Annotated in this window: 41 protein-coding genes, 1 tRNA gene, 1 rRNA gene and 1 riboswitch (1 of these 44 running past the window's edge); of the genes, 9 read left to right on the top strand and 34 right to left on the bottom strand. The window is 45.5% G+C overall.

All coding sequences use genetic code 11. The annotated features are described in order from the left end of the window. Positions 1-1,128 carry the 5' portion of a metalloprotease PmbA gene (pmbA, locus tag NB463_RS21855; RefSeq protein WP_005396252.1) on the bottom strand. 216 nt of this gene lie to the left of the window's left edge, so only the first 1,128 of its 1,344 coding nucleotides appear in the window; the start codon lies at positions 1,126-1,128; its stop codon lies beyond the left edge, outside the window. A 110-nt stretch (positions 1,129-1,238) separates the two neighbouring features. Between pmbA and yjgA the strand changes: the two genes are divergently transcribed. Beyond that, on the top strand, positions 1,239-1,766 hold the full coding sequence (yjgA, locus tag NB463_RS21850) for a ribosome biogenesis factor YjgA (protein ID WP_005396253.1): 528 nt from the start codon (positions 1,239-1,241) through the stop codon (positions 1,764-1,766). An 88-nt stretch (positions 1,767-1,854) separates the two neighbouring features. On the opposite strand, the gene NB463_RS21845 is transcribed toward yjgA, so the two are convergent. Continuing rightward, positions 1,855-2,817 carry a D-2-hydroxyacid dehydrogenase gene (locus NB463_RS21845; protein WP_258432469.1) on the bottom strand — a complete coding sequence of 321 codons (963 nt, stop codon included), beginning with the start codon at positions 2,815-2,817 and terminating at the stop codon, positions 1,855-1,857. A 93-nt stretch (positions 2,818-2,910) separates the two neighbouring features. Continuing rightward, positions 2,911-3,663: a pseudouridine synthase gene (locus NB463_RS21840; protein WP_104969831.1), complete on the bottom strand. Its 753-nt coding sequence runs from the start codon at positions 3,661-3,663 to the stop codon at positions 2,911-2,913. A gap of 342 nt (positions 3,664-4,005) precedes the next feature. Between NB463_RS21840 and NB463_RS21835 the strand changes: the two genes are divergently transcribed. Next, positions 4,006-5,271, top strand: a complete 1,266-nt coding sequence (locus NB463_RS21835) for an NRAMP family divalent metal transporter (protein ID WP_031780527.1) — start codon at positions 4,006-4,008, stop codon at positions 5,269-5,271. Between the two features lie 108 nt (positions 5,272-5,379). Here the strand turns inward: NB463_RS21835 and rapA are convergent, their stop codons facing one another. Beyond that, the gene (gene rapA / locus NB463_RS21830) at positions 5,380-8,289 is read right to left on the bottom strand and encodes an RNA polymerase-associated protein RapA (RefSeq protein ID WP_258432468.1); all 2,910 of its coding nucleotides are present in this window, start codon (positions 8,287-8,289) and stop codon (positions 5,380-5,382) included. A 560-nt stretch (positions 8,290-8,849) separates the two neighbouring features. Here rapA and NB463_RS21825 point away from each other — a divergent pair. Continuing rightward, the gene (locus NB463_RS21825; RefSeq protein ID WP_258432467.1) at positions 8,850-10,226 is read left to right on the top strand and encodes a PhoH family protein; all 1,377 of its coding nucleotides are present in this window, start codon (positions 8,850-8,852) and stop codon (positions 10,224-10,226) included. Positions 10,227-10,293: 67 nt separating this feature from the next. Here NB463_RS21825 and tldD read toward each other — a convergent pair whose 3' ends face one another. From tldD to NB463_RS21695, 26 genes are all read right to left on the bottom strand, one after another. Further along, a complete protein-coding gene (tldD, locus tag NB463_RS21820; RefSeq protein WP_047009150.1) occupies positions 10,294-11,739 on the bottom strand; it encodes a metalloprotease TldD in 1,446 nt (481 codons plus the stop codon). 11 nt (positions 11,740-11,750) lie between these two features. Next, on the bottom strand, positions 11,751-12,572 hold the full coding sequence (locus tag NB463_RS21815; RefSeq protein WP_085344285.1) for a carbon-nitrogen hydrolase family protein: 822 nt from the start codon (positions 12,570-12,572) through the stop codon (positions 11,751-11,753). A gap of 33 nt (positions 12,573-12,605) precedes the next feature. Then, entirely contained in the window at positions 12,606-16,487 is a 3,882-nt protein-coding gene (locus tag NB463_RS21810; protein ID WP_053809361.1) for a YhdP family protein, read from the bottom strand. A 12-nt stretch (positions 16,488-16,499) separates the two neighbouring features. After that, complete coding sequence (gene rng, locus NB463_RS21805; RefSeq protein WP_005381138.1) at positions 16,500-17,969, bottom strand: ribonuclease G; 1,470 nt, start codon at positions 17,967-17,969, stop codon at positions 16,500-16,502. 18 nt (positions 17,970-17,987) lie between these two features. Next, positions 17,988-18,557 carry a Maf family protein gene (locus NB463_RS21800; RefSeq protein ID WP_048626847.1) on the bottom strand — a complete coding sequence of 190 codons (570 nt, stop codon included), beginning with the start codon at positions 18,555-18,557 and terminating at the stop codon, positions 17,988-17,990. A 4-nt stretch (positions 18,558-18,561) separates the two neighbouring features. Continuing rightward, positions 18,562-19,050, bottom strand: coding sequence for a rod shape-determining protein MreD (gene mreD / locus NB463_RS21795; RefSeq protein ID WP_012841380.1), 489 nt, complete (start codon positions 19,048-19,050; stop codon positions 18,562-18,564). Next, positions 19,040-19,939, bottom strand: a complete 900-nt coding sequence (mreC, locus tag NB463_RS21790) for a rod shape-determining protein MreC (protein WP_258432466.1) — start codon at positions 19,937-19,939, stop codon at positions 19,040-19,042. Before mreC ends, mreD begins: the two co-directional genes overlap by 11 nt. Before the next feature lie 150 nt (positions 19,940-20,089). Further along, positions 20,090-21,133: a rod shape-determining protein gene (locus tag NB463_RS21785; RefSeq protein ID WP_005381144.1), complete on the bottom strand. Its 1,044-nt coding sequence runs from the start codon at positions 21,131-21,133 to the stop codon at positions 20,090-20,092. Positions 21,134-21,284: 151 nt separating this feature from the next. Further along, positions 21,285-25,838 (bottom strand): DUF6701 domain-containing protein, encoded by a 4,554-nt coding sequence (locus NB463_RS21780; protein WP_258432465.1) that lies wholly within the window; start codon positions 25,836-25,838, stop codon positions 21,285-21,287. Between the two features lie 8 nt (positions 25,839-25,846). Next, a complete protein-coding gene (locus NB463_RS21775; RefSeq protein ID WP_053809358.1) occupies positions 25,847-26,281 on the bottom strand; it encodes a hypothetical protein in 435 nt (144 codons plus the stop codon). Next, the gene (locus NB463_RS21770; protein ID WP_053809357.1) at positions 26,271-26,999 is read right to left on the bottom strand and encodes a PilW family protein; all 729 of its coding nucleotides are present in this window, start codon (positions 26,997-26,999) and stop codon (positions 26,271-26,273) included. Before NB463_RS21770 ends, NB463_RS21775 begins: the two co-directional genes overlap by 11 nt. Beyond that, positions 26,999-27,583 carry a type IV pilus modification PilV family protein gene (locus tag NB463_RS21765; RefSeq protein WP_053809356.1) on the bottom strand — a complete coding sequence of 195 codons (585 nt, stop codon included), beginning with the start codon at positions 27,581-27,583 and terminating at the stop codon, positions 26,999-27,001. The genes NB463_RS21770 and NB463_RS21765 overlap by 1 nt, the downstream gene beginning before the upstream one ends. Then, positions 27,580-28,128: a type II secretion system protein gene (locus NB463_RS21760; RefSeq protein ID WP_053809355.1), complete on the bottom strand. Its 549-nt coding sequence runs from the start codon at positions 28,126-28,128 to the stop codon at positions 27,580-27,582. Before NB463_RS21760 ends, NB463_RS21765 begins: the two co-directional genes overlap by 4 nt. Positions 28,129-28,247: 119 nt before the next feature. Then, entirely contained in the window at positions 28,248-28,478 is a 231-nt protein-coding gene (locus NB463_RS21755; protein WP_053809354.1) for a prepilin-type N-terminal cleavage/methylation domain-containing protein, read from the bottom strand. 63 nt (positions 28,479-28,541) lie between these two features. After that, positions 28,542-29,045 carry a type II secretion system protein gene (locus tag NB463_RS21750; RefSeq protein ID WP_053809353.1) on the bottom strand — a complete coding sequence of 168 codons (504 nt, stop codon included), beginning with the start codon at positions 29,043-29,045 and terminating at the stop codon, positions 28,542-28,544. A gap of 291 nt (positions 29,046-29,336) precedes the next feature. Continuing rightward, complete coding sequence (locus NB463_RS21745) at positions 29,337-29,798, bottom strand: MSHA biogenesis protein MshF (RefSeq protein ID WP_065274904.1); 462 nt, start codon at positions 29,796-29,798, stop codon at positions 29,337-29,339. 3 nt (positions 29,799-29,801) lie between these two features. Beyond that, positions 29,802-31,025 carry a type II secretion system F family protein gene (locus tag NB463_RS21740; RefSeq protein ID WP_053809102.1) on the bottom strand — a complete coding sequence of 408 codons (1,224 nt, stop codon included), beginning with the start codon at positions 31,023-31,025 and terminating at the stop codon, positions 29,802-29,804. 8 nt (positions 31,026-31,033) lie between these two features. Next, the gene (locus tag NB463_RS21735; protein ID WP_005397401.1) at positions 31,034-32,758 is read right to left on the bottom strand and encodes a GspE/PulE family protein; all 1,725 of its coding nucleotides are present in this window, start codon (positions 32,756-32,758) and stop codon (positions 31,034-31,036) included. After that, positions 32,755-33,849, bottom strand: coding sequence for a tetratricopeptide repeat protein (locus tag NB463_RS21730; RefSeq protein ID WP_258432464.1), 1,095 nt, complete (start codon positions 33,847-33,849; stop codon positions 32,755-32,757). Before NB463_RS21730 ends, NB463_RS21735 begins: the two co-directional genes overlap by 4 nt. Further along, on the bottom strand, positions 33,846-34,691 hold the full coding sequence (locus tag NB463_RS21725) for an ExeA family protein (RefSeq protein ID WP_046873590.1): 846 nt from the start codon (positions 34,689-34,691) through the stop codon (positions 33,846-33,848). Before NB463_RS21725 ends, NB463_RS21730 begins: the two co-directional genes overlap by 4 nt. A 44-nt stretch (positions 34,692-34,735) precedes the next feature. Continuing rightward, entirely contained in the window at positions 34,736-36,379 is a 1,644-nt protein-coding gene (mshL, locus tag NB463_RS21720) for a pilus (MSHA type) biogenesis protein MshL (protein WP_258432463.1), read from the bottom strand. A gap of 20 nt (positions 36,380-36,399) precedes the next feature. Beyond that, a complete protein-coding gene (locus NB463_RS21715; protein WP_258432462.1) occupies positions 36,400-36,732 on the bottom strand; it encodes an MSHA biogenesis protein MshK in 333 nt (110 codons plus the stop codon). Continuing rightward, positions 36,725-37,375 carry a type II secretion system protein M gene (locus tag NB463_RS21710; RefSeq protein WP_258432461.1) on the bottom strand — a complete coding sequence of 217 codons (651 nt, stop codon included), beginning with the start codon at positions 37,373-37,375 and terminating at the stop codon, positions 36,725-36,727. The genes NB463_RS21715 and NB463_RS21710 overlap by 8 nt, the downstream gene beginning before the upstream one ends. Then, positions 37,372-38,817, bottom strand: coding sequence for an MSHA biogenesis protein MshI (locus NB463_RS21705; protein ID WP_258432460.1), 1,446 nt, complete (start codon positions 38,815-38,817; stop codon positions 37,372-37,374). Before NB463_RS21705 ends, NB463_RS21710 begins: the two co-directional genes overlap by 4 nt. An 11-nt stretch (positions 38,818-38,828) precedes the next feature. Further along, on the bottom strand, positions 38,829-40,838 hold the full coding sequence (gene csrD / locus NB463_RS21700; protein WP_258432459.1) for an RNase E specificity factor CsrD: 2,010 nt from the start codon (positions 40,836-40,838) through the stop codon (positions 38,829-38,831). 242 nt (positions 40,839-41,080) lie between these two features. After that, entirely contained in the window at positions 41,081-41,617 is a 537-nt protein-coding gene (locus NB463_RS21695) for a single-stranded DNA-binding protein (RefSeq protein ID WP_012841367.1), read from the bottom strand. A gap of 277 nt (positions 41,618-41,894) precedes the next feature. Between NB463_RS21695 and NB463_RS21690 the strand changes: the two genes are divergently transcribed. The 4 genes from NB463_RS21690 to NB463_RS21675 all read left to right on the top strand — a co-directional run bounded on the left by NB463_RS21690 (position 41,895) and on the right by NB463_RS21675 (position 48,391). Next, the gene (locus NB463_RS21690; protein WP_005397417.1) at positions 41,895-42,539 is read left to right on the top strand and encodes a LuxR C-terminal-related transcriptional regulator; all 645 of its coding nucleotides are present in this window, start codon (positions 41,895-41,897) and stop codon (positions 42,537-42,539) included. Positions 42,540-42,697: 158 nt separating this feature from the next. Beyond that, a complete protein-coding gene (gene galU, locus NB463_RS21685; RefSeq protein ID WP_005397418.1) occupies positions 42,698-43,570 on the top strand; it encodes a UTP--glucose-1-phosphate uridylyltransferase GalU in 873 nt (290 codons plus the stop codon). Between the two features lie 149 nt (positions 43,571-43,719). Continuing rightward, on the top strand, positions 43,720-46,542 hold the full coding sequence (gene uvrA, locus NB463_RS21680) for an excinuclease ABC subunit UvrA (RefSeq protein ID WP_053809097.1): 2,823 nt from the start codon (positions 43,720-43,722) through the stop codon (positions 46,540-46,542). 67 nt (positions 46,543-46,609) lie between these two features. Further along, positions 46,610-48,391, top strand: a complete 1,782-nt coding sequence (locus NB463_RS21675) for a PglL family O-oligosaccharyltransferase (RefSeq protein WP_053809096.1) — start codon at positions 46,610-46,612, stop codon at positions 48,389-48,391. Positions 48,392-48,450: 59 nt separating this feature from the next. Here the strand turns inward: NB463_RS21675 and NB463_RS21670 are convergent, their stop codons facing one another. Continuing rightward, positions 48,451-49,572 (bottom strand): pyridoxal-phosphate-dependent aminotransferase family protein, encoded by a 1,122-nt coding sequence (locus tag NB463_RS21670; protein WP_017821323.1) that lies wholly within the window; start codon positions 49,570-49,572, stop codon positions 48,451-48,453. Positions 49,573-49,792: 220 nt separating this feature from the next. Continuing rightward, a riboswitch (Lysine riboswitch) is annotated at positions 49,793-49,971 on the top strand. A gap of 101 nt (positions 49,972-50,072) precedes the next feature. On the opposite strand from NB463_RS21670, the gene lysC reads away from it, so the two are divergent. After that, a complete protein-coding gene (gene lysC / locus NB463_RS21665; protein WP_258432458.1) occupies positions 50,073-51,425 on the top strand; it encodes a lysine-sensitive aspartokinase 3 in 1,353 nt (450 codons plus the stop codon). Between the two features lie 86 nt (positions 51,426-51,511). On the opposite strand, the gene metH is transcribed toward lysC, so the two are convergent. Continuing rightward, a complete protein-coding gene (gene metH, locus NB463_RS21660; RefSeq protein WP_053809093.1) occupies positions 51,512-55,192 on the bottom strand; it encodes a methionine synthase in 3,681 nt (1,226 codons plus the stop codon). Between the two features lie 191 nt (positions 55,193-55,383). On the opposite strand from metH, the gene NB463_RS21655 reads away from it, so the two are divergent. Beyond that, positions 55,384-56,715 carry a cation:proton antiporter gene (locus NB463_RS21655; protein ID WP_041852885.1) on the top strand — a complete coding sequence of 444 codons (1,332 nt, stop codon included), beginning with the start codon at positions 55,384-55,386 and terminating at the stop codon, positions 56,713-56,715. Positions 56,716-57,464: 749 nt separating this feature from the next. Here the strand turns inward: NB463_RS21655 and NB463_RS21650 are convergent. Both NB463_RS21650 and rrf read right to left on the bottom strand, forming a co-directional pair. Next, positions 57,465-57,541, bottom strand: a tRNA-Asp gene (locus tag NB463_RS21650). A 46-nt stretch (positions 57,542-57,587) separates the two neighbouring features. After that, positions 57,588-57,671, bottom strand: a 5S ribosomal RNA gene (gene rrf / locus NB463_RS24005); the annotation flags it as partial.

Genomic DNA, 57,671 nt, shown 5'->3' with positions numbered 1-57,671 from the left:
TTGCCCCATCACTTCTGTCACTAACAAACCAGTGCCGAGCTCTTTGAGCATTTGTTCGAAGTTTTGACCAGTCGATTTCACGTACCAGTTATGGATGCCACCAGCGTGACCTGTCGGCGCCATCTTCATTTTACGTGCGGCATAACTGGTTAACAGATAAGTTGCTAGCACACCGTCGGTAATGATCTCACGGTCTTGAGTGTACACACCTTCACTATCGAATGGACTTGATGCCAAACCACGCAATACATGCGGACGTTCTGAGATATTGAACCATTCAGGAAGCACTTGTTTGCCTAGATGGTCAAGTAAGAAAGAAGATTTTCGGTACAGGTTACCACCGCTGATCGCCATAACGAGATGGCCAATCAAGCCTGTCGCAACATCAGCCGCAAACATGATTGGGTATTTACCTGTCTTTAGGCGCTGCGCATCTAAGCGGTTAATCGTATTCTCTGCAGCCTTACGACCCACTGTTTCTGGTGTCCATAAGTCATCGCGATGACGTGCCACTGTGTAGCTGTAATCACGCTCCATTTCGCCATTTTGACCAACGCCAATCACACAACAGCTGGTACTGTGGCGGCTAGACGCATAGCTTGCTAATAAGCCATGGCTGTTACCATACACTTTTACACCGTAGTGGCTATCATAACTCGCGCCATCACTTTGTTTGATTGCACTGTCATAACTTAACGCTTCTTTCTCAGCGGCGATCGCCACATCGGCAGCATAATCGGGATCAGGGGCGTCTGGGTGGAAAAGATCAAGCTCAGGGATCTCTTGCACCATGTATTCTTTGGCTGCGGGCCCTGCAAATGGATCTTCAGATGTGTAATGCGCAATATCCAGCGCCGCAATAACGGTTTGCTCGATAGCAGCTTCACTTAAATCAGACGTGGAAGCACTGCCTTTACGTTGACCTCGGTAAACGGTAATGCCCAGCGCACCATCGCTGTTGAACTCGACATTTTCTACCTCGCCCATGCGAGTAGATACACTTAAACCAGTGCTTTTGGTAATTGCGACTTCGGCGGCGTCAGATTTTGCCGATGCAAGCTTTAAGGCTCTTGCGACGGCTTGCTCTAGCTCGGTACGTTGCTCAGCAACCTGCTGTTTAATATCCATTGTCTTTCACATCTTGTCTTTGATGAACAATAGGATAACAAGAATTTCGCTTTCTCCCCACGATTCTTGTTAAAATAGTCATAATATTAATCAAAACACAGGCAACTGAAATGGCACGTAAGAATCAAAAAGCGCCATGGGAACCAGAAGAAGAGATCATCTGGGTAAGCAAATCCGAGATGAAGCGAGACATGGAAGAACTGCAAAAGCTAGGTGAGGAGCTTGTCGGCCTCAAACCTGCAGTTCTCGAAAAGTTTCCATTGAGCGAAGACCTGCGAGAAGCAATTGCAGACGCACAACGCTTTAAAAACGAAGCACGTCGTCGCCAATTACAACGTATTGGTAAGTTGATGCGTTATGAAGATCCAGAGCCAATCCAAGCGGCGTTGGATAAGATTCGTAACAAGCACTCTCAATTAACGGCGGTATTCCACAAGCTTGAAGCTCTGCGTGATCGCGTGGTGGAAGAAGGTGACAAAGCCATTGATGACGTAATGGAAATGTACCCAGAGGCGGATCGTCAGCGTCTACGCCAATTGGCTCGCCAAGCAGCCAAAGAGAAAAAAGCAGGGAAACCAGCAAAAGCGTACCGCGAAATCTTCCAGATCCTAAAAGGTCTGAACGAAGAAGAGTTTTAATTCGACGGTTCGATTCCAACGAGCATTCAATTAACGAAAAAAAGCAGACATGATGTCTGCTTTTTTATCTTTTACTTAAATGTCAGCGTTACACCAAGCGATTAATACGCTCTCCGCGCTCGAAAGCGTTAATGTTCTCAATCAAGATTTCCACTAAACGTTGAATCGATGAGTCGCTGCCCCATGCAACATGCGGTGTAAGTAACAAATTAGGTAAACCCATATTGGCAATCAGCGGATTGCTCTCATCAGCTGGTTCTTGGGTAAAGACATCAAAGCCAGCCGCAGCGATTTCTCCCTGCTTTAGGGCATCCACCAGCGCTTCCTCATTAACCAAGCCTCCACGCCCCGTATTAATTAGAATGGCGTTGGACTTCATTTGTTGCAACTCTGCTTGACCAATTAAATTCTGAGTATGCTCGTTGAGCGGACAGTGCAAAGTCAACGCATCAGAACGTTTCAACACTTCCTCAAGCGGTACATAACCAGGTCGACATTCCGGTGCACCTTTACGCTCAGCAAAGATCACCTGCATGCCTAGCGCATTAGCTAACTGTGCTGTCGCTTGCCCTAAAGCGCCGCTGCCAATAACACCTAGTGTGCTACCACCTATATCCCCGATTGGGTGCGTAAAAAAGCAGAACTGCTTATTACGCTGCCATTCGCCAGCAGCAATATCTTGATGGTAACCAAATAAATTTCGGCGTAAAGCAAACAGCATCGCAATCACGTGCTCAGGCACCGAACGCGTCGCGTAACCACGTACATTGGCAACCGCAATATCCTGCTTAGCACAGTAGTCCACATCGACGTTGTTAAAACCAGTTGCGGCAACCGCGATCATCCGCAATTGTGGTAGTTGCTCTAATACATTTTGGTCAAGCAGGACTTTATTGCTAATCACGATATCTGCATCTGCTAACCTTTCTATTACCTGCTCTGGCGCGGTTAAGTCGTACTCACGCCAGTGGTGCTGAAAGCTAGGTCGTGGGATCTCAATATGTTCTGGGATGGTCGCTCGGTCCAAAAATACGATGGTCGGCAAAGACATAACAACTCCTTGTTCACGGCTGAAAGACAGGATACATCAACCACAGTAACGAAATAGCGAACTAGAAAGAACCGTTGTTGACTGCGGTTGGCATTAAGGGTGTGGCAACGTTTTATAATCAGGCAATGTACGTTCTGGCGAAAAATAGTTAAAGATCGCCGCCTCGGCTTCAGGATAAAAGTCACAAGGTACAAAAATACTACTCAGCTGATCCGTGGCTGGGTGATAAAAACTTAGCTCCGCAGCGTGCAGCTCTAAACGTTCTGAAAACTGATACGCCTCTTCACTTGCATAAAATTCATCACCCACAATTGCATGACCAATCGCCATCAAATGCACGCGCAACTGATGCGATCGACCAGTAATGGGCAGTAACCGCACAACGGTCGTATGGGTGCCATCTGGGTGCACTTCACGCTTCACCACTTGGAATAAAGTTTGAGATGGTTTGCCGTCGTCGAAGCATACTTTTTGTCGCGGACGATTTGGCCAATCACAAATTAATGGAAGATCAATATTCCCTTCTTGCGGCTCAACATGCCCCCAAACACGTGCGTAATACACCTTGTGGGTGAGACGATATTGGAACTGCTTTTTTAATGCTCGCTCCGAAGGTTTGTTTTTCGCCAGCAGCATCAACCCTGATGTCGACATATCCAAGCGATGCACTACTTGGATTTCTGGATGCACTTCCTTGAGGCGGCTCCACATGCTGTCGTAATGCTCTGCAAGTCGACCAGGAACAGACAGTAACCCAGATGGCTTATTCACTGCCAGAATGTCGTCATCCTCAAAAACGATATCGACCCAAGGATCGGTGGGAGGGGTATATTCAAGCATTGCCATGGGAGATCTCTACAAAATAAAAACGCCGCGATTATATACCCAAATAGCACCCAAATGCAGGGTGATGAAGAAAAGTTCAAACCAATAAAACAAAGTCAATCCTTTAGCATAAAAACTAAAAATAGCACGTTGTAAATTTAGTTTGACAACAAGACGCATAACTGAATAGAGTGCTAGATGCACACAGCATGATATTCGCAAAGAATACTTAAAATAAATACATCAAAACACAGCATTTAAAAGACATTACCGTTGCGCAGTATAGGGCGAGCGCTCAGCTTGTCATGTACTGCGGTATGTATCTCTTTAGAAAGGTACATAAGATAAAAAGGACAATAAGCAATGGACTCCGCCGTTATAGATAAACCCCAATCCAAACTTTCCTTATTTTTTCGTTCGTTAGGCCCCGGCATATTAATGGCATCTGCTGCGGTGGGTGGCTCTCACCTCGTCGCATCAACCAAAGCTGGTGCGATTTATGGCTGGCAACTGGCGGCGCTGATTCTGCTCGTAAACCTGTTTAAATACCCTTTTTTCCGAGCGGGTGTACAGTACACCATGGGGACAGGGCTCACCTTGGTTGAGGGCTACGCGAAATTAGGTCGGCCTTATCTATGGCTATTTCTATTTCTGAGCGTGGTCTCAGCCGTAATCAATACCGCCGCTTTGTTGATGTTTAGTGCTAGCTTGCTGGGCTACTTCATTCCGTTTTCACTATCAATGGCATCACTCAGTATCATTGTGATTGTCACCTGCCTGATCATATTATTTGCTGGCCATTACAAAGCGCTCGATACGCTATCTAAGGTGATCATGTCGGTGTTAACCATCGCGACTTTACTTGCCGTTTCTATCGCCTTTGGTAACCCTGTTGAGCAAGTGGCCAACTTCGAGCCACCGTCACCTTGGTCGATTGCGGCAATTGGCTTTATCGTCGTAACAATGGGCTGGATGCCAGCACCGATAGAGATCTCCTGTTTAACCTCTGCATGGCTAAAACGCCAATCAAGCCAGCAAGAAGTAACGTACCGCTCTGCTCTATTTGACTTTAATGTCGGTTATATTGGCACGGCTTTTCTTGCCATTATCTTTGTATCGTTAGGTTCTTTGATGCTCTATGGTTCTGGCGTTGCACTTGAAAGCTCAGGCGTTGGCTTCTCCCACCAATTAGTTGGCTTATATGCGGCGACGATTGGCGAATGGTCTCGCTATTTGATCGCGGTAATTGCGTTTTTCTGTATCTTTGGCAGCACGATTACCGTTATTGATGGCTACTCACGCGTTATTTCTGACTCTCAACGTCTACTACGCTCACAACCAGACACTAACCCTAAAGCCACATCAGCGATCATGCTGGTGGTCGCCTTACTTGCATTAGGTATTGTGGTTTTCTGGGCTTCTGCGTTATTGCCTATGCTGAACTTTGCGATGATCCTCGCCTTTATGACCACGCCATTCTTTGCTCTGCTAAATTACACATTAGTGAGCAAAACCGAGTTACCTGAACCTTTGGCTGTTGGACCTAAATTGAAGTGGTTGTCGATTGCAGGCCTGATTTACTTGTTTGGCTTCTTGGCTGTATTTATCTGGTGGAAATGGTTGATGTAAATGAGTTAGCTATGAGTGAGTAATGCATTCTGCATAAAGAAACTAAACCGCAAATAAAGAAAAAGGTCTTCAACTGAAGACCTTTTTTAATGAGCAATAAAAACTTACTTAGTTGTGGCTTACCACAATCAAACGTAGCGAGTCGAGCTGCACTTGAGCTTGGTTGATGTAACCAGTGAGTTCCTTAATTTGTGCATCAATGGCTTCAATTTCTTCGTCACGAATATTTGGGTTTACCGCTTTCAGTGCTTGCAAACGCTCAAGTTCTGCATTCAAGCTATGCTGCATATCTTGATGAGCTTGCTTGCGTACTTCCTCAACCTTCGCTTCGATAAGATTGTCCCCCGCTTCGATCAAGCGGTGTACGTCTTTCTGTACCGACGTGACCAACTTGCTGCCTAAGTGACGGTTTACAGGGCTGAGCTGGCGGTTAAAGCTTTCAAATTCCACCTGAGCAGACAAATCATTACCACGCGAGTCCATCATCAAACGGATTGGCGTTTTCGGTAAAAATCGCGCGATACCACTGCGTTTTGGCGCTTGCGCATCTACCGCGTAAATCAACTCAAGAAGAATGGTCCCGACTGGTAACGCTTTGTTTTTCAATAGAGATACCGCAGACGTACCCACCCCTTCACTCATCAGAAGATCGATACCACCCTGGATCATTGGGTGCTCCCAACTGATAAAGTGCATGTCTTCACGAGATAAAGCCGTATCACGATCAAACGTGATCGTCGCTCCTTCGTATGGCAGGCCTGGATAGCTTGGTACCATCATGTGCTCAGATGGGGTCACAATCAGTGCGTTTTCACCTTTATCGTCTTGGTTCAAGCCAATCGTATCAAAAAGAGAAAGTGCGAAGGTGACCAGATTGGTATCACCGTCGGTTGATTCAATTTTCTCAACGATTTGTTGAGCTTTTTCTCCGCCATTTGAATGCATTTCTAACAGGCGATCACGGCCTTGCTCCAATTGGGATTTCAGCTCTTTATTCATTTTTGCTGACGCTTCAATGATCTCATCTAGCGTACTGGTGTCACCAGAAGCAAGGATTTCAATCAGATCATCAGAGTACTTATCGTAAACGGCACGGCCTGTTGGGCATGTTTCTGCAAAAGCGTTTAAACCTTCATCAAACCAGCGAGCAAGAATGGCTTGCGAGGTACCTTTCAGGTAAGGAATATGAATGTCGATGTCGCGGTTCTGGCCGATACGGTCCAAACGACCGATACGTTGCTCAAGCAAGTCAGGGTTGAACGGCAAGTCAAACATGACTAATTGGTTGGCAAACTGGAAGTTACGGCCTTCAGAGCCGATTTCACTACAGATAAGAACCTGTGCACCACCTTCTTCTTGCGCAAAGTAAGCGGCTGCTTTGTCACGCTCAAGAATCGACATACCTTCATGGAAGACGGTCGCACGAATGCCTTCACGCTCACGCAGTGCTTGCTCCAATTGCAGAGCCGTACTTGCACGAGAGGCAATCACCAGAATTTTCTCGCTGCGCTTCTCTTTTACCTTTTCAAGTAACCAATTCACGCGCGAGTCAAACTGCCACCAGCTTGCATCATCGCCTTCAAATTCTTGGAAGATCTCTTCTGGGTAAAGGTTCTTCATTGCACGTGCTTCAGAACTCATCTTACCGCCGATCATCCCAGCAACACGCATTGACGTGGTGTATTGCGGTGGAATATCCATTGGCATCAGGTGCACGTTACGCGCAGGGAACCCTTTGATAGCCGCACGTGTGTTACGGAACAGAACTCGTCCCGTACCGTGACGATCCATCAAGTTGTCGATCAACTCTTGGCGCGCTGACGCTTTAGCTTCTTCGTCAGTCTCACTCTCGATTATGCGGAAAAGTGGTTCTACGTCTTGTTCAGACAACAATTCAGTAATCTGGTTTTTCGCTTCATCAGGCAATTTTTCACCAGAGAAGAGTGAAGTAATCGCATCCGCTACAGGCGCGTATTGCTCTTCTTCCTCGACGAACGCTTCGTAATCGTAGAAACGGTCAGGATCCAGCAAACGCAGACGAGCAAAGTGGCTCTCACGACCAAGCTGTTCCGGCGTTGCCGTCAGTAACAACACTCCAGGAGTACGTTCAGCTAAACCTTCTACCACTTGGTATTCACGGCTCGGTTTATCTTGGCTCCACTCAAGGTGATGCGCTTCATCGACAACTAATAGGTCCCATTCGCCTTCCAGTGCTTGTTCAAAACGCTTGCGGCTCTTGCGTAGGAAGTCTAAAGAACACAGCACGTATTGCTGGGTATCAAATGGGTTTTCTGCATCCGCAAATGCTTCGATACAACGCTCTTCGTCAAAAATAGAGAAATGCAGGTTGAAACGACGCATCATCTCAACCAGCCATTGATGCTGCAGTGTTTCAGGTACCACAATCAAAATACGTTCTGCACGGCCAGACAGCACTTGCTGGTGAATGATCATGCCCGCTTCGATGGTTTTACCCAAACCCACCTCATCCGCCAACAAGACGCGTGGCGCGTGACGACGGCCAACTTCGTGCGCGATGTAAAGCTGATGAGGGATCAAACCTGCACGCATACCACATAGGCCACGCATTGGGCTCTTATGCTGCTCAAACTGGTTGGTTAGCGCACGGTAACGCAGAACAAAGTTGTCCATACGGTCGATTTGACCGGCGTACAACTTATCTTGAGGTTTGTTAAAACGAATTTGGTTACTAAGGAAAATCTCACGCAGGACGACGGCGGTTTCTTGCGTGTCTTCACGAGTACCGAAATAGGTGTATAGACCTTCATCTTCCAGTACTTCTTCAACTTTTAGAGACCAACCTTCTTGGCAGTCGATGACATCACCAACGTTAAAGGTGACTCGGGTAACAGGTGCATCGCTACGTGCGTAAACTCGGTTTTCCTCTGACGCTGCAAACATCAATGTCACAGTACGAGCATCCATTGCTACAACGGTACCTAAACCTAAATCGCTTTCCGTATCGCTAATCCAGCGCTGCCCCAAAGCAAATGTCATGAATTGACTACCTCGTTATTAGTTCTTGATTCGTGTTTCTCGTTGGTCTACTCATGCCCGTAGGCATGGGTAATAGTTTAGATCTGATTCTGGCTTCTGCTATGCCGATAGCATTCGTCATTCCAGTATGAACTGAGTATTTTTAAGCCAGCTCAACATGATAAATCGGACGTAGCCTATACGCAGAAAAAGGTCGCTAATCTTACTTGAAGCTGTGATTTAGGTCACGCCGAAACCGCATCAAGCGGAAACTTTTTTTCCCAAACTATAAATGCAATCAAATTGTAAAATACTCATGCCAATTATTAAGTTGTAGAACGTAAATATTACGTATACTTCTAGTGAGGGGCGTTTAAAACCATTGCATATGATTTAAGCGCGTTAGTACACGATTAGGATCAACACGGGTTTGCAGTAAGTTGTCTTGCTACTCGGTTGCACACTAACCGACATCAGCCCGACAACCTCTATTGCAAGCAATCAGAGTTAGGCCGCTTCACACCTATTTGAGAACGACCTAACCACTCGCATGCAGAGCCGTATTACGGCAAGGAGACGCTATGGGCGATACCGTTCGGAAACTGTTTGTACTTGATACCAACATTCTTCTTCATGAACCCTTTGCCATCTTCTCTTTCCAAGAACACGATGTCGTTATCCCCATGACCGTGTTGGAAGAACTCGACCGAATCAAAGACAGCAAACGCGATGTCGCAAGAGACGCTCGCGTGGCTATTCGCGCTTTGGAGGATTTGTTTAAAGAAGCAACGCCCGATGAAATTTCTGAAGGTATTCCTGTTTCTAAAGACAGCCCCGACCAAGGCACCATTTCCATTTTGGCGGATTTTGAACTGCAGGAAACCGTCAAAGCCTTCGCCGACAAAGCCGGTGACAACCGCATACTCAATGCGGTGCTTTATCTGCAAAACAAACGAGCACCACGTGAAGTGGTACTGATCACGAAAGACATTAACATGCGTCTGCGCGCCAAAGGCGCTGGCGTACGCTTTGTTGAAGACTACCGAACCGATCAACTAATTGACGACATTCAATACCTCACCAAAGGTTTTCAACTGCGTGAGGGGGACTTCTGGAGTGATATTGAGGAAGTGGAAAGTTATGCGCTGGGCGGAAAAACCTATCACAAGCTCAGTCGTGAGCCTTTTGAACCAACCTTTATTAACCAATATGTGATTGATGAAGACAGCGACTTTGCTGGCCGCGTAGAAACCATCAATGAAGACAAATTAACGCTACTCGACCTGAGCCGCGAACGCATGATGCACCGTAAGGCTTGGGACATCACACCAAAAAACATCTACCAAGGAATGGCGTTGGATGCCTTACTTGACCCGGATATTGACCTGGTGATTTTAACCGGTGCCGCTGGTAGTGGTAAAACGCTATTAGCCATGGCAGCAGCACTGGAGCAAACCATTGAAAAAGGCATGTTCGATAAAATTATCGTGACGCGTAACACGCCAGACATCGGTGAATCCATCGGCTTCCTACCCGGCTCAGAAGAGGAGAAAATGATGCCGTGGTTAGCGGCGGTGACCGACACCTTGGAAGCGCTACATAAACACGATCACTGCACTGAAGGCTCATTGAAGTACATCTGCGATAAAGCCAATATTCAGTTTAAATCGATCAACTTTATGCGTGGCCGTTCTATTCAAAATGCGTTTGTGCTGCTTGATGAGTGTCAAAACCTCACCGCTTCACAAATCAAAACCATCATCACCCGCTGCGGCGAAGGAACCAAGATCGTCTGCTCCGGTAACTTGGCGCAGATTGACTCCCATTACCTCACCCCAGTGACCTCTGGTTTGACCTACATGGTTGAACGCTTCAAGAACTTTGAAGGCAGCGCGAATATTCACCTTAACGGCGTGGTTCGTAGCCGCTTGGCAGAGTTTGCCGAAGAGAACCTGTAGTCGACATCGACTCACAAAAACAAAAGAGCGCTCTAATGAGCGCTCTTTTTAAGTCGGTTAGATGCGGTTACTCAGTACCACCCACCGTCAGTGAATCCAATTTCAAGGTCGGCTGACCAACGCCAACTGGCACACTTTGACCAGCTTTACCACATACGCCAACGCCCTTGTCGATACTTAAGTCGTTACCAACCATCGACACTTGCTGCATAGCTTCGATACCAGAGCCAATCAACGTCGCACCTTTAACAGGGCGCGTAATTTTGCCATTTTCAATTAAGTACGCTTCCGATGCGGAGAACACAAACTTACCCGAAGTAATGTCCACCTGACCGCCACCAAAGTTTGGCGCATACAACCCTTTCTCGACCGTCGAGATGATTTCTTCTGGCGTATGTTCACCTGGTAGCATGTAGGTGTTGGTCATACGCGGCATTGGTAAATGTGCATAAGACTCACGACGACCGTTACCTGTTGGGTTCACACCCATTAACCGCGCGTTTAGCTTGTCTTGCATGTAACCTTTCAGCACACCATTTTCGATAAGCGTGTTGTACTGGCCGTTTACCCCTTCATCATCCACATTCAGTGAACCACGAAGGTCTTTTAATGTACCGTCATCAACAATGGTACACAGTGAAGACGTCACTTGTTGACCCATTTTGCCAGAGAAAACCGAAGATTCCTTACGGTTAAAGTCACCTTCTAAGCCATGACCTACCGCCTCATGTAGCAATACGCCTGGCCAACCTGAGCCCAATACCACTGGCATCATGCCTGCTGGCGCGGCTTCTGCTTCAAGGTTAACCAACGCCATGCGAATCGCTTCGTCTGCATAATGGAAAGCTTGTTTCACACCATTGCTTTCCGTTAAAAAGAAATCGTAACCAAAACGGCCACCGCCACCAGCGCTACCTCGTTCACGTCGTTCACCTTTTTGAGCGAGCACGCTAATAGACAAACGTACCAAAGGACGAATATCGCCTGCATAAGTACCGTCTGTTGCCGCAACAAGCATCTGCTCATGCACACCGCTGATGCTGATCGAGACCTCTTTAATCAATGGTTCTTTAGTGCGGATGTAAGCATCTAGAGACTTAAGTAATTCTGTTTTTTGCTGCTTTTCCCATTCAGCTAGTGGATTCACAGCCGCGTAGTACGCTTGGTTCTCCGTACGTTTAAACGCATGAACTTTGCCATTTTGCCCTTGCTGAGCAATACCGCGCGCCGCCATTGCACTCTGCTTCAGGCCTTCAGGCTGGATTTGATCAGAGTAGGCAAAGCCTGTTTTTTCGCCAGTTACGGCGCGGACACCAACACCACAATCAATGTTAAAAGAGCCATCTTTGATGATGCTGTCTTCTAGAACCAGAGACTCATGCCAGCTGGACTGAAAGTAAATGTCCGCATAATCGATCTGGCGCGTCGCAATGCTGGCAAGCGTGTCAGCAATGTCTTGTTCTGTCAGACCATTTGGGGCAAGGAGTGCCTGTTCTATTTGGTTTGTGCTCATAGTTAGCTCTTTTATTTCCGTCTCAATTCATTTTGAAAGCGACTGTGTTGAGTCAGCGGCATATTCTGCCTTACTTGTTGGCTTTGTGACAAATCTATCTCTGTCACCAATAAGCCTACTTCATCCTGAAGCTGCTTATGGATACGTCCCCAAGGGTCAACGACCATCGAGTGTCCCCATGTTTTTCGTCCACATGGATGCGTTCCAGTTTGTCCGCTTGCCAAAATCCAACATTGTGTCTCAATCGCTCTAGCTCGCAATAATACTTCCCAGTGAGCTTGCCCCGTCACAGCGGTAAACGCAGCAGGCACCACAATGATATCCGCGCCTTCTTGGCGTAATACTTTATAAAGCTCAGGGAAACGAAGATCGTAACAGATGCTCAATCCAACGCTGCCGATATCGGTTTCCGCCACGACTATTTGATTACCCGCCATAAACGTGTCCGACTCACGATAACTACCATAACCATCGGCTACATCGACATCAAACATATGCAGTTTGTCATAGTGAGCAATGCATTTACCGTGCGGCGGCAATACAAGCGTTGTGGTCGTGACACCTTTTGCGGTTTGAATGGGCATGCTTCCGACAATCAGTGTTAACTGGTTCTTTCTTGCGATTTCAGAGAGCCGCTGTTGAATCACGCCACTCCCAAGTGGCTCTGCATGTTGATGGTACGCTTCGCGGTTGGCAAACAGCACCGTATTTTCAGGGGTAAGGACAAGCTTGGCACCTTGCTTACTCGCCAAAGCACACTGTTTTTCAATAAAGTCCAGATTCGCGGTGATATCTGGACCCGATGTCATTTGAATAATGCCAACACGTTCCATGTGTTTCCTCCTTATTCCATTTTAGTCGGTGAGTTATTTGGCTTGTTCACGCAGCTTTTCTGGCAGTTTGTATTCACCTTTACTTCGCGAAATTTCTTTTACCGTTGGTGAATCTAGTGGGCCTTTCACTTCATAATTGACTTGAGTGAAGACCTCAACCACCGGAGAAATCACTGTTGAGATGGCTAAAACATACAACGCGGTTTGTGGCGCTACTGCAAACGCGGTCAGCATTGGTAGGCCTGATGTGATGTCTGGGGTGAACTTCACTTCCGCATCGACCATTCTGCTGTTCATATTGGCGATGCCGCGGATCTGCATTTCCCCTGCTAACGCATCCATCACGATATCGTTGGTGATAAATACGCCATCTTGGATTTTGCCCGTGCCTGTGATCGAGTTAAACGCCATGCCTTTGTCGAATACGTCGGTAAAGTCGAGCTGCATCTTACGGATGATAGAATCCAAACTGAACAAGCCTAACAAGCGTGCCGCACCACTGACTTCACTGATCACACCTTTACCAAATTCCGTTGAGACATTCCCTTGCAAGGTTTGTGTCTTCATCGACCAAGGCGCGCCGTCCCATTCCATATTGGCGTTGATCTCAAATGGTGCCTGCTGAATACCCGATGTGATACCAAAGCGCTCCATAAGGTCAGAGTTGTTATCACCTTTCATTTTCATGGTTAAGTTGGAATGGCTACTCTCTTTTGTCAGGTCCCACCAACCGCTCATATCAATGCGGTTTTTGCCGCTGCTAAAGGTGATATTTTTCCACTCCAAACGATTCTCGCGACGCTGCAAATCAACATTCACCCTCCCCACTTTGTAACCTTGCAACCAAAAATCATCGATGTTCAAAGTTAAGTTTGGCATCTCAGCGTGAAACTGGCGGTCAAAATTGGTAATCAAAGGCGCATTTTGGTCTTCACTGGCAAAGAGCGAGCTGCGCTCTTTGGTCATCTCTTCAAACCCTGGAATATACAGGTGCAAGTGCTCCAAAGAGACCGATAAGTCATAAGGTTTCAGATAGTTAGCCTTACCCTTAACCTCTTGACTGTCCACATCGAGTTGCCAGCTCAAATTCTTTTTGTTTGCGGAGAAGTCCACATCATGAAACTCAATCCCACCAAGCTGCAAGTTTGGCGTTTCAACATCAATCCGTGTCGGCAATGGAATACTCGGCGTCTTCATGCTTGCCAGAACAGACGATGACGGCTTACTTTCTGAGCCCTGAACCAGCTCTGCCCACTGGTCTAAATTAAGCTCACCGACACGCACTGATGCATCGTGTCCGACAATAGGGCTGATCCTGAAACCACCTTTGCCGACCATTAAATGAGTCGCCGTCAGAACAGGTACGTCGCCAGTTATATCTATCTCGGTTTGATACTTAGCATTTGGGATCTGTAGTCTTGCTGAAATGCTTTCTTGGTTGCCGGATGCCTGTAGTTTTGCTTGCCCGGACTCGCCAACTTGTTTCGCTAGCGGATAGGGATATTGACTCGCTAAACGATTTAGCTGCGCCAACACATCAAGTTGATAGGTGAAGCCTACATCATTAAGTTGTAAGTCAATGTCCATTTGCCACGGCGCATGCCCAGAAACAAGCTTTAACCAACGCTCACCAACATAAGGTTTGAGAGGCTCAACGTCCCAATCCCCTAATGTGTTAATCGTCACATTGTAGCCCTGTTCCGCACTCTCACCACGAAAATCGAGGGAGATAGGCTGGGTAAGCAACTCTGCAGACAAACCCGATGTGGTGACCACATCATTATCGAAGTGGATACGCCCTGTGGCTTTCTCCAGCGTCATTGGCGGCGCTTCAATATCGACACGATTTTCTGTTAAATCGGCATAACCCCAAGCACGGGACTCTTTTTCAAAATCAAACGGAATGTTGAGCTGGAACTCAGAGTAAACCGGACCACTCACTTGCAGCGCCGTCAACGCTGCCCCGACCGAGTCCACCAATGGCGTCGCCATCATGTAGTCACGAACTTCATTACCCGGCGCGCTCGCTTTGGCTTCAATCTCAATGTGTCCACCTTCCGCCAACTCAGGGATTCGCCCAGTAATACGCTTGGCATGAACACCATTTAGAGTGGCGGACTTTGAATCCAAATACATGGCATCATTTTCAAACAGCAAGTCCAGCTGCAGATCCGTGATGGTTGGCCACGCCGTATCAAAGCTAAATTTCGCGTCTTTTAAACCGACCCACGCCTGAAACATGCCATTATGATCTTTGTAAGGAAAATCCCCTAACTCGCCATACCACAGCAGCTTAGCCGTATTCACTTTACCGCCTTGAATCGCAGTCGATAGGTAATCCGTTAAGTCTTGTCCGAGTGCCAGAGTCGGCAGGTAACGCCATGTTTCACCTGCGTTATAAAGATCCACCTCAGCATAAAACGATAAAAATGGGCTTTGTTCTTTTGGAAAATCAAGACGGAATGCTCCTAGTACTTGAAGATCTGGTGTCGCTGCCGTCACTTTATCAGACCACAAGCGCCAGCCGCTCTCATCTTGTTGCCAGATAATATCGACTTCACCTTGTTTGATATTCAGCGGAGCTTGAAATACATCACCGTACGGAAATACATCATCAATGACGGTTACTTTCGCTTTTGCCTGATCTAAATCACCAGATACACTGCCCTGTACATGATGGAATCCTGGTAGCAGTTCCCATTGCGTCATCGCAAGCTCATCCAGTTCCGCGGAGTAGCGTAACGTGTCTAAACCACCGTTCATGGACAAGCGAACATCTTCAACTCGGCCTTTCGGTGCTAGTTTGTTAATAAGGTCACTGGTCGACTCTGACTCTGGAGCCAGCTTGATGAGCGGAATGAGTGCTTCAATGTCGAGTTGAGAAAGGTTGAGCGTCCAACCATTCGGTTGCCAATCAAACGCTGCGTCTAATTCCGGCCAAGGGGTGTTGTCGGTTCGGATCCGAAGTGAGTGACCATTTACTTTCCAACCTTGTTTATCTGGTCGAAGATTGAAAATACCTGACTCGATAAACAGCTCATGACGACCGTTTTCATTCCACACCAGCTCAGAAGGTAATAGTTCAACATACGCATCATTCGGTTGGCTGTGTTTCAGCGTCAGCCAAGTGTTTAAGCTGACCTTACCCGACTCAGCACCCGACTCTTCTTGCATGTAAGTGGTTAACCAAGGCGTCACTGAGACATCTTGGGCACTCACGTAAAACTCACCAGACACATCACGCAGCGAACCATGGTCTTTAAAGTTAGCGCTCACTAACAGTGAATTCAGACGAACATCGGCAATGTTCACGGTGCCTTCTGCTAAGTGGTGCTTGCCTTGGTTGCTCCAACGGAGCTGCTCGATATCTAAACGGCGAGTCTCACCAGATACCGATTTATACCAAATCCGTGAGTCGGTAATGGTGAAGTCTTCAAACTGACGTAAAAGAAGTGAGTCGAGTTGGTCGATGAGCTTCACTTCGCTCTTGTCCACACTCGGTTCCTGCTCTTGACGACTAGAGGTCGGCAGAATGTCTACGGTGTGAATATCCAGAGCGAGGTTATGGATGGTGAGGTCAGCGACCACCGGTTTGAGTTGCAAAAGAGATTGAATGAGATCGAATTCAATTTGGATTTCTTCAACGGCAAAGCGTGCATCCTGAATATTCGGCAGATTCGCTTCTAAACCGAGTAGCGCGATGGAGGGGTGATTATTGCGCCACGTCCCTGCGACGTTGGCGATAGAAAAGTCAAAACCTGTGTCCTGCTTGACCCAGGTTTTGATCTCATCTTGGAAGTGGTTAAGTTGTGGCAATGTGACGCGCAGTGTGGTTACTAATATGGCCAATAACACCAGTACAGTAACTAAACTCCACGCACAAAAACGCCCAAAACGGTTAACACCAGAATTCACAAATGTTCCAAATTACATCATTACGACGTCAAACTGTTCCTGAATGTACAGGGGCTCAGCCTGAACTCGCACTTGCTTGCCAATAAATACTTCGAGCTCAGCCAATGCATGAGACTCATCACCCAACAGCGCTTCAGCAACAAACGGCGATGCGTACACAACAAAATTATCGGCATCGTAAGCACGGTTTACACGAGTAATCTCTCGTAATATCTCAAAGCACACGGTTTCAACCGTTTTCACGCTACCACGGCCCTCACAAGTAGGACAGCCAGAACACAAGATATGTTCAATACTTTCTCGTGTGCGCTTACGCGTCATCTCGACTAAGCCGAGCTGAGTAAAGCCGTTGATGTTGGTTTTTACTCGGTCTTTCGCCAGCGCCGTTTCCAATGAGGTGAGCACTCGCTGACGGTGCTCTTCAGACGCCATATCGATAAAGTCGATGATGATGATGCCGCCGAGATTGCGCAAACGCAGCTGACGAGCAATAGCTTGCGTTGCCTCAATGTTGGTATTAAAGATGGTCTCTTCAAGATTACGACGACCAACAAATGCACCAGTGTTGATGTCGATAGTTGTCATGGCTTCAGTTTGATCGATGATCAAGTAGCCACCCGACTTTAGCTCAACCTTGCGCTCTAAAGAACGCTGAATTTCATTCTCGGTGTCGTACATGTCAAAGATTGGCTTGTCACCTTCGTAAAGCTCAAGCTTGTCTGTTAACTCAGGTACATACTCAGAAGTGAATTCTTTCAGGTTTTCATATTCGAGGCGGGAGTCGACCATGATTTTATCGAGCTCTGTGCCGACAAAATCACGTAGAATGCGCTGGGCTAAACCAAGTTCACCGTAAAGCGTTGAACGCGTTTTGTATTTTGAACGACGCTCCATGACTTTTAGCCACAAGCGCTTAAGAAATGCCGCGTCTTGAGAAAGCTCTTTTTCATCTGCGCCTTCCGCTGCGGTACGAATGATAAAACCACCGTGCTCATCACAGTAATGGTTCACCACTTTTTTCAGACGCTCGCGCTCTTTCTCACTCTCGATACGCTGCGAGACACCAACATGGCTGGCACCCGGCATAAAGACAAGATAACGTGAAGGTAAGGTGATATCCGTCGTTAAACGCGCGCCTTTCGTGCCGAGCGGATCTTTGACCACTTGTACAACAATGTCTTGTCCCTGACGTACCAGCTCAGAGATATCACGGACTTGAAACTGCTGTTTTTCGTTCTCTGCCACACATTCGGTATGCGGGACAATATCTGACGCATGTAAAAACGCCGCTTTATCTAAACCGATATCGACGAAAGCCGCTTGCATACCTGGCAGTACTCGGCTGACTTTGCCTTTGTATATATTGCCCACAATGCCGCGACGCGATTCGCGCTCGATATGTATTTCTTGTAGTACTCCACCTTCAATCATGGCCACACGAGTTTCACTCGGGGTCACGTTAAGCAGCAATTCTGCACTCATGTGCACACCTCAAAACAATTATAAAAATTCTTGAATTAGCTGATCGGTTTCGAACAAAGGTAAGCCTACTACAGCGTGATAACTGCCTTCGATTCGGGTGACAAATCGCCCTCCGAGTCCCTGAATACCATAACTTCCAGCTTTATCGCATGGCTCTCCTGACTGCCAATATTGTTCGATTTCTTCGTGAGTCAGTTGTTTGAACCACACGTCAGTGGTGACGACCACTGAATGTTGTTGTTCCGATGATACGACGCTCACCGCAGTCATCACTTGATGACGACGACCGGATAAGTCAGTAAGCATACGCTTTGAATCTTCAAAACTTTTTGGTTTTTCTAGCACACGGTCATCGCATACTACGACCGTGTCAGAGCCCAATACAACGGAATCAGGCTTAGCTAATGCTAAGCCTGCCTGAGCTTTTTCCAAAGAAAGACGCAGCACGTACTCTCGTGCCTGCTCATGAGCCTGTTTAGCTTCCTCAATATCAGGCAATACGATCTCAAAGTCATAACCTAGTTGAGCAAGCAGCTCTTTTCTTCTCGGAGAACCCGAAGCGAGAACGAGAGATAAGCTTTTCTTCACCGCTTTACCTTACGTGCCATGCACGACGAACTCGTCGCATTAATAAAAACATCCATGGCCAAAGTATACAGTTTATTGCCGCCGTCCACAGAGATAATGGATTAAATACTACGTCCTGGTTCAAATATTCCCCACAGAATATCAAAACTTCCAATAACGCAGTAAAAAAGGCAATTAAAATCGACTGTTGCCACAATGCCATGTTACGAATCAACAGGAAATTCAACGCCACCAGATAGATGACAATCGACATCATCATGCCGCGAATTCCAAGCGTTGAACCGATCAAGATATCCCATAATAAGCCCAGTACTAGCGCGGTTCCAACGTTCACTCGGTGCGGCAGTGCCAACACCCAATAACACGTTACAAGGAACAACCATGATGGACGTAAAACATCTAACACACCTGGCCACGGAATGGTTTGCAACACCAGCGCAACGAAGAAACTGACACCAATCACCATTCGGCTACTCACTACATTATTGGCCATCAGTTACCTCTTGTTCTTCTTGCTCTAACCCTTCTTCCACATTGGATCGCAGCACTTTGTGTTGACGATCTTCATTCGGCCAAATCAGCAAGAGGTAACGTAAACGATCAAACTCTACAACTGGCTCAGCCTTGATTGCCGCAAATTCTTGGCGCGTATCGTGATCCACATTGGTAACCGTCGCGACTGGGTACCCTTCTGGGTAAATCCCACCTAGGCCGGATGTCACCAGTAGATCGCCCACCTGAATATCAGTACTGGTTGGAATGTGCTCCAGTTGGATTTCATCCATTTCACCATTGCCTGACGCGATCACTCGAATATCGTTACGGATCACCTGGACAGGAATCGCATTTTTCGCATCCGTTAGCAACAGAACACGTGCGTTGTGCGCTGCGACAAACGTGACCTGACCAACAATGCCTTTTTCGTTGATCACTGGCTGTCCGACGTACACACCGTCTATTTGTCCTTTATCAATCACCACTTGATGACGATAAGGTGAAGTATCAACCGCCATCACTTCAGTTACGACTTTCTTTTCATCCCTGACAAATGAAGAGCCTAACAATTTGCGTAGACGTTGGTTTTCTTCTTTATATTGATCGAGCAAGATCAGCTCGCTTTTCAGGCGTAGCACTTCTCGCTTTAAGTTGCGATTGCCTTCAACTAATGCCTGACGAGTATTAAAACGTTCAAATACGCCATCGAACATGCTGCGAGGCAAATTGGCTGCGTATTGAATGGGCGCAACCATACTGTTCAATAAGTATCGGACGTTGGAAAACGTATCTAGACGACTATCAGCCAGCATTAAGCTCGCCGACACGATGACAGCAAAAAACAGACGTAATTGCAGAGACAGACCTCTGCCAAAAATCGGTTTCATCTTGTTTTTGACCTGATTGCTTCCATGATTATTGAGCCTTACTTGGCAACCTAAAAATACTTAAATAAATACTTTTAGGTATGGAGCATGTTTGAATTACAGAGAGAGCAGAAATGAAGGTGAAGCCCGACATGAGCTTCACCTAAACCTTTATTCTTCAGAGAACAGATCGCCACCGTGCATGTCGATCATTTCTAGTGCTTTACCGCCACCACGCGCAACACACGTTAGTGGATCTTCCGCGATAACCACAGGGATACCGGTTTCTTCCATTAATAGACGATCGAGATCTTTCAGTAGCGCGCCACCACCAGTCAGAACCATGCCGTTTTCAGAAATGTCTGAAGCAAGCTCTGGTGGACACTGCTCTAGTGCAACCATGACTGCTGAGACGATGCCAGATAGCGGCTCTTGAAGCGCTTCTAGGATCTCGTTTGAGTTCAGGCTAAAGCTGCGTGGCACACCCTCTGCAAGGTTACGACCGCGAACTTCAATCTCTTGAACTTCATCACCAGGGTAAGCAGAACCGATTTCATGTTTGATCTTTTCAGCCGTGGCTTCACCAATCAAGCTGCCGTAGTTACGACGTACGTAGTTGATCACGGCTTCATCAAAGCGGTCACCACCGATACGTACAGACGATGAGTAAACCACACCGTTTAGAGAGATAACGGCAACTTCAGTTGTACCACCACCGATATCGACCACCATTGAACCTGTCGGCTCAGACACGCGCAGGCCAGCACCGATTGCTGCCGCCATTGGCTCGTCGATTAGGTAAACTTCACGCGCGCCAGCACCGAGTGCTGATTCACGAATTGCGCGGCGCTCAACTTGGGTAGAACCGCAAGGAACACAAACAAGAACACGTGGGCTTGGCTTTAGGATGCTGTTGTCATGCACTTGTTTGATAAAGTGCTGAAGCATTTTTTCGGTTACGTAGAAATCAGCGATTACGCCGTCTTTCATTGGGCGGATAGCGGAAATGTTGCCAGGTGTACGACCAAGCATCTGTTTTGCTGCGTGACCGACTGCAGCAACGCTTTTTGCAGAACCTACACGATCTTGACGAATAGCAACTACAGAAGGTTCATCAAGGACAATACCTTGCCCTTTTACGTAAATTAGAGTGTTGGCTGTACCTAAATCGATAGATAGATCGTTAGAAAACATGCCACGAAGTTTCTTAAACATACTCTTCGCTCATCCTGCAAAAATATAGAAGACAAAAATTGCTCTAAATGTACCAATGCCTCGCTGTCACAGCAAGGTATTGGTACACAAACATGAGCAGAAAGCCTCAATTTCTTGCAGTTTCCTAACTTAAGGGCAAAAACCTAAGTTGTTACTGTCCGGTTAACCCTGGCTCACCACGGTAAATCACACGGTCATTACCACGGTGAATACCGAAGGTGACGACGGAGGATGGGTTTTCTTCGGAGCCATCATTGTCCCAATCATATTTGAGCCAAGGGAAATTATTCGAACCAGCAGTAAGATCTAACCACAGTTCCGTCTGTTGACGATTCGACTCACTTTCAACTGCAGTAATACTTCTAGAAGTACCATTGGTAACTACACCGCCATCGGCCAAGTTCACATCTACATACTTAGAGTCAGGCTCATTACCCTTCCATTTATGCTCGAATTTCTCTCTCGCACCATAAATAGTGGTTTGACTATCAGAACTGTTCGTCACAAATCGACCACCTTTCCAATATTCTACGGTTAGAGGTACCTGCAATTTAAGTGAATCTGGTTTGCTGTTGTCACCCTGCTTACCGCCAACATCAGCCAAATTAACTCGGCCAAAGCGTAAATCCGGCTGGACCAATAGTTGCTTGGTACCAATAGTCACACCAGCCTTGTCTACTGATGATGAGGAAAGATCAATAGAAATAGAGGTATCTGACGAGTTCTCTAAGTAGTTAAAAGGGCCATCCGGTTTAGATACCACCTTGCTCCACACAAGCCCACTCGCGCTATATTTCCCGACACTTTGCCCTGAAATATAGGGACCTTTACTGCCGTTCAACCAGCTACCAGTGTACGCGGCCGGCGCACTAAACCTACTAACATTTGCCGAGTTATTTTCGTACAAGTTGAATTTCGCGTGGTAACCTTCACCAAAATACGCATAGTTACGTAAAGCGCCGCCTCCTTTCGACAATGCCTCAACGTAGAACTGTTTTAACCCAAAAGGCTGTCCCATATAAGCAAATGCTTGGCCATTTGGATAATCCCATACGTTATTGTACGAAGGCGTTTGATCATTACTGTAAACATTGAATTTACCAGGATAGAAACGCCCAACATTGAGCGTTGCATCAGCAATCTTATACGTGCTACTTCCCAGATAGGTAGAGAATACTTCGCCTTCCCCGCCAACAGGCGCGGTAGCGGTAAAGTCAAATGAACCTACTTCATCAACAGCCTGCTTGAAAGACACTGAGCCACTAACCCATTTAGCGTCTTCGGGTAGCTTTTCTGTTAGCAGCGTACCATTCACAACATTCCCCTTGTTCACACTCGTTGTCGGGTCTGGATAAGTCACTACGTGGTCAATACTAATATTCGACTCTTGGTAATTTCGGGCAACGTCTCCGTTTGATTGATATGCTGTTACCTGCATTGTGAACTCTTGACCTGCTGGAATGTAGCTTGTGCAATTTGGGGAACATGCGCCATTATCGCTTACGCTCAAACCTAACTTAGCAGGGAAACTTACAAATGATGCAAACCCTGCAGAATCCTTCACATCGTTAACTTTCGCATCGATACGGACTTTACCAACCTCTTTATAGTTAACTTTGAGGTAAGCTTTACCATTTGAATCAAAGTAGACATCGGACAAAGGCTTAGGAACTTGAGGTTGCAATGTGACATGACCACTCCATTTAGCATTGCTGTCACCCGCCTTTTTGTACCATACCTCAACAGATTTCGTTTTATCGACTGGTGCAATCTCGTGAGTCACTTTCATAGTAACATCTCGGCTTTCACCCCCAGTTTTTACATGTGATGAGCAGAATGAAAGATGATCCGTACCGGCAGATTGTCTAGCTGAAACCACATCCCCTATGTTTACTCCGAGTACGTTTTGAGAAAACAACACATTACAGTTCTCGACGGACAGTTCATCACCGTTATTGATACGACAGCGCGCTCCTTCAAAACCAAACTGAGGTACCGAACTATTCGCAACTCCCATCGTAACCGTACCGGCTTTATATCCCTGTAATAGAAGATCAACTGAATTGTTGAAAGTGATGTTCGTGAGCTTTTCTTGCTCTCCATTTACCCAATTAGCGACGCTATTGGTGGATGATGGCAGTAAAGTAACTGTCAATGGCTCTAACTCGCCTTCACTTGCGGCAGCATCTTCTGGATAGGTTTGAGTACACCTTTCATTCATACATGCTTTTAGCGTGACTTTCGAAGGCTGGCACGTACTACCGGATCCTGAATAGTCAAATTCAAAGTGATGGATACCATCCGTTAACTTCTTGTATTTATCTGCACAAACCTGGAAGTCATCAATTTCATGGATATTGGTATATGATCCCGTCGATGCAGTCACAGAAATACGGAAGTTTTCTGGAGCAATAGACTGCCCATAACCATTCATAACATTGAATGATTTGATTAACGTTTCCCAGCGACCACCATCAATTTGACGCTCAATAGAAACCCAAACTCCGCTCGCTCGGTTTTTAACGGTGTTGCGAGAGTCTACAGTCATTCTATAACGGTGGACCTCATCTCTATCTCGACCATTGTAATTTGTTCCGAAGACATCAAGTGCACCGACATCTGTATTGTTTTTAATAAATTTATAGCCACCAAACCAGCCTTCTAGGGACTGACTGTTGTACTGAATTGTCTTCTTATAACCAGCACCGCGAATAGCAATAGATTGTTGGCGACGACCTGGACGGCCATAGTCATTTTCATAATAACTGCCTTCATTCGAGAAGTTACCGTACTCATCGATACCAAATGCTAACCAACCGCCGGCAAAACCTTCTATACCGGGTTTAACACCAAAACCTAAAGGTCCACCAAATGCACCTGTCGCTGGAGGGACATTTGCGTCAGAAAAAACGATACCAACCCCATCTGCACCAGGTCGTGTGGTATTTGAGTGAGCATAATGATTAAACTCCACCTGCATGATGTTGTCATCAGATGGAAAAATGTAGTTGTAGGCTGATGCTGTTGCTTGATTGTATTGGTTACTTGATAATCTAAACTTACCACCAGTAATGCTCGGTTTAGTACTATTCTTAAAGCCCATCACAGACCAGTTTGTAAGAGAGCCTGAGTCAAAGTTTTCAGGTGGCAACAATTCACATTGAACAGGCTCTGGGTCAGGGCCTGGAGGCGTAATTCCACAATAGTCGTAGAAATCTTTGTATTGAGAGCTCTCACCTACGTCAACCGGACATGTACCTCGAGTTTGAGATACATCACAACTCGTATCATTTAGACCGCAATAACCAACCAATTTACCGTTATAAGAGTATGAAGAGTTTGCGGTTCCGCAAAGCGTTGAGTTACTAACAATACTTACGTATTTGTTAGTAGGGAAACCAATCGCTTTGGCGTCCGCAAGAATTTTAGCCGACGATAACGCCATTCCCTCATTCTTTACACTCGCGGTACCAAAAACAGAAGAGTTATTCACGTGTAAGTATTTCTTGGTAGATACGTCATCACCAACATATGAATTACTAATATTTGCCCCTTCATGCGAGCTGGAAGCGACACCACATACGTAGGAACTTTCGATCACATGAAGATATTTCTTAACATCAACATTACCTTTGATTTTTGAGTTCTTGACCTGACCACCTTCATTAGTGCTCGACACAACACCTGAAACTTGAGAGTACTGAATGTCGACATAGCCTTTCGCTGTAATGTTGCCTCCAACTCGACTGCTGACGATAGCCATGCTCTGGTTACTGCCCTGTGTATTATCAACATTCCCATCCACACTTGAATGAGAAACACTAACGTAGCCTTTAGTAAGAATATCACCAGAAATCGACGAGTTATTGGACACAGCAATCGAAGAACTTCCGTTGCTTTGAGAAGTCAGGCTTCCAGTGACGTTTGAGTTATTTAACTCAATATAGTCACCAGCAGAGATAGACTGGTTAACTTTATAGTTGGTCACCTTAACCGCCTCTTTAGCGCTTATATAACCATCTATTAGTTTGGTAGCACCTGATGTTGTAATTTCCACACCACCATTAGAGGACAATATATACCCTCCTATGGATCCATCTGTAACTGTTATTTGATTCTTAGCCTCGATATATGAACCAACATTAACGGCACTAAATGTTACGCCGCCATTGTCACTTACAACATATCCGCTAATATTGCTTGTGCTGCCACTTATTTGCGCTTTTGCTAAAACGTTCTGCCCAATGTTAGCATTTGTAAGTTTGATTCCATTGGTAGAACTTCTTAATGAGCCTAATATCGTTGATTGATTTAGTTCAATATAACTGCCGTTATCCACGTGACCATAAACGTATAGTCCATTGGCAGTGAAAGAGTTCCTTTCCAGATCTAAAGAAAGGTTCCTACCAGCACTACCAATCGTATTATTTCCCTTAAACGTAGAGTAACCTTCCAAATATAACTGTGATGTGGGGCCTCCGGTAATAATGCTATCGCCATCATTCAACGTAACATTACTTGAACACTTATAAGAAGACAGCCGCCTGCCAGTATAAGAACCGCTATTTGGGCATGGACTATTAGTAGCGACCCATTTCCAGCCCCAGCCTTCCCTAATCAATGTCGGAGTAATATCGTACTCTTTCGCGAGGACGTTAGCCGTACTCGTCATCCATATCAAGGCTAAGAAAATCAGTTTTTTCATTCTTGTTATTACTCCCGAACCCAAATCTCTTGCTGTCGCTGAACTTTTGATAAGCCCGAGCCACAAACGGCCGTAGCTTGCACCCTAAATAATGACTCTGCTGCAGACGTGTCTGCGTTCAGAGTACCTAACTTTACGCAACTCATTGAGTTAAGCCTGCACCCTGTCCCTTGTGTTACATTTGGCGCGGCACCGCTCACCTGATTTTTGCAGAGTGTCGCTACGCTATCACTCGTACCATTGAGTGGATATAACCTTGTCAGTGCCCACTCATTTGCAGACTGAGCAACAAACCAAGCTTTTGTTCCCAAAAACTCTCTTGTTAATCCGCTTTGATTCGACCATGTCACTTTCATTAAAGAGGAAGCCAAAAAGCCCATCACGATAATGACAAATAACACTACAATTAAGACATTGCCTTGTGGCTTTCTTCTATGGAACATTCAGCACCTGCACATCTTGTTGGTACACACTACTTTCGCCGGACCGTTCAAACACGAACCTCAGATGCACAAGCCCGCCTCGGTGAAGCGATGTATCATCATATTTGAAATAGCTCTGAGATTGATCATCAACATAAACAAGATTGTCGGCAATTATTTCGCCGTTACGCTGTATCTGTGTGCCTACAAAGCAATATTTCACTGACTTAGATGGATCATAGAGATAGTGTCGATTAGAAACGGAGCGACTAGTTACTGAACTAGCGCCGTTAATGATCTTGTATGATTTATTCGAATCTGGAGAAAGAGCTCCAACATCAACACTATGAGTGGATGAGGTTAAATCACTTAACCGTGTTGGGTTAATCACCATTTTCAAGCCACTATCAAATTCGGGAGCATTATTACCAAAAAAACCCACCACAAACTGTATATCATTACCAGAAATCGCATAAAAACCAGAGTGCTCTATAGGCATAAAAATCAGGCAGTTTTTCTCTTTCTCATCGATAAAAAAACTATTCGGCACCGCATGACGAATCTCTCGAGATATTTTCTCAATAACGAATTGCGCCTGAGTTTGTAGTCTCTGCCTATCAATAGTATCAGCATAGCCCTTTGCTCCTAACTGCAAATAACCAGCAATTCCGAGCATGATAAAACTACCAATCACAATAGTGATGACCATTTCTATTAAAGTGAAACCACAATTTTTCATTAGTAATTTCCCCTTATCGCAGACAGTGTTAAAGGCTGTGTTTGTCCGGCGTAAATAGTCATAGTGACTCGTTTATAAGGCGTGATATCTTCCTGTGAAGGATTATTGACACCCGTTCCATCTGATTCAACGTATTGCACTTTCACTTCAACTCGAAAGTTCTTGTAATCATTTGCCATAGACGTGCCAAGAACGTTACTCAGCTCGTATAACGGCGTAGAGTTACAGCTGGCCTTTGTACCTTGTGTATACCAGCAACCGATATAGTCATCGACATCATTAAAACTAGCTGGGTTTGATTCACCGCTATCTGCCCCAAGACTTGTGGAACAATCCTTACCACCAAGGACAGTCTCACTACAGCGTACTAAACCACCATCAAAGTCGCTGTTTTCATCGAAGCCTCGCGCCAATATCTGAGACATGAAACCTTGGCCTAATGCGGCAGTGCGGGTTTGATAATGAGGGATGGCGGAATCTCGAATCTGAGGGACAAGAAAAGAAGTAAACGCCACCATCGCAATGCCCATTAAAACAATCGCGATGATCATTTCTATCAAAGTCATGCCACTAGATTTCTTCATGAGCATGTACCTTTTGAAACATAACCTTGAGTATTAATTTCAACTTGGCAGCGGCTCAGGCCATGCTTATCTTCAATCAGGATTGAAATCCCACCACTCGCTGAGTTTATTGGATTACCCAATAAATCAAACTCGATTGGATTAGTTACAGCATTGGTCAGTGAAAACTTTGCGGATTTATCAACAACCATGTCACTACGAGTGTCTCTTTCCTTGCTAGCCAGGCCGCATGCAGCACTAGACCCTATGCAAGTACTCGTAATCGACAAACAAAAGTTAGTGTAGCTAGAGTCCTCTCCAGCTTTGTAGCTACTAGGTAGGCACCTTTCAGGATAAGACTTGTTTGGGATGCTGATATTCGACTGCATACGATTCACTTGTACTTGGCGAATCACAGAAATCACGCGTTCTTGTAATGCATATGCAGAGAAACTGCCAGAGCCCATAAAACGGCTGGCTGCAAAAAGTGAAAGGATAGAGAGGAGGACAATCACGAGGATTAACTCCATTAACGTGAACCCTAATGCAGAGCTGCGAATTTTCATAACCCAACCTTAGGCTTAGGACAAGCGAAATAAGTATACGATGAAATTATGAGAATAATGATAGATTTATAATTTTTAAATTCGAACTGTGAGCAAGTGTACAAATAACCACCGGCAGGTTATTTCTCTCCTTTAGAGTGCTCCAATTCTTCTTCAATTCGATCGTAAGTTTCTTTGTTGCTTAGCGTCTCAGAAACATGCTCAGCGGTTTGCTTGGTTTGCTCCCACTTCGCTTCATAAGTTTCTGTCTCAAAACTGATAAATCTTGGTAATACCACATAACCGACTACACCTAAAATGACCAGCACAACCACAAACTCTATTGCACTAAGACCCGATGATTTACGCATATGAACTATTCCGAAATTAATCAAAATAAAGAGATAAAGGCCAGACTAGCTGGCCTTATAAAGTTAGCAGTCGTCATTTACGATTGTTGTTTTTGCTGCGGTTGCACTTGTAGTACCTGTAGCTTCAGTATACTTAACAAAGCAGCCTTTACTTTCATTCCAAGATGTTGGAATAGTGTCGAAACTTTTCAGAGTGTAGTACTTTGTGCCCGCAACAGTACTACCGCTCAAATCAAATGCTTTCCAGTCTTCAGTTAAGCCTGTAACTGCAGTGTTTAGACCTTCAACAGTAGGATAGCCGAAGTTAATTTTGATACCTTCAACATCTGGTTCCACTTTCGGATCGGCAGAGGCATCAGCTTTGATAGTTTCTTTGCTTTCAATTGCCGCTTTTCCGTAGGTAATGCCAACGGCACCATCAATAGCACCTTTAAGCCCCTGTAAAGAAGCCTCTCTCGCATCATTTTGCAGGTTAAGGAAACGTGGTGCTGCAGTTACCGCTAGAATACCTAGGATTACAATTACCACTACCAATTCGATAAGGGTGAAACCACCTTGTCTTTTCATTGTTTACTCTCTCTATGTAAGCATGCAGTACAACTGCAAAGTTTCGTTTAGGTCACGCGACCATTTTGGATATTGTCAAAACGGTTTGGGGCAGCAACGTTCACTAAAACTGACCGTGAAGTGGATACTGTATCTACCGCTTGAGCAGAATGACGATTCGCCATTATTCAGTTCATGCTGCAATGAGAAAAACACATTATTGTTTACCCTCTATTACAGCGTCTTACTTATGGTAATGATTGCATTATACCGACTTTCATTACCAATTATAGTGATTAGGTGTCAAAAAATTCACTCCGCCGACATTTCGACGTCTATTTTCAGTTGATTAGCTGTTGAAATAACTACAATCGACTGACCATTTTCATAAGTATAGTGACAGACATAACGATCAGTTTTGATGGCTCCACTGATATCTATTAACTTATTGGTCATTATTTTACGTTGTGGATAATGCACTGCTAGCCAATAACCACAATCTAAAACACCTTGTTGAGTAAAGGGAGACACTAGCCCGCCCTCAGTCATGGTGAGATTAAAACCATCCATCAGCATATGTTTTGGCTCGCCTTGTACTAACCAAGCTTGACGATAACGCTGAACACTATCTTGCATCCAAACTCTCGCCAACTTCGCTCCGGTCACTTGCGCCTGCTCGGTAACAGGACGTAATTTGACCGCCAAGCCAACAGCAATGATGGTAGCAATTACCCCAAAAACGATTAGCGTCGCTCGACTTTGATTTTCAACCACCTATTAGCCGCCTTTGATGATGTCTAGCATTCCCCACATTGGCAGGAAGATACCCAGTGCTAGCACCATGACCATGCCGGCGACAATCACCAAAAGTAGCGGTTCTATTCTTGCGGTTAGTGTTTTTAGATCGTAATCAACTTCTCTATCGTAAAAATCCGACACTTCTAGCAGCAGCTCATCAATACGACCGGTTTCTTCCCCTACTGCAATCATCTGAATCACCAAAGGGGTAAAGATTTTACTGTTGATGGCAGTCACTGAGATGGTGCTACCCGCTTCAATCGCGGATTTCATCTCAAGAATTCGATTTTCTAAAAAGCGGTTCCCCAGAGCTTCCCCGGCTAAAGCTAAAGACTGGTTAAGTGGAACGCCTGACTTAAGCATCAACGAGAAGGTTCTGGCAAAACGGGAAAGCTGCGCGCGATTAACGATATCGCCCACAATTGGAAGCCGAAGCCGAAACTTATCGAACTTTTCCCGACCATCAGCCGTCGCCACCCAGGCTCTGAAAACCGCAAACGCGCCAATCATTGCCACAATCAACAACACCCAATAATTAACAAAGAAATTAGAAGTAGCGATCAAAATACGCGTCGGCAGCGGTAACTCAACACCAAAGCGCGTAAACATCGATGCAAACTCAGGGATCACCAAGATATTCAATATAAACATGGCGATAGTGATAAAGATAATGACAAACGTCGGATAACGCATCGCCGCTTTGATGCGTTTACGAGTCTCGAGTTCCTGCTCGTAGTAATTCGCCAGTTGCAATAGTGCTTGATCGAGTCGACCCGTATTCTCACCTACGTTGATCATAGAAACGAACAATGGGCTGAATACTTTGCTGTGTTGCTGCATCGCAGAAGACAAACCTCGGCCATTACTCAGCTCAGAAACGACATCTTCCAGTGCCTCTTTGAGCTGTTTGTTTTCACAATTTTGTAGCAGGCCACGCATAGAACGCAGCAACGGTACGCCCGCTTTAGTTAAGCTAAACAACTGGCGAGAGAAAAGAATGATCACTTCCAATGGAATGGCTGGCACAAATAGCTTAGACAAGCTCATTTGGCTTTTTGCCGACTCTTTCTCTAACCGTACATTGAGCGGGATGACCCCTTTGTTCATCAACGCTTCCGCTGCAGCTTCTGAGTTCACTGCCTCGATTTTGCCGTTAGTGGATGAGCCGTCTAGAGTTCGACCTTGATAACGAAAAGTTGGCATTCACTTACCTATATGAAAATGGGATCAGTCTTACCAGAAGCGTCACCTTCACCTAGGGTCATCACTTCATCCAAGCTGACGGTGCCTTGCAGCGCCAGTTCCATCGCCGAGGCAAGCAGTGGCTTATAGTTTTCTGAGCGACGCGCGGCTTGCGCAAAACCGACCGCATCGTTGGCGCGCAGTTTATCCATCATTTCTTGCTCAAGTTCGAGCATTTCAAACACACCAATTCGGCCTCGATAGCCAGTCAAGTTACAGTTTTGACAGCCTGCACCTTTATAAAAAGTGGTGCCCACTTGGTTTGGAAAACGCCCAGCTAACCACTGTTGGCGTGACTCGTCTAGATGGTCTTCTGTTTTGCAATCTGGACAAACACGGCGAACAAGACGCTGCGCCACCACGGCTCTGACCGCACTAGCAACCAAGTAACCCGGCGCGCCCATATCAATCATGCGTAAGGCACTGTCAACCGCGTCGTTGGTGTGAAGAGTGCTCAATACTAAGTGACCCGTTAGTGCAGCTCGTAGACCAATTTCTACCGTTTCTTGGTCACGCATCTCACCGACGAGAATAATGTCTGGGTCTTGACGTAAAAAGGTTCGAAGCACACGCGAGAAAGTCAGATCGATCTTACTGTTTACCTGTACCTGAGTGATGCGAGGCAGGCGATATTCAACCGGGTCCTCTGCTGTAATGATCTTTTTCCCTGGCTCGTTGAGCTCACTTAATGCGCCGTAAAGCGTGGTGGTTTTACCTGAACCTGTCGGCCCCGTCACCAAGATCATGCCGTGCGGACGAGCCAACTGTCGACGTAAACGAGCAAGCAAATCTGGCGGCAAACCTGACTCTTCTAATGGACGCAAACCAGCAGACTGGTTAAGCAGACGCATTACTACGGACTCCCCGTATTGCGTTGGTAGCGTCGACATACGAATATCGATTGATTGACCACGCACTTTGATATTGAATCGGCCATCTTGTGGCAAGCGCTTCTCAGAGATGTCTAGGTGCGCCATCAACTTCAATCGAAGAACCAAAGCCGATGCGATATTCACTTCATTCAGGATGGTTTCATGCAGTACACCATCAATACGCTGACGTAAGCGCAATATCTGATCGTCTGGCTCAATATGAATATCCGATGCCCCGACTTGTACCGCATCTTCAAACATGGAATTAACCAGCTTTACAACGGTAACTTCCTCACTGTCGGTTCCATCAATACCGTAATCGAAGCTTTGCTCGTCTTTATGCTCTTCATGCAACTGTTCCGCGAAAGAAGCGATTTCTTTAGTGCGGCGATAATAGCGGTCAAAGCTTGAAATGAGTTGGCGCTCTGAAGCCACAATGAACTCAAGGTTGTATTCACCTAGCAAATTCATCAGTGACTCTTGGATGAACAAATCTGCAGGGTCACTCATAGCAACGCGCAACGTGTCCCCATTTCGAGCAACGACCATCGCACGTAAGCGACGTGCGTGTACCTCAGGTAGAATCTGTACCGCTTCCGCATCCACAGGGGCACGACCAAGATCGATCAATGGCAAACCAAGTTGTTGGGACAAGAAGTCCAACATTTGCTTCTCAGTAATAAAGCCGAGATCAATTAACGCATCGCCTAGCTTCTGCCCGGTACTACGTTGTGCGTTTAGTGCTTGCTGGATTTGTTCTTCAGAGACGATGCCTTCTTCAACCAGAAGATCGCCTAAGCGTTTTCTCAACTGAATTTTCATTGTGCATTCTCCAGCTGTTTCAAGATGCTCAAACGGTCACGAATAAACGCTTGCGATTGATTCGAAATGCCAACTTTACCCAGAGCTTGGTTGTAAGAGTTGATCGCGGCGGTAAACGTCAGCGCGCGCTCTTGTTGAATCGCTAAACCTAGCCACCAGCGCGCATTTTCCGGCTCACGTTGAGTAAGGAGTTGATAACTCTCAAGCGCAATATCATTCTGCTTGTGTTTTTGTGCCAATGCCGCACGCATCGCCAAGTAATCTCGACTTGGTATTGGAGGCAAATGCACAAGCGGACTCAGCGCCGCTTCAGGTTGATTAGCTTTCACTAACAACTTAGACAAGGCCAAACGAAGTACTTGGTTGTTCGTGTCAAGGTTGATCCCTTCTTGGATAATCTCATACGCTTTACGCGTGTCGCCTTTGCCAAAGTACAACGCCGATAATTTTTGACGCGTGTCTGCATTCATTGGCTCATAACGTAACGCCTCAGCATAAGCCGACAACGCCGTTTGCATATCGTTAGCATCCAGTGCTTTTTCCGCTCGGCTAACCGCTTTAAGAGATAACTGGCGGTGCGTCAGCTCAACCTGCTCAATACGCATTGAACTGTTTTCTGCTGTCGTGCGGGTTACGTGATTAGATTGCTCATCGCTTGGCATCGTTGCCACTTGCGCGAGTAGCAATGCATCTTCAGAGGCCGTATTTACCTCCGCTCTTGGCGTGAACCTATCAGTCTCTGGCATATGAAGCTGTTGAGCTGCCGGTTGTGTCACTGGCTTCGTGTAAACCACATGGGCTGTCTCGGGCGTCATTTTACTCGTTGGCGAATAAGTACGCTCTGATGATGTGATTGACGAAGCATTCACTGACGACGATGACATGGTTTCTGTTTGAGCAGGTGAAAGCTCGCCTGAAGGGATAGGACCGCGAGAGACCGCCCAGCCGCCCACCGCAAGGCTTAACGAGAAACCGGCAACGAGCCAAAGCCAAGGTTTACTGCGTGAAACGTTGGGAATGTCCGCACGAGTAAGCTCTGACGGTGATGTTTTTTCAGCGAGTTCTGATAATGCTTTATTGATGGCACTCAAGGTTGACTCCATCCCCAAAATACGGGTGTTTTAAACTTAGGTTTACGGGCATCAAACGTATCGTGCATAGCTGCGTAAACGTGATGATTTTTTAATAGTGTGCAACGATCATTAAATGCCGCAAGCAACGACTTGTGGCTAATTTGGTTGATCAAACGTGGAATCCCCATGGATGAACGCCAAATCGCTTTTTTCTGCTCAATAGAAAAAATGTGCGCTCCATTGCCTGCCTTGTCTAAACGATTATTGATGTAAGCCACGCCTTCATCGATAGAAAGAGGACGCAGCTGACAACTAAACGTAATACGTTGACGAAACTGCCTTAGCTCGTGGCTGGCTAACCGCTCATCCAACTCAGGTTGTCCGAATAACACCAGTTGAATGAGTTTATCTTGTTCCGTTTCTAGGTTACCGAACAGACGCAATGTTTCTAAAGCTTGTGGAGAAAGAGCTTGCGCTTCATCGACGATCAAGACGGTTTTCTTTCCCGCAGAATGCACTTGAATCAGGTGTTCTTGAATGAGAGAAACAATACGTAGCGGGTCATCGTTCTCGATGCCTAACTCTCTGGCGACAGCAAACTGCAACTGCTCTCCATTCAAAACTGGATTGGGTAAGTAAATCAGCTCGACTTCAGATTCAATCTGCTCAATTAACTTACGACACACCATGGTTTTTCCGGTGCCGACTTCTCCCGTCACCTTAATCACCCCTTCTCCCATTTGCACAGCGGCTAAAATGGTTTGGATCGCCTCATAGTGAGGGACTAACCCCAAGAACATTTCTGTGTTTGGGGTTAACGAAAAAGGCTGAACTCGAAATCCAAAATGTGACAAGTACATACTCGAATCACAAACTCATTGAAAAACGGAACCTTTCCCCGCGCTTATTGCGCATCTGGGAACCACTCTTGCAGCAGATCACGAGAGCGCTCTAGCTCTTTCTGCCAAGAGTTCACACCAACTACGGTCGGTTTTAGCAAGATGACCAATTCTGTTTTCTCAGTCACGTTATTTACGTTGCGGAACAAATGCCCCAATGCGGGCACATCGCCCAAAAATGGGACTTTAGAAACAAGCTCACGATTTTGCTGTTTCATCAAACCGCCGATAACCACAACATCGCCATCTTTAGCACGAATAACCGAGTCTGATTCACGAATAGAGCTTTTTGCCAATGGCAATTGGATGTTTTGGAACTCACCGCCCAAGTTCAATTGCTTCACTTCTTCCGAGACTTCAATAACCGCAGGGTGAACATGCAGGAACACATTGCCTTTGTTATCAATTTGCGGAGTCACATCGAGAGAGATACCTGAGAAGAATGGTGTCAATTCCACTTCTGGAACGGCATTTGAGTTTTCACCGTTGCCTGCATTGCTCGATAACTCGGTAACAAAATACTCATCGGTACCCACTTTGATGACCGACTTTTGGTTGTTGGCTGCGGTAATACGAGGGCTCGAAAGAACGTTCAAGTCACCTTGCGTAGACATAAAACTCAACACAGCATTGAAGTTGCCATCAGAGATAGTCACGTTGGTTTGGCCGCCCAATAGCGTGCCAATCGCATCCAACGGTGGTAATGCCGACGCTGGACGGTTCACTACGACACTACCCGAGTTACCAATTGACGCCGATAAGTTCGACCAGTTGATGCCTTGTTGGTAGCCATCATTCAACGTCACTTCTAGAATTTTAGCTTCAAGAATGACCTGACGCTGCATGCGCTCCTGCGATACACCTAAGAACTCACGGACTTCTCGAATATCATCTGGAAACGCTCGAACCGTAATCACTCCTGCTTGAGGTGTTACGACAACGCTTTGTCCTTTGTCTGAACCAATTAGATTCGCAACGGCTTGCTGCAGCATCGGCCAGAAGTCACTTTCAGTGATGGTTTCGATGCGCGTACCGCCCGTAGAAGTCGTCGAGCTATCGCCGCTGTTACTTCCATTGTCAGAGTCTGATGAGTCAGAACTGTCTGAGCTACCGCCAGAATTAGACGTACCAGCCGAGGTCACTGAGCCCGTGACAATGCTCGTCAATGATCGACCAGAGCGTTTGAACTGGAGGTAATCAACAGGAATGGTTACCGTACGCATACCAGCAGGGTAGATTTGAATAACTTTGCCAGACTTCACCACATCATAGCCATACATGTTCTGTACAACGCTCAGGACTTCATCCAACGTAACATCTGACAAGTTGACGGTGATATTACCTTGTACCGCTGGATGAATCGCCACGCTGTACTCAGTGCCTTTGACTAGCGAGGCAAAAAAGCTTCGTGCATCGACCGCATTCGCTTGAATACGGAAACGCTTCGAGGTGCCTTGCTCTGAAGCAACATTCGAGTCTAAGTTAGGCATCAGGTCCGCTTCGACAGAAGAAGGAATTTCTTCTAACGTGCGGCTGTTCGCTTGATTGATAGATTCATTGAGCGCTTCTTTGACTTCCACTGGGTCACGATGACCCATTGAACATCCCATTAAAGAAGCAATCGTTATTCCTACAACTAATTTGCGCATATCTGATCAGGCTCTGGTTATTATTTTTTTACGTTTAAACCAAAAAGCTCTAGGTCCCACTGACGGTTACCACGCTTTAAAGTTACAAATTCACTATTAATGCTCGCGACGCGATAACCCTTAAATAGCTCGCCTTTTTCAACAAGCTTGTTATCCATAATCGCGACACAAGCAGTACTTGGCTTACACACAATACTGTTGAGCGTAGGCAGTCGGTACTGTTTTGCTTTTGATTTCGCTGACGTTTCAACCGCAGGCTTTTCCCAGCCAAGTGGTGCCGTTGGATCTTGGTTCGCCCAAGCGGTTCCTGCCGCAGCCATGACAAGCAATGAGATGATGAGTTTTTTAACCACCAATAAACTCCTCTCGAGATCCTAGTGTGTAGACTTCCAACACAAGCTTCGCTTTCGGGTACTCTTCGACTTTGTAACTAAAGCTGCGCCAATAATAACTGGCAGGAAGGCTCTCCAACTTATTTAGGTAATTGGCAATAGAAAAGTAGTCGCCAGTCAGCTCCAAACGTACAGGGTGTACGTAGTAACCAGAGTATTGCGATGCTTCTTTATCTTCCGTAATTGGCTCAGATGGCAAAGTTTGCAAAGACAAAAGGTGAATGCCACTTTGCTGCTCTAATACATTTTCCAGCAGCTCAGCCATTTGCGAAGGTGTAATAAGGTGTTCGATGATCTCCGCTAGCTGCATCGAAAGGTGCTGACTTTCTGTTAGCAGGTTAGATATCGAGCGATCAATCTCAGCGTTTGGATCTTTCTTCAGCTGCGCTTGAATACGTAGCGTGTCGATTTCAATCTTTTGATTGGCTTGCTTTAAATTGCTTAGTTGCCTCTCATTACTGATGATCTCGTTAAGCTTTGGTTCCAGTACCAGCGTAAAAAGCAACATGATCACGACAACTAAACCACACAGCGCGATAAGCAATTTTTCACGCGCGCTCATTTCGCCAAAGCGCTCTTCTAATGAGAGCCAGAATTCGTTCATTTCTCTTTATCCTCGCGCGTTTTTAGTTCAAACGTCACAATATCCTTATCATTTCGGCCAATTTTGACGTCGTCAAATGTCCGGCCAACCAAGCTAATTTCATTTTTAAATTGGTTAACCCAACTTGGTACTGAGCTCGGCTTTTTCGCCAGTCCTTTCAGATCTAAGGTATGGTTATTGATTCGAATTTCGGACAAAGAAATTTCTTGGTTTCCTAGCTTAGCTAATGATTGCATCACGCCAGAGTAACCCGTGCGCTGCGAATCATCGTATTTCCCGACGGCTTTAAGCGAGTCTCGCTTCGCCTTGACTTCACGCTCTAAGCGGGCTTTAGCTGCTAGCTTATTATTGTCGGGTTGATGCTTACGTAGCTTGACTTGATAGCGTTCAAGCTCTGACTTCATGATATCGCCTTTGCTTTTTACAATAGCAATTTCATCTTCTAGACCACTGCTCTGCCAAGTCACATAGCCGTAAGAGAGTAGAATGGCCGCAGCCGCGACACCCCAAGATAACGCGATATTTTTTAGTGTCAGGAGCTCTTTTTTCGGCTTTAAGTAATCAGGGTATAAGTTAACGCATCGAGTATTAGAAGTCGCAGCGGCATCTGCTAAAACGTGTCCTGATAACTCATGTTCTGGTGGTAATAACGGAGAAACTTTAGTGCTTAAACGGTAGTTCAGAGACTGAACAAGCTCACTCTCATCCTCCTCATCACAACACACTTTCAATTGATGCAGCTGCACATGGCGCAACTGAGAAGAAAGATAATCAATCGAACGTTGCAGTTCTAACGAGAGGCTATCCATCTGTAACTCGCTAGACGGAACCCCCGTTAACGGTGGCGTCACACTGCGAATCGAACGATGAAATGCGATAGTATTTTCGACAAAAGCGCTAATACGGAAGTGACCACGCACACTGCGTTGTAATAATAGGAAGTTACCTAGTTCACCTGCGGTCTCTCCCCAAATGTCGTCTTCAGGAAGAATAGCTTCTAATGGCAACTGGGCGCGACTGGCCAGTAACACGATCTTATCCAACATTTTTCGTGATAAGACGTAAGCTTGCACTTTGGTTGAATTGGGTAACTCGACCGCATCGGCAATAATGTCAATGGCACGCTCAGAGATCAGTTCTTTCAACAAAAACGGTAATGCTGCAGGCCATTCTTGGCGCGGCATGACAGGTTTATCGATTTGATACATCTGATAATAGTTATGAGAAAGGACAACCGTTAGAGAATCATACGCACTCGCAGCAACGCTCAATGCTTGCTCTACGGCTTTCTCCCAATTGGATTCAGAAATATCAAATTGGTATGGGCGGCCACTTTTTATTGAAGATGATAAATAAACGGCGTCTGGCTGAATAACCAAAAAGCAGGAACGACCACCACCAGATGATCGTTTGAGCTTGTCGAGTAGTGCTTTGAAATCCATGATTATTATCTTTATTTTTTACGCCAGCGATTTCGTCTTCCCAATTTCACTTGGGATTCTGATTGAGAACTTGGCAATGCTTGTGGACGAGGAAGAAACTGCTGCTCTGCAGAAAAGTAACGCCCTTGCCCACCATAAACCCCGAGCTCAATTAACGTGTTGAGCTCGTTTTGATTCTCAATTCCCACTGCTATGATTTTAGTTTTACTGTTTGCCGCGGCACCTAGCATGCTGCGGACAAATAGCTGGTTCTCATGTCGCTGGTCGATTTTTGCTACTAAACTGCGATGAAGTTTAAGGTAACGAATATCCACTTCTTTTAAATAGTGAGTGCTGACGATGGTTCGTCCAGCCTGCCCAACCATTAAGTGGCACCCTAAACCGGCCAGCATTTTAGCGACTGGTCGCATAAAGTCTAAGTGTCTTACAAATTGTGCTTCAACAAACTCAAAACTGAGACACTTTCTCTGTTCACGTGACAACTGTAAGAGTTCATCACGAAACCATTTAAAGTACTCTCGGTTAGAAAAAGGCGTTACATTCAAATTGAGCGCATACGATCTTGAGTTATCAAAATTATCCTTAAATTCTCTTAAGAATTTATTAATAACTGACTTATCCATTTGCGCTTCATAACCAACCTGTCTGATCGCAGAAATAAACCGAGACGCTTTAACAATGCCATTCTCAGGATCGCGAATCCGACATGTTAACTCTTCATATAATGATTTTTTATGCGTCGCATCACTTATTGAGTGCACAGATTGTGCGTAGAGTATCACACTTTCTGGTGTAAGTGCTGTGTCAAATAACGTTCTCCACCTCACACTTCCGCGAGCTTCTTCATCGTGGTTCCATTTTTTGAAGCGACTCCAATTATTGTTATTTTGTAGTTGCGCACTACGCAAAGCTGTCTCTGCTTCATCGATGATTTGGCTGTGTCGCTCACCCTCTTTATAAGTAGTGATGCCGATATGACACCAGTTGTCTGGGTCGAGTGGCTCTGGCGGAATTAATTTTTCTAACTGGCGAATGCATTGTGATGCCAAATTAGCCACATCTTTGGCACTTTGATGCGGCAGAAATAACGCAAAATCAGCATCGTAATAACGAGAAAATACAACATCAGGGTATCGCTGAACTAAGTTGGATAATAAACTCCCAACTTCAACAATAAACTCATCCGTAATTTGCTTATCTTGCTCTTCTTCAACCAGTTTCCAGTCTTGAATACGTACTAGCAAAACGGCGCCGCGAGCCCCACTTTCTAGTAACGCCGATTCCAGTTTGCTATCAAATAGCACTCGATTGGCGGTACCTGTTAACTTATCAAGGAAGGTTTGAGTTCTAATAAAGGTATCAAATCGGCTTCGCTCTTGACGCGCATCTTGTAACTCTTCAATTAATACATCGAGCGCTTCACTGGCAGTATAAGGCCATTCTTTTTTGTCACCTTTTGCATACTGCTCTACCCGACCAGCAAGGATCATCCTGCCTCGCTCTTCGAGCATTTCAGAGCCTTCTAATTGCTCCTTAAGCCAGGCAACGCCGCGCATTAAACAGAAGATGATCAAGATAACGGCAAGCGTGATCGACCAAAGCGCCTGCATTGAGTAGCTGTAACCTAAGTAAGGCGGGATCGCTTTAAAATGAATCGTGTAATCTTGATTGTGAGTCAGTTGGTATTCTGTCTCAAACAAGACTGACGCTTCCATTTGATGAGAAGTATCTTTGAAGCGATAAACAACCGCATTGTTGGTCGACAATGTCATTTCGACAATATTGGAAGCCTGCAGCATTTTCGGCATCCAGCGCTGCATAGAATAAGCGGCGTCAGGATCTTCCATCTCCTTGTCGACCACCTCTACGATCCCTTCTAAATAATGGGTGAGATATTCCTGCCCAAGACGTTTAAAAGAGAGGGTGCCACCGACAAACAAGATAAACATGGCGCAGATGACGATCATGGTGACAAAAGCCACCAGCCGTGTGCTTAACTTAAGAGTTGGGGTATACCTCATGAATACCAAATTCCTTTTTTATTCATCATATACCTTATTGAAATATTTATACTTGATAAGAGTTCATCAAACAATCGGATTCGTCTGATAGTGAGAGGCTGGAGCATAAAGAACATCACACTCATTGATAAGTTTTATTGTTACGCCTAACCTTGCTGAGATAAGCCTTTGAGATCATTAGATAGTGACAATAAAAAAGACCGCGATATTCGCGGCCTTTTCGATTCAAGCATAAGCAGAATTTAGAACGGGATATCGTCGTCAAAATCCATTGGTGGCTCATTGTACTGCTGCTGTGGTTGCTGCGGAGCCTGCTGTTGTTGCTGTTGCTGAGGCGCATTGTACTGCTGCTGAGCTGGTTGTTGAGGCTGACCCCATCCACCTTGCTGCTGCTGTTGACCGCCCATTGGTGCGCCGCCACCTTGACCACGACCGCCAAGCATTTGCATCACGCCGTTGAAGCCTTGAACAACGACTTCAGTTGAGTAGCGATCTTGACCGCTTTGGTCTTGCCATTTACGAGTTTGCAGTTGGCCTTCAATGTATACTTGAGAACCTTTACGCAAGTACTCACCTGCTACTTCCGCAAGCTTGCCGAACAACACAACACGGTGCCATTCCGTTTTTTCGCGCTGTTCGCCAGTCGCTTTATCACGCCATGAATCAGAAGTCGCAATAGTAATGTTTGCTACTGCACCGCCGTTCGGCATGTAACGAATTTCAGGGTCGTTACCTAGATTCCCCACCAAAATAACTTTGTTAATTCCACGGCTGGCCATGATGTGCTCCGTTTCACTCTGGATATATAAAATTTTAGCGCATTAGAATAGCACGCTTTAATGTTTTGATTAAAGTCTAATACCATTGTGATCTAATGAGTCACCTACTAGAACCCAAATCGCATTTCAACTTACGCCTGTAGCATTTTTGATTCGCGTTGCAGACATCGTTTCGTGAAGCTTTGAATTCGAACGCATTTATTCAGTAAAGCTATGGTTATAACCTCTCTTTAATGCCAACTTATGGCCTTTATTGAACGCTGGGAGATTTGAACACGTGAGAAAGTCGGCTTACGCAAGAAAGCTATTTCTGATCAGTATGGAAGATAATGCGCAAAAAAAGGTGGCGGCACTCGAAAAATACATTGATATGAGCATCCCGGTGATTTCGACCGAAGCACTCATGGAAGCTAAGCCACAGCATCGTAATAAAATCCTACTGATCGACTTCAGTGAACATAAATCACTCGTTCAATCGATCAAAAACTTACCGCTGGTATGGAAGAACTTTGAAACCGTTGTGTTCAATGTCCCTAAAAGGCTGACCACGGATGAGCTTCTTTCATTTGGTCAATTAAAGGGGCTGTTCTATTCCGAAGATACGCTAGAGCAAATTGGAGAGGGATTAAAAGGCATTGTTAACGGTCAAAACTGGCTGCCGCGTAATGTAACCAGTCAACTTTTACACTATTACCGTAACGTCATTAATACTCATACTGCCCCAGCCACGGTAGACCTAACCATTCGCGAGCTGCAAGTACTGCGTTGCTTGCAAGCTGGCGCATCGAACAGCCAAATGGCCGAGGAATTATTTGTCAGTGAATTCACCATCAAATCGCACTTGTATCAGATATTCAAAAAGCTATCAGTGAAGAATCGCGTTCAAGCAATCGCTTGGGCAGATCAAAACTTAATGTCATGATGCGATGCCGCGACTCTAATGACTGAAATGACGAGTCGCTCATCTTTTTTCCGCACTGAGTCTCACACTTTTTCCTACTTTATTCATGATTCATTGACGCCTCTCGTGTTAAAGTTATGCGCAGATTCTTGATAATAACGAGATAGGATATTCCCCCAATGATTAAAAAATGTCTGTTCCCTGCTGCAGGCTATGGCACTCGCTTCTTACCGGCAACGAAATCTATGCCAAAAGAGATGATGCCAGTCGTGAATAAACCGCTTATTGAATACGGCGTGGAAGAAGCAATTCAAGCTGGTATGAACGGCATGTGTATTGTGACAGGTCGTGGCAAACACTCTATCATGGACCACTTTGATAAGAACTACGAACTGGAACACCAGATTAGCGGTACCAATAAAGAAGAGCTATTGGTAGATATCCGTGAAATCATTGAATCTGCAAACTTCACTTACATCCGTCAACGCGAGATGAAAGGCTTAGGCCATGCGATTCTGACCGGGCGTGAACTGGTGGGTGACGAACCATTTGCCGTCGTTCTTGCTGATGACCTTTGTGTCAACGAAGAAGAAGGCGTGCTAGCTCAAATGGTGGCGCTATTTAAACAGTTCCGTTGTTCTATCGTTGCCGTACAAGAAGTCCCAGAAGATGAGACTCACAAATACGGCGTTATCTCTGGTGAAATGATCAAAGATGACATCTACCGCGTAGACGACATGGTAGAAAAACCTGAGAAAGGCACGGCACCAAGCAACCTTGCGATCATTGGTCGCTACATTCTGACCCCTGATATTTTCGAACTGATTGAAAACACAGAGCCAGGTAAAGGTGGTGAAATTCAAATCACTGACGCGCTACTTAAACAAGCAAAAGCGGGCTGTGTCTTGGCTTACAAATTCAAAGGCAAACGCTTTGACTGTGGTAGTGTTGAAGGTTACATCGAAGCAACCAACTACTGTTTTGAAAACCTTTATCTAAAAGATGAAAAAGCCTCTGAGTTAGGTAAACACGCAACACAAAAAGCGGTATAAAGCATCGTCGTAGTACGAAATTATTGTTTCTAAAGCCCAGCATTATGTTGGGCTTTTATTTTTACTGTTTTTTTATCCAGTAATTTTCTTTGCACATTTCTCACACTATGTAATACTTGCCCCACTTGGTTATACATAGAGCAAAAACGATGGATAAAATAGAAGTTCGCGGTGCCCGAACCCATAACCTCAAAGACATTAATCTTACAATCCCTCGCGATAAACTGATTGTCATTACTGGACTAAGTGGCTCCGGTAAATCCTCTCTCGCTTTCGATACATTGTATGCAGAAGGCCAACGACGCTACGTAGAGTCTCTCTCTGCCTACGCTCGTCAGTTTTTGTCTCTGATGGAAAAACCCGATGTCGACCATATTGAAGGGTTATCACCCGCGATTTCTATTGAACAGAAGTCTACTTCTCATAACCCGCGTTCAACCGTAGGTACAATTACCGAAGTCTACGACTACTTACGTCTGTTGTATGCTCGTGTAGGCGAACCACGCTGTCCAACGCACCATGCCCCTCTTGCCGCACAAACCATCAGTCAAATGGTGGACAAAGTTCTAGAGATGCCAGAAGGCAGCAAAATGATGCTGTTGGCACCCATTGTCAAAGAGCGTAAAGGTGAGCATGTTAAAACGCTTGAGAACCTGGCAGCTCAGGGCTTTATTCGTGCGCGTATTGATGGAGAGACATGCGATCTATCTGATCCTCCAACCCTAGAGCTACATAAAAAGCACACCATTGAAGTCGTGGTAGACCGTTTTAAAGTTCGTCCAGACCTGCAACAGCGCTTAGCCGAATCTTTCGAGACAACGCTCGAATTATCAGGCGGAATTGCGGTTGTCGCGCCAATGGATGGCGACGGTGAAGAGATTATTTTCTCCGCCAACTTCGCTTGTCCACAATGTGGTTACAGCATGCAAGAGTTGGAGCCGCGACTTTTCTCATTCAACAACCCTGCTGGTGCGTGTGGGACTTGTGATGGTTTGGGTGTGCAGCAATATTTTGATCCAAGCCGAGTAATTCAAGATGATTCATTAAGCTTGGCACAAGGTGCGATTCGCGGTTGGGATCAAAAGAACTATTACTACTTCCAAATGCTCACCTCATTGGCTGATCATTATGGTTTTGATCTCCATGCACCTTTTAATTCTCTGCCAAAGAAAACGCAAGATGTCATTCTAAAGGGCTCTGGTCGTACTGAGATTGAGTTTAAATACATCAACGATCGTGGCGATATTCGCGTTAAACGCCATCCATTCGAAGGTATTCTGAATACCCTCGAACGTCGTTATCGTGATACAGAATCCAACTCTGTCCGTGAAGAGCTTGCGAAATACATCTCCACGAAATCTTGTTCAAGCTGTGGTGGTACTCGTCTGCGCCTTGAAGCACGTAATGTGTTTATTGCTGATACGACACTGCCTGAGATTGTTGAACTTAGCATTGCTGATGCATTGGAATTCTTCCATTCCTTGAAACTGGAAGGTCAACGTGCCCAAATCGCCGAAAAAGTGATGAAAGAAATCAACGATCGCCTGCAGTTCTTGGTTAACGTTGGTTTGAACTATCTAAACTTGTCTCGCAGCGCCGAAACGCTCTCTGGTGGTGAAGCTCAACGTATTCGCTTAGCCAGCCAAATTGGTGCGGGTCTTGTTGGTGTGATGTATGTTCTGGACGAACCGTCGATTGGTCTCCACCAGCGAGATAATGAACGCTTATTAAAAACGCTTACTCATTTGCGCGATTTGGGGAATACCGTACTCGTGGTAGAACACGATGAAGATGCTATTCGCTGTGCGGATCATGTCATAGATATCGGTCCTGGCGCTGGCGTACACGGTGGTAATGTTGTCGCGGAAGGCACCATGGAAGAGATAATCGCAAATCCGAATTCTCTGACAGGTCAGTACTTAAGTGGCGTTAAAGAAATCGCAGTACCGAAAGATCGCACGCCGCGTGATCCGAAAAAAACGGTTGAGCTCTTAGGCGCAACAGGTAATAACCTTAAGAACGTTAATCTCTCTATTCCTGTTGGGTTATTCAGCTGTATTACAGGGGTATCTGGCTCAGGTAAATCAACGCTGATTAATGATACTTTCTTTAAAATTGCTCACACCCAACTCAACGGAGCAACAACGGCTCAACCTTCACCTTATAAATCGATTAAAGGCCTAGAGCACTTCGACAAGGTTATCGATATCGATCAAAGCCCAATTGGTCGTACACCTCGCTCTAACCCTGCAACCTATACGGGGATCTTTACCCCAATCCGTGAACTGTTTGCAGGCACACAAGAGTCGCGTTCTCGCGGTTACAAGCCGGGCCGTTTTAGTTTTAACGTACGCGGTGGTCGTTGTGAGGCCTGTCAGGGTGATGGTGTCATTAAAGTTGAAATGCATTTTCTACCAGACGTTTATGTGCCATGTGATGTATGTAAAGGTAAGCGCTACAACCGTGAAACACTTGAAGTACGTTACAAAGGCAAAACCATTGATGAAGTGCTAGAAATGACGGTCGAAGACGCCCGAACGTTCTTTGAACCCGTACCTGCTATAGCACGTAAGCTACAGACTCTAATGGATGTTGGCTTGTCTTACATTCGCCTAGGTCAAGCCGCAACGACACTCTCCGGTGGTGAAGCACAGCGTGTGAAACTGGCGCGAGAGCTATCCAAGCGCGATACAGGAAAAACCTTGTACATTTTGGATGAACCAACAACCGGCCTGCACTTCCATGATATCCAGCAGTTGCTCACCGTGCTGCACAGACTTCGTGATCACGGAAATACTGTCGTGGTGATCGAGCATAACCTAGATGTCATTAAGACTGCGGACTGGATTATCGATCTTGGTCCTGAAGGGGGGCAGGGTGGCGGCGAGATAATCGCTCAAGGCACACCGGAAGATGTGTCGCAAATCGAGGGATCGCACACAGCTCACTTCCTCAAGCCTATGTTGAAGTAGAAAAAACAGGTAAAGTATCGAGACCAGCAAGTGCTGGTCTTTTTTCATTCAAAACAACGCAATAACTATGGCTACTATACATGTAAGTGGAACAAAGCTTTCTCCCGAAAAAGTACAGGTTCCCCTCAATCGCAAGTTTCTCATTGCCTTGGCAACACTATTTGTGTTGGCAATGCACTTTTTCATGCCCAACCCCGGCGGTTCGGGGCTTTCGCTTTCGTTCAATGCGACAACTTGGATTGCTTTTAGCTTTGCATTAGGCATTGGGTGTTACCAACTCGCGAATAATCGAGTACTACGTTACTCAAAACTAACCATCGGCTTGTTCATTAGTGCTCTTATCATGACGGTGCCCATTCTGTACCCAAATGCGAATAGCAGTTTGGCAGCCAACAAGCTCATTGGCCTGTGGTGCGGTGTCCTGTTCTTTATTGTCTTACAACAATTTCATTTCAGTAATAAACATCGCCAACGCCTATTATGGTTCATTGTCCTTGCGGTTGTTATCGAAGCCATTTTTGGTCTGACACAATATCTGTATCTCAAACCAGGCAATCCGTTTGGTTACGACACGGTGGCCAATCGTCCTTATGGTATTTTCCAACAGCCTAATGTAATGGCCAGTTTTCTTGCGACAGGATTGGTGATTGCCAGCTATTTACTTGCACGTCAGCCCTACAAATACGACCGTAAGTTAAGCGATGTTTATCTTCTCTATGCCGTGCCAGTTTTAACCTTACCACTAGTTGTGGCGTTGGCTTCACGCACTGGTTGGTTAGCCTCGGTCATCGCCGTGTTGTTGGTCATTCCATACATGTACCGCTTTGCAACCAAAGGGCGCTTTATCCGCTGGGTTGTGTCACTTGTAAGTGGGCTCTTACTCTCAGTAGTTGTCATGCATCTTGCCTTTCCTGATGGAGGTGGGTTAGCCGCAGAAAAAGTAAACATGGAGTCTCCTCGAGCGTATACTTTTCCACAAACATTAGACATGGTGATTGAAAAGCCTTTTACTGGTTATGGATATGGCAAGTTTGAATCTGAGTACATGCTGTATACGGCTCGTCAACATGCCCTAAATGAGAATTACCCAGTTGGTTTGCCAGCCATGGATCATCCGCATAATGAGCTACTTTACTGGGGAGTAGAAGGTGGCTTGCTGCCAATACTCGGCATCTTCTTAGCGATGGCACTGGTACTGTATCGAATCTATCAAGCCAAACGCGGAACTCGTCTTGCGTTGCTGGCCTTGTTTATACCTATCGTATTGCACTCGCAACTGGAATACCCTTTCTACCACTCTCTCGTGCATTGGTTGATCTTCGTTATCCTGCTGTACTGGGTAGATCAGCGCGTCTCTCGTTATCGACAAGTCGGCTTTAGTAATGTGACCAAAAGCTTGCTGCGTGTTTTTAGTTTGGTACTTCCCGTTGCGTTTACGTTTTACATGGTAAGCGCATTGCATACGAACTATGTATTGACGAAGTTTGAGACCACTAGGCCAACTAACCCTGATATTCTGAATCAAGTCAGTAACCCTGTGGTTTGGAAAGATAGGTTTGATTGGGATGTCTATAGCACATTTTTAAACATTGGGCTGTACCAACAAGATGCAACCTTGATTCAGCCTTATATCGATTGGTCACTAAAAATCATCAAAGATAAGCCTCGCCCTGCATTTTATAATAATTTGATTTTGGCCTACCAAGGCTTAGATGACTCAAGTAAAGCGGAGCAAATTAGAGCTGAAGCACAGTTTTTGTTCCCTAAGATTGATTTCAGTGGCGTCAATTACCAACCACCGTCTCAAGCAATCTCTGCCTCACCAGCACCCACTTCAAGAGCTGAGTAATAAGTACAAAAAAGCGAAGGGATGACCTTCGCTTTTCTTTATCTCATTGCGGTATAGTTTTATTCAGTGAGTGACTCTTCTAATGCTTTTAAGCACAGCGCAACGTTTTCAGATCGAGCGCCGTAACCCATTAAGCCAATACGCCACGCTTTACCGGCTAATGCCCCAAGGCCTGCTCCAATTTCTAGGTTATAGGTTTCTAGCAAGTGAGCACGAACTTTTGCTTCATCAATTCCTTCAGGCACGTAAATCGCGTTTAATTGCGGCAAACGATGGGCTTCGTCCACAACAAATTCAAAGCCTAACTTTTGTAGGCCATTTTTGAGTTTTTCATGCATCAGTTGGTGACGAGCCCAAGCGTTTTCTAATCCTTCATTTTTCAGTATCAATAAAGCTTCATGAAGCGCATACAAGCTATTAACTGGCGCTGTATGATGGTAACTACGCTTGCCTTCTCCACTCCAATACCCCAACACTAAACTCTGATCGAGGAACCAACTCTGTACTGGTGTTGTTCTTGCTTGAATCTTTTCAATTGCGGCAGGAGAAAACGTCACGGGTGAGAGCCCTGGTACACATGACAAACATTTTTGACTGCCAGAGTAAACCGCATCCAGTTGCCATTCATCCACTTTTAACGGCACACCACCAAGTGACGTCACCGCATCAACAATAGATAATGCATTATGCTGCTTCGCCAGCTTGCCCAATGCTTGAGCATCACTGACTGCACCAGTTGAGGTTTCGGCATGCACAAAAGCAAGAATTTTTGTATCTGGGTGCTGTTCGAGTGCTTGCTCGACTTTATCAATGGAAACAGGCGTCCCCCATTCATCATCGACGATAACAACTTCACCACCAGCACGGACGACATTTTCGCGCATGCGTTCACCAAAAACACCGTTACGGCAGACGATCACTTTGTCGCCTTTCTCGATCAAGTTTACAAAGCAGGTTTCCATCCCTGCACTACCTGGCGCTGAAACCGCAATAGTGAACTCATTGTCAGTTTGAAAGGCATACTTCAATAGCTGCTTGAGCTCATCCATCATACCGATAAACAGAGGATCAAGGTGACCTACGGTAGGACGGCTTAGCGCTTGTAACACTTGAGGATAAATATCAGAAGGACCAGGTCCCATTAAAATACGGTGAGGCGGAATAAAGCTTTGGATCGACATGTCAGCTCCTTGATTATCTTTTATCCTGAGCATTCTAAAAGTTCTACTCAATAACATGGCTCAGGTGTAGGGTTCTTCACCCTAATAGATTTTTCCTCTATCAGCAATTAGCCGTAAGTATGGAGGTCAAACCAGTGTCACAAAATCGTTAATAAAAAACACCATAAAGGTTGAAATATTGATTGACATTAAGACCTCAAAACCGTTCAATGTTTGAGCTTTATGTAGAAGAGGAGCGCTACCCAGGTAGATGATTTGTGGAACCGCAATTCCAACACCAATCATTGAGGGGGAGTAGTGCCGAGGTAAGTCAAAGTTGCAGGATTTGACTTGTCGGTTGAATTGGGCTGAATCCCATCAACTGTCATCAGCGCAGTCTGATGAAGGGCTTCTGAGGGTAAATTTTTCAAATAGCATTCTAAATACCTCTCTTTTTGCTCTGTTCCTTTTCTCACTAAACATTGGATGTACAATTTTTTAGGAAGTCGTGGGAGAACGCAGTGAGCGCATTTAACGTAGCTAAATTCGGTGGAACCAGTGTTGCCAATTTTGAGGCAATGAGTCGTTGCGCCACCATTATCGAAAACAATCCAAATACTCGCCTGGTCGTGAGCAGCGCTTGTTCTGGCGTCACCAACCTATTGGTGGAACTTGCCAATGGTGTACAGGATCAAACGCACCGTACTGAGCTGCTGCAAAATCTGGCCAACATTCATGACGCCATTTTAACTCAGCTCGAAGACAGCACGAAAACTGCTGCCGAGGTGTATGGCATATTAGATACCGTAACCAGCCTGGCCGAGGCTGCATCTATCCAAGCTAGTGCGAAGTTAACCGATCATTTAGTCGCATGTGGTGAACTCATGTCGACGCACATTCTAACTCAGTTAATGTGTGAGCGAGGCATTCAAGCAATGCGCTTTGATATCCGCGATGTGCTGCGTACTGATGACAACTTTGGTCGCGCGGAGCCAAACATTGAAGCAATTTCGACGCTTGCGCAAGATAAACTCGTACCACTTTGCCAACAATCCGTTGTTGTTACTCAAGGCTTCATAGGATCTGACGAAGCCGGTAATACAACAACACTAGGTCGAGGAGGCAGCGATTACAGCGCCGCCTTAATTGCTGAGAGCGTCAAAGCGGCAGGGTTAGAAATCTGGACTGATGTACCGGGCATCTACACAACAGACCCGCGAATTGCGCCAAAAGCCTCACCAATTCCCGAGATCAGCTTTAGTGAAGCTTCAGAAATGGCTAACTTTGGCGCTAAAATCCTTCACCCTTCTACGCTAGTACCCGCATTGCGCTACGACATTCCGGTATTTGTAGGGTCATCGAAAGAGCCAGAAAAAGGGGGAACTTGGATTCGCCACCAAGTCGAAAGCTCACCGTTGTTCCGTGCGCTAGCTTTGCGTTGTAACCAAACCATGGTAACGCTACGCAGCGCCAATATGTTCCACGCATACGGCTTCTTAGCAAAGGTCTTTGAGATCCTTGCAAAGCATAAGATCTCGGTCGATTTGATCACGACATCTGAAATCAGTGTATCGTTAACACTTGATCAAACTGATACCTCTGGCGGAGCACCACAGCTGCCGCAAGCTGTACGAGAAGAGTTAGAAGAGTTATGTAAGGTAGAAGTTGAACATGACCTATGCCTCGTTGCTCTCATTGGTAACAACATGAGTGAGAGTAAAGGCTACGCGAAACAGGTTTTTGGCACGCTAGAAGACTTTAACCTACGCATGATTTGTTATGGTGCAAGCCCTCACAACTTATGCTTCTTGCTCCATGAGTCGGTATCGAAACAAGCCATACAAAAACTTCACACCGAGTTGTTTGAAAAGTAAGTTCAACTCAATAAAACAAAAGGCTGCGTATCTGCAGCCCTTTGTTGTTTCAATAGTTGTTACGTTTGAACGAGGTAAACATCAATTTAACCGTTAATGTTTGGCCCTAACCATTTTTCAGCCTCGATCCTATCCCACCCCTTACGATCAGCGTAGCTCTCTAGCTGATCTTCTTGGATCTGTGCGATCGCAAAGTAACGTGAGTCAGGATGAGAGAAATACCAACCAGAGACTGACGCGCCCGGATACATTGCATAGCTGGAGGTTAGAGTCATGCCAATATTCTCTTCCACATTAAGTAGCTCCCAAAGCGGTCCTTTTTCAGTATGCTCAGGGCATGCTGGATAACCCGGCGCAGGGCGAATACCTTGGTATTTTTCACGAATGAGATCATTGTTAGATAAATCTTCATCCGCAGCATAACCCCAAATTTCTTTACGGACACGCTCATGCAAATACTCAGCAAACGCTTCGGCTAGGCGATCCGCCACCGCTTGAATCATAATTGCGTTGTAATCATCTCCCTGTGCTTTGTATTCATCAGCAAGCTCTCGTTCACCAATACCACCAGTGACAGCAAATGCCCCTATCCAATCATGTTTACCCGACTCTTTAGGTGCGATGTAGTCAGACAAACAATAGTTGAACCCTTTTGGTTTCTCAGTCTGTTGACGCAAGTTACGCAGTACTTTCACAACGTCGGTACGAGTTTCATCAGCATAAACTTCAATGTCGTCCCCCACGCTCGCAGCAGGGAATAAGCCACACATTCCACGCGCTTTTAACAGGCCTTCTCGCTCAACTCGGTCAAGTAACTCGTTGGCATCTTCGAATAAACGTTTTGCTTCTTCACCGACTTCTTCATGTTGGAAAATTGTTGGATACTTACCCACAAGTGACCAAGTCATAAAGAATGGTGTCCAATCAATGTATTGACGTAACGTGGCAACATCAAAATCATCGAAGATATGAATACCAGGCTTAACAGGCACTGGAGGGGTGTAAGCTTCCCAATCGATCGCAACTTTATTCGCTCGAGCCGCTTCTAATGTCACTGGTTTGGTTCTCGGTTTCTTGCGATTATGTTGATCACGTACTCGTTCGTAATCAGCTTCAAGTTTTTCAACAAATTCAGGGCGACGTTCATCTGACAATAGAGAAGTACATACGCCCACCGCACGTGAGGCGTTATTCACGTAAACAACTGGATGCTTGTAATTTTGCTCAATCTTAACTGCTGTATGAGCTTTTGACGTTGTTGCGCCACCGATGAGAAGAGGTAAGTTAAAATCGAGACGCTCCATCTCTTTAGCAACATGCACCATTTCGTCTAATGAAGGCGTGATCAACCCTGACAAACCAATAATATCGACGTTCTCTTCTTGCGCTACTTTTAAGATCTTTTCGCAAGGAACCATGACACCAAGATCGATAATTTCGTAGTTATTGCACTGCAATACAACGCCTACGATATTTTTCCCGATATCGTGTACATCACCTTTTACCGTCGCTAACAAGATCTTACCGTTTGTTTGTCCCACCTGCTTTTCTGCATTGATGTAGGGCTCGAGATGCGCTACCGCTTGCTTCATCACTCGGGCAGATTTTACGACCTGAGGAAGGAACATTTTACCTTCACCAAACAAGTCTCCGACGACGTTCATCCCATCCATGAGTGGGCCTTCAATCACCTCTAATGGCTTTGAAGCATTGACACGTGCCTCTTCGGTATCATCAACGATAAACTCGGTTATTCCTTTCACTAACGCGTGTTCTAAACGCTTTTCAACAGGCCAAGTTCTCCACTCAAGTGCAGAGGCATCCTCCTCTTTACCTACCCCTTTGCCTGCGTATTCCGCCGCGATATCTAACAACCTCTCAGTGGCATCATCGCGACGGTTAAGAACGACATCTTCCACAGCCTCACGCAGCGCTTCAGGCACGTTATCGTAGATTTCTAACTGACCCGCATTCACGATCCCCATATCCATACCATTTTTAAAACAGTGATAGAGGAACACCGCGTGAATCGCTTCACGCACATAGTTATTCCCTCGAAAAGAGAACGAGACGTTAGAAACCCCACCCGAGATCATCGCGTGCGGTAAATCACGTTTGATATCGCCAACGGCTTCAATGAAATCCACCGCGTAGTTATTATGCTCATCGATACCCGTAGCAATGGCAAAAATGTTTGGGTCAAAGATGATGTCTTCTGGTGGAAAGCCCACTTCATCAGCGAGAATTCGGTAAGCGTTGGTACAAATTTCTACTTTGCGCTCACGTGTATCTGCTTGCCCAATCTCATCAAACGCCATCACAATAACAGCCGCACCGTAACGGCGAATCAACTTAGCTTGTTCAACGAATTTCTCTTTACCTTCTTTGAGAGAGATCGAGTTAACAATGCCTTTGCCTTGGATGCACTTAAGACCGGCTTCAATAACCTCCCACTTGGAAGAGTCGACCATGATTGGTACTTTTGAGATTTCAGGTTCTGACGCACAAAGGTTTAAAAATCGAACCATACAAGCTTGTGCATCCAACATGCCTTCATCCATGTTGATATCGATAATTTGAGCGCCATTTTCAACTTGTTGACGAGCCACATCGAGCGCTTCATCGTACAGTTCTTCTTTAATCAAGCGCTTAAAACGCGCAGAGCCAGTTACATTCGTACGCTCACCGACATTGATGAATAAAGAGTCTTTATCAATGGCGAGCGGCTCTAAGCCAGACAAGCGACAAGCAACGGGAAGGTCAGGCAATTGACGAGGGGCGACATTTTCAACCGCGAGTGCCATTTGGCGAATGTGCTCTGGAGTTGTGCCACAACACCCACCAATCAAGTTTAAAAAGCCACTTTGAGCCCACTCTTGAACATGCTTAGCCATATCTTCTGGCGATAAATCGTATTCGCCGAATGCATTCGGAAGCCCGGCATTTGGGTGAGCGGAAACAAAAGATTCTGATATACGCGAAAGCTCTTCAACATAAGGACGAAGCTCATCTGGGCCCAGCGCACAGTTCAAACCAAACGAAATCGGTTTAACATGACGTAATGAGTTGTAAAACGCTTCTGTAGTTTGACCTGATAATGTTCTACCAGAAGCATCAGTAATAGTCCCCGAGATCATCACAGGTAACTCAATACCCATCTCTTCAAACACACTTTCAACAGCAAATGAACAAGCCTTAGCGTTAAGAGTATCGAAGATGGTCTCGATAAGAATAAGGTCAGAACCACCTTTAATCAGCGCTCGAGTCGATTCAGAGTAAGCCTCAACTAACTCGTCGAAAGAAACATTTCGATATCCAGGGTCGTTTACATCAGGAGAGATAGAACAAGTGCGGTTCGTCGGCCCTAAAACCCCTGCGACATAACGCGGTTTATCGGGTGTTTTTGCGGTCCATTCGTCTGCAACTTCACGTGCAAGCTTGGCAGCAGCAAAGTTAATTTCTTCACTTAGGCTTTCCATCTCGTAGTCAGCCATCGCAATGGTTGTTGCGTTAAACGTGTTGGTTTCGAGAATATCTGCACCCGCTTCTAAATATGCAGCGTGAATTTCCTTGATAAGTTGAGGCTGACTTAGAACCAACAGGTCGTTGTTACCTTTTAGATCACAATGCCAATCCGCAAAGCGCGTTCCTCGATAGTCTTGCTCTTCAAGTTTGTATCCCTGAATCATGGTTCCCATACCGCCATCAATCAAAAGAATACGTTGCTTCAATTGAGCTTCAATCTGTTGTCTTACGTTACTTCCCACAGTACAGCCTCATTCCTTTAGTTATCTTTCCATCCTATCACACAAACTTCAGGAGTCTAGACGTCTAAACTTGGAATTAATGATTATTTTATCTCCTTCTTAACTTACAAAATAATCGCGAAAAAATGTTTGCTATTTAAGCAGCATCAGTCGAGAATCCCATTCATAAAATGTTACAAATAGAGAGCTCTATGTCGGTCTATCATACTTTATGTTTTCTATCCGCAGCTGCGATGCTAATTGCTTTTGTAAACAGCAAGATAGGAAAGATGCAAACCACCATTGCGATTACCGCAGGTTCAATGGTGCTTTCACTTCTAATCTTAATTGCGGGCCAAAACAACTGGTTCCACCTCACCGAAATTGCGACAGAAACGGTCACAAGGATCAACTTCGAAGATTTCTTGCTCAAAGGCATTCTTGGCTTCTTACTATTTGCGGGTGGATTAGGCATCAAACTCCCGAACCTTAAAGATCAAAAATGGGAAATTACCGTTTTGGCTCTCGGAGCCACCCTATTTTCCACTTTCTTTATCGGGTTTGCGCTCTACGGATTCTGTCAGTTAATTGGCATCCAATTTGATTTGGTCTACTGCTTACTATTTGGTGCTCTAATATCGCCAACTGACCCAATCGCTGTATTGGCTATAGTTAAAAAGCTCGATGCTCCCAAACGTATCTCCACCCAGATTGAAGGAGAGTCGCTCTTCAATGACGGCTTCGGTTTGGTTATCTTTGTCACTCTATTTACGATTGCATTTGGTACTGAGGCACCAACTGTAGGTAGTGTCACCTTACTCTTCATCCAAGAAGCTATCGGTGGTATCACTTATGGTTTCGTACTCGGTTTACTATTCCACTACTTAATCAGTGCCACCGATGATCACTCAATGGAGTTATTACTTACCATTGGTGTCCCAACGGCAGGTTACGCATTTGCTGAATACATCCATGTATCAGGACCATTAGCGATGGTTGTATCTGGTATTATGATTGGCAACTGGACACGTTTTATTGGCTTTTCGAAAGAGAGTGAAGACCACCTTGACCACTTTTGGGAGCTCGTCGATGAGTTCTTGAATGGCGTGTTATTCCTACTGATCGGTATGTCGATGCTGCTATTTGAATTCCACAAAGAAGACTGGATCATGATGGCTATATCAGTCCCTCTTGTACTAGCAGCTCGCTATCTAAGCGTATTTCTCTCGTACATTGGCTTTAAGCGTTACAGAAAATATAACCCGTGGTCAGTACGTATTTTGACGTGGGGCGGCTTACGCGGGGGCCTTGCATTGGCAATGGCACTTTCCATTCCATCAGGTATTTGGGTGATTCAAGATAAGTTAATCGATGTAAAAGAGATTATTCTTGTAATGACCTACTCCGTCGTTGTTTTCTCTATCCTCATTCAAGGCTCAACAATCACCCCAATGATTGAAAAAGCAAAAGATGAAGAGAAGAAAATGGAAGAGAACAACCAAGCAATAACCACTCCAGAGCATACGGAGCCAGTGGACTCTTAAAGACACGTAACTTAATAGATGAAAAAGCAGCTATCTAGCTGCTTTTTTCATATCTAATCTTCGGACTCCCCTTCAAGAACAAAACGCTTGTTACTTTTTGATATACAGTTAAATATCCGAATAATCGTCACGCTACGGTTTCATAGATACTAACTATTGCCGATAGATAGTATCCATAGAGGGAGTCTTTTAGTTTAAGCATTTTCATCATCACTTCCCTTCCCTTGGCAATATAGGCTCCTCGCAAACATCAAAGCTAAACTTCCACAATACTTAGCAATGAGCGAGTTTGTATTTTTATAGAGAAAGAAGCATTGAGGATGATTGCGAGATCACTCCCCCAAACGGGCTTGAAATCCCACCAAACTAAGGTCTGAGCTAGCACTCAGGTTGTTCAAGCCCTTAGCAGAAGTTTAGGAGTCCTCATACTTGATCTCAGCGACACTGAACTTATATTCAAAGTTGTTCTGTTTTCGAGATAGAAACAAAGCGACACCTCGAACGACTAAGTTCTGTCACATAGCTAGATATTTCTAATATGTTATAGAGGAATCTTTGGTAAGCACGTGCTGGTACTCAAAACGAGAGCTCGAGACTGTCATCAACTAGTTCATGACAGGGCTTAGAAAGCATAGCGAAGAGGGAAGCCTGCCTCTCGATGCAAGGTTTCAATATGGAAATGGGGTTAAGGTAAGTCGGGTAACCAAAACGAAAAAATCCCCAGTCTTTCGACTGAGGCTTAATATAAGTGGCGGAGTGGACGGGACTCGAACCCGCGACCCCCGGCGTGACAGGCCGGTATTCTAACCAACTGAACTACCACTCCGCAGTGGTATCACTCGCTTGTAATCAGCAAGTGTCCATAATTTAAAGCCTGGCGATGTCCTACTCTCACATGGGGAAGCCCCACACTACCATCGGCGCTATTTCGTTTCACTTCTGAGTTCGGCATGGAA

The sequence above is a fragment of the Vibrio sp. RM-41-2B genome (genome assembly GCF_024744415.1).
In the GTDB taxonomy this organism is placed as follows: Bacteria; Pseudomonadota; Gammaproteobacteria; order Enterobacterales; family Vibrionaceae; genus Vibrio; species Vibrio diabolicus.
This window is presented reverse-complemented; position numbering and strand designations above follow the sequence as displayed.

What these genes read in the sequence shown, in the direction of transcription:
- NB463_RS21695 (WP_012841367.1), bottom strand. Translation starts at nt 41,617, where the DNA reads ATGGCCAGCCGTGGAATTAACAAAGTTATTTTGGTGGGGAATCTAGGT.
- NB463_RS21770 (WP_053809357.1), bottom strand. Translation starts at nt 26,999, where the DNA reads ATGAAAAATTGTGGTTTCACTTTAATAGAAATGGTCATCACTATTGTG.
- NB463_RS21780 (WP_258432465.1), bottom strand. Translation starts at nt 25,838, where the DNA reads ATGAAAAAACTGATTTTCTTAGCCTTGATATGGATGACGAGTACGGCT.
- NB463_RS21675 (WP_053809096.1), top strand. Translation starts at nt 46,610, where the DNA reads ATGGCTACTATACATGTAAGTGGAACAAAGCTTTCTCCCGAAAAAGTA.
- yjgA (WP_005396253.1), top strand. Translation starts at nt 1,239, where the DNA reads ATGGCACGTAAGAATCAAAAAGCGCCATGGGAACCAGAAGAAGAGATC.
- NB463_RS21740 (WP_053809102.1), bottom strand. Translation starts at nt 31,025, where the DNA reads ATGCCAACTTTTCGTTATCAAGGTCGAACTCTAGACGGCTCATCCACT.
- NB463_RS21655 (WP_041852885.1), top strand. Translation starts at nt 55,384, where the DNA reads ATGTCGGTCTATCATACTTTATGTTTTCTATCCGCAGCTGCGATGCTA.
- NB463_RS21750 (WP_053809353.1), bottom strand. Translation starts at nt 29,045, where the DNA reads ATGAAAAGACAAGGTGGTTTCACCCTTATCGAATTGGTAGTGGTAATT.
- NB463_RS21825 (WP_258432467.1), top strand. Translation starts at nt 8,850, where the DNA reads ATGGGCGATACCGTTCGGAAACTGTTTGTACTTGATACCAACATTCTT.
- NB463_RS21845 (WP_258432469.1), bottom strand. Translation starts at nt 2,817, where the DNA reads ATGTCTTTGCCGACCATCGTATTTTTGGACCGAGCGACCATCCCAGAA.
- tldD (WP_047009150.1), bottom strand. Translation starts at nt 11,739, where the DNA reads ATGAGCACAAACCAAATAGAACAGGCACTCCTTGCCCCAAATGGTCTG.
- NB463_RS21815 (WP_085344285.1), bottom strand. Translation starts at nt 12,572, where the DNA reads ATGGAACGTGTTGGCATTATTCAAATGACATCGGGTCCAGATATCACC.
- uvrA (WP_053809097.1), top strand. Translation starts at nt 43,720, where the DNA reads ATGGATAAAATAGAAGTTCGCGGTGCCCGAACCCATAACCTCAAAGAC.
- mreC (WP_258432466.1), bottom strand. Translation starts at nt 19,939, where the DNA reads ATGAAACCGATTTTTGGCAGAGGTCTGTCTCTGCAATTACGTCTGTTT.
- NB463_RS21735 (WP_005397401.1), bottom strand. Translation starts at nt 32,758, where the DNA reads ATGAAAATTCAGTTGAGAAAACGCTTAGGCGATCTTCTGGTTGAAGAA.
- NB463_RS21775 (WP_053809358.1), bottom strand. Translation starts at nt 26,281, where the DNA reads ATGTTCCATAGAAGAAAGCCACAAGGCAATGTCTTAATTGTAGTGTTA.
- NB463_RS21840 (WP_104969831.1), bottom strand. Translation starts at nt 3,663, where the DNA reads ATGGCAATGCTTGAATATACCCCTCCCACCGATCCTTGGGTCGATATC.
- NB463_RS21670 (WP_017821323.1), bottom strand. Translation starts at nt 49,572, where the DNA reads ATGTCGATCCAAAGCTTTATTCCGCCTCACCGTATTTTAATGGGACCT.
- NB463_RS21835 (WP_031780527.1), top strand. Translation starts at nt 4,006, where the DNA reads ATGGACTCCGCCGTTATAGATAAACCCCAATCCAAACTTTCCTTATTT.
- NB463_RS21765 (WP_053809356.1), bottom strand. Translation starts at nt 27,583, where the DNA reads ATGAAGAAATCTAGTGGCATGACTTTGATAGAAATGATCATCGCGATT.
- NB463_RS21760 (WP_053809355.1), bottom strand. Translation starts at nt 28,128, where the DNA reads ATGAAAATTCGCAGCTCTGCATTAGGGTTCACGTTAATGGAGTTAATC.
- NB463_RS21785 (WP_005381144.1), bottom strand. Translation starts at nt 21,133, where the DNA reads ATGTTTAAGAAACTTCGTGGCATGTTTTCTAACGATCTATCTATCGAT.
- mshL (WP_258432463.1), bottom strand. Translation starts at nt 36,379, where the DNA reads ATGCGCAAATTAGTTGTAGGAATAACGATTGCTTCTTTAATGGGATGT.
- rng (WP_005381138.1), bottom strand. Translation starts at nt 17,969, where the DNA reads ATGAGTGCAGAATTGCTGCTTAACGTGACCCCGAGTGAAACTCGTGTG.
- csrD (WP_258432459.1), bottom strand. Translation starts at nt 40,838, where the DNA reads ATGAGGTATACCCCAACTCTTAAGTTAAGCACACGGCTGGTGGCTTTT.
- NB463_RS21705 (WP_258432460.1), bottom strand. Translation starts at nt 38,817, where the DNA reads ATGGATTTCAAAGCACTACTCGACAAGCTCAAACGATCATCTGGTGGT.
- NB463_RS21710 (WP_258432461.1), bottom strand. Translation starts at nt 37,375, where the DNA reads ATGAACGAATTCTGGCTCTCATTAGAAGAGCGCTTTGGCGAAATGAGC.
- mreD (WP_012841380.1), bottom strand. Translation starts at nt 19,050, where the DNA reads ATGGCCAATAATGTAGTGAGTAGCCGAATGGTGATTGGTGTCAGTTTC.
- rapA (WP_258432468.1), bottom strand. Translation starts at nt 8,289, where the DNA reads ATGACATTTGCTTTGGGGCAGCGCTGGATTAGCGATACGGAAAGCGAT.
- galU (WP_005397418.1), top strand. Translation starts at nt 42,698, where the DNA reads ATGATTAAAAAATGTCTGTTCCCTGCTGCAGGCTATGGCACTCGCTTC.
- NB463_RS21725 (WP_046873590.1), bottom strand. Translation starts at nt 34,691, where the DNA reads ATGTACTTGTCACATTTTGGATTTCGAGTTCAGCCTTTTTCGTTAACC.
- NB463_RS21755 (WP_053809354.1), bottom strand. Translation starts at nt 28,478, where the DNA reads ATGCGTAAATCATCGGGTCTTAGTGCAATAGAGTTTGTGGTTGTGCTG.